The following is a 57,671-nucleotide window of genomic DNA, read 5'->3' as shown; positions in this document are numbered from 1 at the left end:
ATGGCTGATTTAGGCTTAGGAGCTCACTGGAAGTTAAATGATAAATGGAAAGTAGTCACTGAGCTTGCTGGTTATTATGACTTCGGTCAAGGCAACCCTGAATACAGTGCAAAATTAGGTGTCGCTTATAGCTTTGGTCATTCAGGTTCTCAAAACATGAGCAAAGATGCAGATAAAGATGGTGTTATCGACCAACGCGATCTTTGCCCGAACACGCCTTATGGGGTAGCGGTAAATTCTAATGGCTGTGCGCTTAGCACCATCGATAGTGATAACGATGGTGTAGCTGACACAATGGACCAGTGTGCCAATACACCGTTGAACGATAAAGTTGATGCTAAGGGCTGCAGTATTTTTACTGAAGAGTCGTTAACTATGTCTTTGAAAATCCTGTTCGATAATAACTCGAGTAAGGTTAAGAACATTGACGTGGCCAGTGTTGAAAGTTTTGTTGAATTTATGCGTCGTTATGGCAGTACAGATGCGGTTATTGAAGGTTATGCGTCTGCACCTGGCACCGACGAATACAACATGAAGTTGTCTGTTGAACGTGCAAATGCAGTACGTGAATATTTGATGGAAAAATACACCATTGAAGGCTCACGTCTAGAAGCGGTTGGTTATGGAGAAACGAAGTTATTAGATAACGCTAATACACCTCAAGCCAATCAGAAAAACCGTCGTATCGAAGCGTATGTTACGGCAACGGTAAAAATAGCGGTCACAAAATAGTCACTTTGTTCGCCTTTACTGCATTTATCAGTGAAGGCGAATAGAATGTTCTGAACCAAGGCACTCATATGAGTGCTTTTTTTATGGCATAATATTCACGCTAAATTATGCTGAACACTGGGACTAGCAGGTGATACCTGCAAAAGAATGATTTTAGGAAGATAACTTTACTCAGGTATTTCATGTGCAACCAATCATAAATTATACATTTTCATGCGCGCTCGCATGCATAGCAGTAGACACCGCCGCCCAACAGTTGGCAACAGGTCAAAAAACAATTGAGCAGTGCATGCTAAAACAAATTGAGCTGTCTGCCGACAGCACTACTTTAGGCGAGTTACGTGAAATTTGTTCAAGTAGCGCTGATAACAGAGTGCGTAAAAGGGACCGCCTCGAACAACGTGCATCATTGAATCCTTTTGCATTATTACCCCACAAGCCCAATTACCTTCTACCGATTACGTTTGCCAATATCAGTAAGCGTCCTTATGTCGGGGATCCAAAGGCCGAAAAGTATCAAGATACAGAAGCAAAATTTCAAATATCGCTAAAGTATTTGGCGGTCGAAAACCTGATGTGGGAAGGGCTAGATGTTCAGGTTGCCTTTACTGCGGTCAGTTATTGGCAGGCCTATAACGGTGAGATATCTGCTCCCTTTAGAGAAACCAATTACGAACCGGAAATTATCTTTAATTATAGTCGCACATGGTCACTTCTTGGTCTGCCAATCGAACAAACGTATGTTTCATTAAATCACCAGTCTAATGGCCAAACTGGAGATTTATCTCGCAGTTGGAATCGAATCATAGGCGGTGTAGCGTTTGCGCAAAATGCCAATGTCACCTGGGGCTTGCGTGCGTGGTGGCGGATCCCAGAAGATCAGAAAATAACGCCAGATGATTCAAGCGGCGATGATAACCCATTTATTGAGCGCTATATGGGGTATGGTGAAATCGGGGGGTTATGGAATATTTCGGACCACCAAACTCTTGAGCTAATATTTAGAAACAACTTTAGAAGTGAAAATCGCGGGGCTATTCAGTTGGGTTGGACGTTTCCAATTACCAATCATTTGCGGGGCTATATTGAGTACTTCAATGGCTACGGAGAAAGCTTAATATATTATAATCACCACACAGAGCGTTTAGGTATAGGTGTTAAATTAACTAACTGGTTATAATGTTGAATATAGCGTTAATTATTCTGGCGCGCGTAGCGCCAGCTTTATCACGTTATTTAACTCATGATACATAACAGGCTTAACTAGGTGATAAGACATGCCTGCCTCTTTCGTTCTTAGCTTGTCTTCTTCGTAAGCGTTACCAGTGAGCGCAACAATTTCGGCCTCAACGCCTTTCGCTCTGATAATACGTGTAGTTTCAATCCCACTTATATCTGGTAAGTTAATATCCATTAAGATTAAATCGAATTTTTGGGTAGTCGCTAATTCAATCGCTAACAAACCTGTTCCTGCAACTTCGACCTCATGCCCACTGCTTTCTAACATGGTTTTAACGATCTCTGCATTTATTGGTTCATCTTCTACCAACAACACTTTCGCAGGCTTAAACGCTTGGGTTTTTAAAATATTTTTGCTAGCTAATATACGGATTGAATCGATAAAGAGATTTTTATCTAGTGGTTTCGCAAACGCTTGCCAGATGTCGACAAACTTGATCTTTTCCTGATTGATTGACTCGGGAGACGCTGAAACAAAGATAAAGGGAGGGGTGCTTTTATCAAACATAGCTTGTACAGTTTCGGCCAATTCGTAACCGTTAAAGCCAGGCATATGAATATCGATGATCAGGCCTGCATAGTCGAGAATCGCGTCTTTCTGCAATAGAAATTTGCTAGCTGATCCAAATACATCTACTTCGAAATTTTCGGTACGTAGAATACTGGAAATATATAATCTGCTTGTTTCCAAATCGTCAATGACGGCAAATTTGATTGTTTTATTAGGGGTATTTGATTTGTTTATTTGTTCTGCGTGCTTATTACTTTTACCAAGCGGAACAGATAATTTAAACGTACTGCCCTTACCAATGACACTATTAAGCGTTAGGCTTCCTCCCATACCTTCAGCGAACTCCTTAGCAATTGTTAACCCTAAACCCGCCCCACTCACAGAGCTATTCTCGCCGATTGTAATTTGGGTAAACTTGTCAAATACCCAATGATGATGGTCTTCCTCAATACCGATACCCGTGTCACTAACAAATATATGTAATAGGTACTTTTTATCGACTACAGCTAATTCGACACTAACTGATATACGTCCATTTTCGGTGAATTTAACCGCATTATTGAGGATGTTACGCAATGCCTGAGACAACCGCATGGGGTCACCCATAACAAAGTCAGGTAACGTATTGGGAGAATCGAAATGAAATTCTAAGCCTTTTTTTCCAGCACTCGAAGTGACCGGAGCGATAACATTATCTAGCACTTTGATTAACTCAAAATCAATGTATTCAAAGGTCAATACTTTTGCTTCGATACGAGAGATATCGAGAATTCCATCCACCAAAGATAACAACTGATGACCTGCTGTTTGTGCTTTTTGCAAATAACTGTGCTGCTTGGTTGGATCGCGCTCTTGTTGAGCCAGTTCAACCATACCAAACATACCGCTTATAGGGGAGCGAAGCTCATGACTCATATTGGATAAAAACTGCGATTTAGACTTACTTGCCATACTCGCGAGCCTTTCTACATGCAGAGTGTGTTTCGTGTTATTGACAAATTTATCAATAAATCTAAATAGTAATTTTTCAATAGGATTAATGATAACAATTACGGTGATAATAAGCAGAAATAAACTGACGATACTGGCAATGATGCTTACATCGAACATGTTGCGGTTAACTTGCTGTAAATTCTGCTCAAGTTGCCGTTCAGCTAAAGATAACCGTTTAGTTAACCCGTAGTATGCATCGGGTAGGATACCCTGATTGTCATTTTCTGTAGTCGGACTTATCGACAGAACATCTTGGGCGTAATGAAAGAATGTAGTGGTAAGCGTATCAACGTTAACGTCATCTCCGATAAAGAGATCGTATAATGAGGACTTTTGCTCAGCAAAGATCGTTTTAGGTATAATTGCATGAGCGAGGTAAGCATGATTTTCTTCAAGTAATTTTATTAAAACGGTGGTTTTTCTTTTCAGCGTATACTTTTCTGACGAGTTATCGAGGGTGTTATAATGCAATAAACTAACCGCAATATTATGCACCAAAGAGGTTTGCTCACTGGATATATTATACAGGCGCTGTGCATCCGACTGCTCCTGTGCACATGAATACAAATACAACCAAAGGAGCGTTATTAGTGCAAGGGTAATAGCTAAATAGATTAGGTAACAGCGCCTAATTTTACGTTTAACGATCCTTTGAATATTCACTTTATGCTCCTATCGTCGAGTATTCATTTATAGCCTTGTTCCTTTTGATAACTGCTCGATATAGCGTAGAAATTAAGCAGCGATAATTTCCCTTAATTGTATGCATTAGTAGATTGTATGCATCAGTAGGTGGTGGGTACCAGCTATTCAACGTGCGTTGGATAAAACCTAAGTCAAATAGGGAATTGAAGTAGATTTACTAGCAACCATACAACTCAGTAATAATCTCTAATTGTAATCTTTTTTTACATTTTATCTCTTCAACTTTAGGCGTAATTTATTGCACAAAAGCAATGACATAACGCCAGATTTCATTTTGTGTAAAAGGTAACCCTTGAATCAGCTATTGGGTAAATAAATTTATCTGGATATACTCATTTTTATACGCGTAGTAGTCAGGTCTTTGATCAAATAGCCAATTTGATGATAGAGGTCAATTTTTCGATTAACCTGAATGATATCTTAGTGTTTAAGCACCTACTAAATAGTTTAAAAATTTAATCCTTAACTTATCAATGATGGGTTTTATCAACGATACAGGAGGTCGGTATATGGTTTCGGCAACATCTAGGTACGTTAGTCAGCTGACAAAAGATACATTGGCGCTAGTGCTCGCTGGGGGTAAGGGCACACGATTATGTGAATTAACGGAGAGTCAATCTAAGCCAGCCTTGCATTTCGGTGGAAAATTTCGAGTTATTGATTTCTCATTATCAAATTGTGTCAATTCAGGGATCAAACAAATCGGTATTGTCACTCAGTATAAAGCGCACTCCTTATTGCGTCATTTATCGCAAGGTTGGAGTCATTTGAACCGGGACATGGGTGAATTTGTTGAGTTATTGCCCGCCACGCAACAATGCTCAACAAGTTGGTATCAAGGCACTGCAGATGCGCTATTTCAAAATATTGCTTTTATAGAAGAGCAAGCGCCAAAATACGTGCTCGTTCTAGCGGGGGACCATATTTATAAAATGGATTATGCCGATATGCTGGCTCAGCATGTGCAAAGTGGGGCTGATTTAACCATCGGCGGAATAGAAGTTCCCATCAGTGAAGCCGCAAATGCGTTTGGGGTCATGGAAGTAGACGAAACTGGTCGTGTGATGAATTTCCGAGAAAAACCCGCCGATCCTAGTGCATTACCAGATGACCCTTCTATGGCGCTAGCGTCAATGGGAATATATGTATTCAATACTGACTTTCTGATTAACGAGTTGCAAAAAGATGCGCAAATATTGGACTCGAAGCATGATTTTGGTCATGACATCGTGCCTCAATGTATTGCGAACTGCGAAGTGCATACCTTCCGTTTTAGAGATACGGTTACACAAACGCGTCCTTATTGGAAAGACGTGGGTACGTTGGATGCATTTTGGCAAGCCAATATCGATCTCATCGAAGTGACGCCTAAGCTCGATATTTATGATGATTCTTGGCCTATATGGACATACCAAAAACAATCGCCACCCGCTAAATTTGTCTTTAACAATGAGAACCGCAGAGGAAGTGCCACTGATTCTATGGTGTCTGGGGGGTGCATTATTTCGGGTGCAACTATCGACCGTTCACTGTTGTTTTTTGATGTGCGTGTGCATTCATACAGTTCGATAAAAGAATCCGTTATTTTACCCAACGTAGAAATAGGCCGAAATGTCGATATCAATAGGGCCATTATTGCACAGGGCTGTACTATTCCAAGTGGGATGAAAATAGGCATTGATCACGACCAAGACCGTGCTAGGGGATTCCGTATCAGCCCTAATGGTATCGTGTTGGTGACTAAGTCAATGTTACAAAATCTGCGTGAACATGCCCCTTGGGAGCAAACCAATAATATGTATCAATTGCCTAAGCAGCTTCATTCTTAACTAGAAATATAGCGTTTTCGTTAAGCAACAAAGGTAGGAGGGGACTGCGAATTCTTCGCTTTACCCGCCTGTTAAGTCCATCCATTCGAATACAAAAATAAACTTGTTAGCTCTACGCTAGACTGGTGCATTTCTATCTGTAGGTATAAACCGAAATATTTTACGCACAACACCGCATATCTCATGATAGGTGGTGTTGGCTATTATACTGAAAAGTAACGCACGCTTTTTCTTTCAGCCCAAAAGGATACCAGCATGACTCAAGCACATTCTAAACAAAGCCCTACATGCGAACATTGCGCTCTATCAAGAAACTGCACGGAAAACGCCGAGCAAATTGGTTATAAGAACAATATTCCTGTTTTGACCCATAAAATATATCATCGTGGTGATAAATTGTTTTGCGCTGGTGACGCATTTAATGCGTTGTACATCATGCGTTCTGGTTCTGCTAAAGCGTGCATCTCTTCGGTAAACGCTGAAGAGCAAATTGTTGAATTTTGTTTTCCAGGTGATTTGATTGGTGCAGATGGCTTTGCTCAGCGCAAACATGCTCAAACGATTACCTTTCTTGAAACGAGCAGCGTGTGTTACATCAGTTTGAACTCTGTAAATGCCTTATTAGCCAGTTCTGAGTTAGGTCGTCAGCAATTGCTATCCAATATGAGCAAAAGTCTATTGGTACAACAACAACAAACAATGAGTTTTCATTGCATGACATCTTCGCAACGCCTTGCAGCCTTCTTGCTTGATTTATCTGCGCGCTTGGCAGAACGCGGTTTATCCAGTCATCAATTAACCTTGAGTATGACGCGCATTGATATTGCTAACTATCTTGGTATGGCTATTGAAACGATCAGTCGATTGCTGACCAATATGCAACAACAAGGACTAATCGACGTGCAGCGTCGTCAAGTCACTTTGCTGGATATTCCTCAATTGCAACTGATGAGCAATATTGAATCCGCTAATGATTCAGGTTTGTTAGTTAGCCAAAATAGTGCATTACTGCATGCAACATCCCATAGTGCACATGCCATGCTTCAGTAGTGGTTGCCACAATCGGTATTGCACTTTTGGAAATGTATCCTTTAATATAGCGGTTTTGTAATGACGACTAACGAGTAATATATGGCTAAAACCCTTTCTCAACTTGTAGAACAAATTAAAGTTAACGTTCCGCATTTTGATAGTGAAACTGCAGCGGTGTTGCGTAATAAAGACAACGGATTACTCATCGATGTTCGAGAGCCAACAGAACATGAAGAATCATCTGTACCTGGTGCAATTAATATACCTCGAGGCGTGCTTGAAATGAAAGTACTGGCTCTGGAGCCTGATTTTTCAAGGCCTATTTATCTTCATTGTGCCAGTGCTGTACGAGCTGCTCTTAGTGCAGAACAGCTACATAGAATTGGTTATACCCATGTTTACGTTATTACTGGGGATTTACAGAGTATTATTCAGGCTCATTCGTAGTAGATATATTGGGATGCACAAGTGCATCCGTCCCAAAACATATTCCCATGGAAACTGCGGTTTGTAGGGTAAGGTCATCATCCGGAATAAAGCGTGTCTTATTTGCTACACGCTCTAATGGTACATGTGAAAGTCGATTACCTTTGAGGATAACCGCACAATTAAACTGTTGATTGGCGACTAAACGAGCGGCATAACTGCCGAGGTTAGTGGCAAAAATCCGATCGAATGAAGTTGGTGAGCCGCCACGTTGTGTATGACCAAGTGTCGTTGCGCGTATTTCTGCGTCAACGTAAGCTGATAGTTCGTGCTTGAGTTGTTCACCGATACCACCTAGTCGTTTAGGTTCTGGGCTATCGCTTATCGTTTCACGTACACATATATCTCCGTCGGCAGGCCTTGCGCCTTCAGCGACAACCACTATTGAAAAATGCAGTGCGCCCATGCGTTCTTGACAAACCTTAGCGACTTGCTTGATATCATAAGGATGCTCCGGGATTAATATGCTATCGGCTCCGCCAGCGATACCGCCGTGCAGCGCTATCCAGCCTGCGTTTCGCCCCATTGTTTCAACAATCATTATGCGTTTATGAGACTGCCCCGTTGTGCGCAATCTATCAATAGCCTCAGTGACGATGCTAACCGCGGTATCAAAGCCAAAAGTGCGTTCAGTGCACATCAAATCATTATCGATTGTTTTAGGTACGCCGACAATATTCATACCCAGTTTGGTTAATTCATAACCAATACTCAAGCTGCCATCTCCACCAATAACGACTAATGCATCTAAACCCAGCTCGTCATAATATTGCTTTACCTGTGCTGAGCAATCTTTACCCTTGTAATCAAATGGATTTGCACGGTTATTAGTACCAATGATAGTGCCACCTAAAGACTGAATACCGCTGCATTCTTGATAACTTAATGTGCGTACCCTGCGCTCAATAAAACCTAAAAAACCATCTTCAATACCAATAATTTCTGCATTTGCAGTCAACATTAATGTTTTAGCCACACTGCGTATGGCAGCGTTTAATCCAGGGCAATCACCACCACCCGTTAACACCGCCACGCGTAAACCATTAATTTGGGATCTTGACACCATTTTGTATTACTCCGTTCGTTTCAAACTGACTAATGTTATCTAAAGTTACCTCAGAGATTTTTTTCATCGCCTCTTGGGTAAAGAATGCTTGATGGCAGGTCACTAAAACATTTGGAAAAGTAAGAAGACGTGAAAATACATCGTCTTGTATTACGCTAGAAGAAAAGTCTTCATAAAATAGCGCTTCTTCTTCCTCGTAAACATCTAAACCTAATAATCCTATGCGCTGTGCTTTTAAGGCCCTGATAACGGCTTTGGTGTCTATTAACTTACCTCGGCTGGTATTAATGAGGGTCACGGTAGGCTTCATTTTACTGAGTGCTTGCTCATCAATGATGTGCATAGTGCTCTCATTAATGGGGCAATGCAGCGAGATAATGTCGCTGATGCTAAGTAACTCATCCAAGGGCAGGTACTCTACGCCCATTTGAACACAATCAGGATTGGTTTGAACATCGTAAGCGACAACGCGGCACCCGAAACCTTGCATAATCTTACAAAATACTTGCCCTATTTTGCCGGTACCAATGACCCCAACGGTTTTGCCATTTACGTCGTAACCCATAAGGTTATTCAATGAAAAATCACCTTCACGTACACGATTATGTGCACGGTGCACCCGTCTATTTAGCGTCATTAAAAGCGCCACTGCATGTTCTGCCACAGCATAAGGCGAGTAAGCAGGGACACGTACTACTGGTAGCTCAAGATTATCAGCTGCGACTAAATCTACATGATTGAAACCCGCAGAACGTAATGCAATTAACTGCACACCTTTTGCTTTTAGTGCTGTCAAAACGTCAGCGTCTAAACAATCGTTGATAAATACGCACACCGCAGTCTCATCTGTTATCAAATTAACGGTTTGTAAGCTTAGATGTGGTTCAAAGAAATTAATGTCATGATGGTAATGCTCGTTTTCACGGGTGAAAGACTCCCGGTCATAAGCCTTGGTGTTAAAAAAAGCGATTTTCATTCCCGTTATCCTTTCAAGTGAGCAGTTGTAATCGTCAACGAGTTTACAAAAACAGACACCATCCCGTATTGACGATGGACAATTTTTGTAAAGCAATAGACAAAATACTATTGTCATCGATAGTAAACTCTAATCAATGTGTATTATTGATAACCCCAATAAATGCTAAATACTTAAGCGTTGCAATTAAGCCAAGTCTTGCTATAAATAGTTTGTATTGAAGGTGAAAAAATTATACTACTGATACGTTATATATCTATTCAGAAAATTGGTATTTTGTTTACATGATTTTTAGATAAAAATAAATCTAATTGTGATTGCAGGAACGAAATTTGCTTAGAATGTGTATGGCCACTTTTCACCGTATTAACCGTATGTATAATTTCCAATATCAAGGAGTAACGTTTGAACCTTCCTAAGGCCGGTCCAACCAATATTTCGTTAGAGGCAGCCAGAATATTAATCGTGGATGATCAGCCAATTAATATTCAGATTATCAACCAAATATTGGGTGGTTTGTATATAGTAACATTCGCTAGAACAGGGCAAGAAGCCTTAAACCTTTGCTTGTCTGAGCCGCCTGATCTTATCTTAATGGATGTGGTGATGCCCGAACTTGATGGGCTAGCGACGTGTGAAATCATTAAAAACACGCCTGAGATAAGCGATATTCCTGTTGTATTTATTACCTCGTTACAGGCCGCAGAAGAAGAAAATGCATGTTGGCAAGCGGGCGGTATTGATTATATAACGAAGCCGGTCAATCCATTGCCGTTAAAAAATCGCATAAAGGCGCATTTAACCCTTAAATTTCAAGCCGATTTACTTAAAAAATTGGCGTATGTGGATGGCCTGACAGGTGTTTATAATCGCCGTTACTTAGACGATTATTTGATACAGCAGAAGGCCCAAGCGAAGCGTGCTAAACAGTCTTTATCATTGTTAATGGTTGATATAGATTACTTCAAACAATTTAATGACCAGTATGGGCATTTATATGCGGACGACCAATTAAAAACCGTGGCGGTTAATCTTAGAGGTTCACTTCGTCGTCCATTGGACATTGTGGCGCGATATGGGGGCGAAGAGTTTGTTTGCGTTTTACCAGATACTGGAGAATTAGGCGCTAATCATGTTGCTAGGTTAATGATTAAAACCATAGCCGACTTAAAAATTAATCATTCGTTATCACCTCATAAATTTTTAACGGTCAGTATTGGCATATCCACAATTGAACCCGAACAGGACTTCAACATGGATCTCATTTCCTCAGCGGACAAAAAATTGTATAAAGCGAAACAGACTGGACGTAATAAAGTAGTTTAATCATCAATTTTTGCTAGTTGGTATATTAATCATAGCTGGACGCTATCAAAGTCCAGCTGTTCACGCCTCAAATTCTTATGTGGTTTATCCGACCACTTAATTTCACCATTGCCACTTGTATAAACATCTACTTACCTCGATATCCTATTCTATTGACGGGCCGTCATCGAATCTTTTGTACCTTGAAAATCTAAAAATTCTATTTGATGACTGCTTATTGAAAATAAATTAATGGAATCCTTGACCTATGAGCGACACATAGGTTTAACATCATGCTCATAGTTAAGAATTTAGTTTATGGCAAAGAGCGTTTAAGGGGGGCTGCACATGTATGTAAAACAACTCGCTGAATTAATGGACGTCACAACAGATACTGTGCGGTATTACACACGGGTTAAATTGTTAACGCCAAGCAGCAGCGACAGCAACGGTTATCATCAATACAGTCCTGGGGATCAGAAGCGATTGCGCTTTGTGTTAAGTGCCCGACAATTGGGATTTTCCGTCAAAGATATACAAAACATCATCAATGAGTCAGAACAAGGGCATTGCCCTTGTCCGCTAACCCGAGAATTAATTGCTCAACGTTTAGCTGAAACTGAAGCCCTATTTCAAGAGACATTAAAGTTACGAAACCGTATGCAAGCAGCATTAAAACAATGGGATGCGACACCAAACGGTGCAAGCGCTGAACAGGTCTGTAGCTTAATCGAAACATTCGTCGACCCTAGCTCCGAGGAGGCAAATCATGGATCCTAATAATGGGACCACAAATCAAAGTTTTATTATCGAAGGGGCCAGCTGCGCCAGTTGCGTTAGCAAAATCGAAAAAGCCCTAAACGATGTACCAGGTGTTGAACTGGTAGAAATGAATTTCGCCCAACGTATCGTCAGTGTAGATGGCAACGTTGATAGCAGCGTGCTTATTAAGACGGTACAAAATATTGGCTACGACGCCAAACTTATGAGCAATGAATCTGAACAAGATGCATTGGATGAAAAAGCGCAAGCTGACGAAGCCCATTACAAAAAACTAATGCGTAATGTGTATATGGCGTTGGGTCTGGGCGTGCCGCTTATGCTATATGGCCTGTTTATCGGCGATATGAGTGTTAACTCATCCACACAACGTATTGTGTGGCTTATTGTTGGTCTGGTTACGCTTGGCATAATGGTAGCATCAGGGAAGCACTTTTATGTGGGGGCATGGCAGTCATTTAAAAATCATTCAGCCAATATGGATACTTTAATTGCGTTGGGGACTGGCACCGCATGGGTCTATTCAATGATAGTACTGATTGCACCCGATATGTTACCAGAAGTAGCTAGGCACGTGTATTTTGAAGCCTCCGCTATGATCATTGGCTTAATCAATTTAGGTCTTGCCTTTGAAGTTAAAGCCCGAGGACGCACCTCAGAGGCCATAAAACGCTTAATAGGATTACAAGCTAAAACAGCCCGCGTGATTAGAAATGGTCAAGAACTAGATATTGCTATAGAGCAGGTGAAACTTGACGATATAATCCGTGTGCGCCCCGGTGAAAAGCTCCCCGTAGATGGTAAAATAACCGAGGGTAAGAGCAGCGTAGATGAATCCATGTTAACGGGTGAGCCGATGCCTGTGAGCAAAAGCATTGGCGATAAACTGGTGGCGGGCAGCCTGAACAAAACGGGCAGTATGTTATTTAAAGCAACCCACGTTGGAAAAGATACGACGTTATCGCATATCATTAATATGGTGAAACGGGCACAAAACTCCAAGCCCTCTATTGGTCGTTTAGCCGACGTGATATCCGGTTACTTTGTACCGATTGTTATGATCTTAGCAGTACTTGCTGGTTTAGCTTGGCTTAACTTTGGACCCCAGCCGTCAATCGCATATGCCATCGCTGCAGTTACCACCGTCCTTATCATTGCATGCCCGTGTGCTCTGGGTTTGGCAACACCTATGTCGGTAATGGTTGGTATCGGAAAAGCCGCCGAAGCAGGTATTTTGATCCGTAACGGGGAAGCATTGCAAACTGCATCTAAAATCACCACGATGATCCTCGACAAAACGGGCACTATTACTCAGGGCCAGCCTATCGTCACCGATGTGGTGATGTACAACCAACAAACTCAAGACAATATTATGCCGATGATTGCGAGCCTTGAAAATGGTTCAGAGCATCCGTTAGCAGAAGCGATTGTTAGTTATGCTAAGGAACAGGCCTATAGTCTTAGCCAAGTAAATGAATTTGATGCTATTACAGGGAAGGGCGTAACCGGCATGTTTCAGGATCAGCGTCTGTTATTTGGTAATATCGCGCTGATGCAACAGTTTAATATTGATGTGAGTGAAGCAACCGAAAAAGCACAAGCCTTAGCCAGTGATGCAAAAACACCCATGTATTTCGCACTAGGCGATACGTTCAGTGCGATGGTCGCAGTAGCAGATCCAATCAAATCAGATTCAATTGCAGCAATTAAACGCTTACAGAAAAAAGGCGTGCATTTGGTCATGCTAACAGGTGACAACGAAGCAACTGCGAAAGCCGTGGCTAAACGTGTGGGCATTGACGATTATATCGCCCAAGTATTACCCCAAGATAAGCTTGATGAGGTGCTTAAGCGACAAGAGCGTGGTGAAGTGGTGGGTATGACGGGCGATGGTATTAACGATGCGCCAGCACTCGCACAGGCCGATGTAGGCTTCGCCATTGGAACAGGCACGGATGTAGCGATTGAAAGCGCTGATGTCACATTAATGCGAGGTTCGTTGCATGGTTTAGCGGACGCTCTGGCGATCAGTCAAGCCACAATCCGAAATATCAAACAAAACTTAGTGGGGGCATTTGTATACAACGTGGCGGGTATACCCATCGCGGCGGGGGTGCTTTATCCATTTTTCGGCATTTTGCTCAACCCTATTGTGGCAGGCGCGGCCATGGCAATGTCTTCTTTAACGGTGGTCAGTAATGCTAATCGCTTACGTTTATTCAAACCACAAAACCACTAATCATTTATAAGGAGTCAGAATATGCTTTTAATCAACATATTAGGTGCCGTGCTTATTGTTGCTATTGTATGGTGGTTTTGGTTATACAAGCCACAGCAAGTCGAATTTAGCGACAATCAAGTGGATATTATTGTGAATGATGGTGTGTATCAACCGAGTAATATTCAAGTCAAGGCAGGTCAAGAGGTGCAATTACGCTTCGAGCGTATTGACGCTGCGCCATGCGCTGAAATGGTCATATTTCCTCAATTGGAAATCAGCAAAGAGCTAAAAATAGGAAAAGATAATAGGGTGATGTTACCCGCCCTTGAAAAAGGTGAGTATGACTTTCACTGTCAAATGCAAATGTATAAAGGCAAATTAATCGCTATTTAACCAAAGGTTGTCTGGATAACTATTTCGCCTTTGTGCCGATAAGTACCCCCCCCCCCGATTTGACGTGCCAATTTAAGTGAATGAACATAGCCTTCATCCCTTTATTGATAAGGTCTGGGGGCTTTTTTTATATCCAAGTTAGTGCACATCTGTTGCTGCACCACTTTACCTCACCTCATAAAATTGAGGGGCGTGATTCGTTCATTATTAAAGACGTAAGGGGAGGCAACATGAAAACATTTCAAGGCAGATAGGATTTTCGCGGTGATATCGAAGCAATCGAAAATTACCTTAAGGTACATTTTTAAAAGGTAATCGCACCAGCCGAAGATTGCACAAACCACGTAAGGGCTTCAAAAAGTGAAATGGAACGATGACGAGTACAACACTCCCTATTCTCATTGAAAAATGTGCTTTAAGGTATTGAGCGGTTCAACGGTTAGATTTAAACGGTAGAGTAGTTGTTTGTTGGCGAGTTACTGCCTATAGGATTTGTCGGAAGCCGATCATACATTTTGCTGAGAATTTCTTAACCAAATCTGTCAGACATCTCTGTGCAAATAGCCGACATTTGAATTTAGCATGTTGCGGCAGGCTTGTCGCGAGTAGCCCAGGCTCATTGTTACTTGCAATATAGCTTCGCTTGGCGGTGTGATTTCAACCAGCCTAATACATTACAAATCAATAGTGCGGGTATGCTTTAACGTTTTCTTTTTTATATTTTTACTCGAATGGGTTTTGATTGACTAAGCCATATTGGCGCAAAGCTTGCTGAGTAGTATATTCCACACATTAAAGTGCAGTTTATGCCCCTCTATAGTACAAAAAACACCTGTTTAACTAAAAATAAATATAGTTTTTGCACTTATTAAGAACGTTGTAATAGTTGAGGGTAACAAACCAAAATCCGCTGATAAAATCGAAAAAGGGATAAAATGAAAACCATACATCAATGCCAAACGCTTGGCCTGAAAAATGCCACTATAGTAATATGCTTTTTCTTTTCAGGTCTGGTATTCGGAGCAACGACGGATAAACAGCTCGTTGATGAGAATTTCAAAGCTACCATTTTATTGCATAAAGAATTCGTGAGTATTCCAAACTTACCCGCAAACCCAGAAATGATGATGAAAAATATATACTGGGCTCAGAATCAGTATTCTGAGTTGGGCTTCCAAACGAGTTTATTAACCACCGATTCATTACCTTTGTTATTAGCTGAAAAACAATTCAACCCTGATTATAAAACCATTTTGTTTTATTTTCATATCGATGGTCAACCAGTTAACGAACATGCGTGGGAGCAAGAAAATCCATTTATTCCAGAGTTAAAAGAAAAAGATAGCGACGGTAATTGGACGCGCATAGATTGGCAGAAATTAAACGAGACCATTAATGATGAATGGCGAATTTTTGGACGAGCGGCGGCTGATGATAAAGCACCTATAACAATGTTTTTAACAGCGCTTAAAATTCTTAAAATGAAAGGCGAAGAGCCAAAATTTAATGTAAAGGTAATCTTCGATCCCGAAGAGGAGTATGGTTCAAGTGGATTAAAATCAACATTAAACCAATATAAAGAACGATACCAAGCGGACTATTTCATAGTGATGGACGGCCCTGCCCATAGTTCAAATAAGCCAACGGTAACGTTTGGCTGCCGAGGTATTGTAGCCGCTAATATTACTACTTTTGGCGCTAAATTACCTCAGCATAGTGGCCACTACGGGAATTATTCCCCTAATCCCGTGTTCAGCTTAGCGAATATTCTCGCTTCTATGAAGGATAGCAACGGCAGGGTACTAATAAAGGATTATTACCAAGGCGTTGAACTTTCAGCTGAAACCCTTAAATTGCTTAATGCCGTGCCTTTCGATGCAAACGAAATTAATACGGCTTTGGGTATCCATGCTGCAGAAAAAGTGGGAACGAATTATCAAGAATCTTTGCAATACCCTTCTTTAAATGTACGACAAATCGGTACGTCTTGGACCGGAGAAGGGTTAAAAACTGTCATTCCTGAATATGCGACGGCTCATCTTGATGTTAGGTTAGTGCCAGAAACAAAAGCGAGCGAGCAGCTTGAAAAAATAAAAAAACATATCGAAGAGCAAGGGTACTACGTGATAGATAGTGATCCCACCGATGCACAAAGAAAACAATATCCAAAAATTGTTAAATTCAACGGTTCGCAGGGTACTAATGCATTTAGAACTGATCCTGATTCAGATTTTGGAACGAAGGTCAGAGCGAGTATTGCAAAGGGTTTTAACGAAGAACCTGTGGTAATTAGAATGATGGGAGGGACCGTGCCTATTGTCCCCGTTATCAATATCCTTGGTATACCGACCGTCATTATACCAATGGTAAATATGGATAATAGTCAACATAACCCGAATGAAAATATAAGAATAGGTAACATTAAACAAGGGATCCATACATCCTTGTCGTTATTAATGTATGAGTTTTAAGATAATTAGCTGCTTTTTCCCCCATCTTTTAACTTGAAAGTTAAATTAACCATCGCCAGTCAAAATCAGGCATAAATCATGTCTTAGTTGTTCCGGTGATGGTTAAGTCTTTAAGACAAAAGGGGGAATTAGAAAATAATTGTCAGTATATTTCTACATTAGCTCTCAATATCGAAAACCACAGCGACTTAAGTTGTATTCAGGTGACAGGGTATATTTTGGATCACCAACGTATCTTCGAGGCTCGATATAACTTCAACCGCACCACCGCATTGCCCACAGGTATCTATTTCTATTCCAAAACCCCATTTAAATCTTTGCGCCCGCGTTATTGATTGTTTTTTTGCCCGTGTTTTTTCCTGCCCTGTAGGAAATGCTTGTTTAGCCTTATTTCGTCTAGCGAGTGTTATTGTCACGTGGTGTTGGCTGTTTGGTGTAAATACACAATGACTAATTCATCTGGAATGAATTTGGACAACCATAGGTTGCCCGAAAGGGGAGAAATAAGGATGTTTCTCATCTAAATGCGTCAGATCAACACTGGGTTTGAGCACCACCGCCGCTAAACGAGCAATAATATCCAAGAGCTCAAAGATCACATGACCGCGCTTGTCACGGGTGGTGCCGTCACGGTAGGGTGTTTTTAGTTGGTAACGTACCTGCCGCAAGCTAATGCGATGAATAGAACTATTCAATTCACATTTTGTCGGGTGAAACCGCGTTTTGCCATAGTTATCTTCGGCATATACACCATCGAGGTATAGCATATGAAAATGGATATTTAATTTAATTTAATTAGGGCGTCCTGCTATCAAGCCCTTCAGGACCAATCTTCTGGTGTTCAAAAGCGCGCCCATCAATTTTGTAAGGGCTGAGCAAAATCGTGGGATCGGTGTGACCGGACTCGTTGGTGCCGTCTGTTTGTTGTAGCCTGCTTTTTAGTGATATGGGTGGAAAGTGTACGATACAAAAAAACCAGTACTTTCCCTATGAGCTGCGGATATCTGGCAAACCTAGGATGTTATTAAAGGCGAAAACTGCGCATGAAAACACAGCGAAATGTAAATATTAATCAGTAAATCATGCACTTAAAAATAAATAACATTTACTAATTAGAAACACAATCTGCAGCCGTAAAGGGATTAACAGCACACACATTACTTTTATGTGAATCATGATTTACAAAACCTTAATTATCGGAGTACTATGTGGCTATCAGTTTGACGTTCGCTTTCTTGAAACCAGTTCATTAACCCTTAGAGACGACTACATGCCTCATACAAATAGCACTCCCTTGGCCTTTTGCCGTTTCCGTTCATTATTCATGCTCGCCAGCGGGTTATTAAGCTCGGTGGCTGCTCACGCTATTGATGAAGAATTTATCAGCTACGCTCAGAACGAGATCGCCATCGTCAATGTCACCTTGATTGATGGAACAGGAACGGCCTCTAAATTGAATCAGACCGTCATCATTAAATCTGGACGAATCGAAGCGCTTGGCTCCTCAGCAGATATAAGCCCAAGTGCATCAACGCATATTATTGACGGCGCGGGCAAAACATTAATCCCAGGTTTGGTGATGATGCATGAACACATGTTTTACCCTACGGGCAACGCTCATTACACTGAAATGCTCTACAGCTTCCCTCGTTTATACCTCGCGGGAGGTGCCACCACCATTCGCACTGCGGGTACTACAGCCCCTTATGGCGATTTAAATTTGCGCGATGCCATTAATCACGGAAAAACAATGGGGCCGGATATAGACGTAACCGCTCCGTACTTAAATGGCCCAGGGCTGCCTATTTTAAAAATTAAATCACTGCGCGATGCACAAGATGCTAAAAACATGATGCAGTATTGGGATCAAGAAGGCGTAACGTCATATAAAGCCTATATGCATATTCACCAAGACGAATTAGCCCAAGTCGTGTCCTCTGCTCATCAACGAAGCCGCAAAGTCACCGGGCATTTATGCTCTATTACCTATAAAGAAGCCGCAGAGTTAGGCATTGATAATTTAGAGCATGGATTTTTCGCTGCTACCGACTTTGTGAAAGACAAAAAGAAAGATGAGTGCCCAGGGAGCGATCTTCATCAATCACTGGTTGATTTAGATATTAACGCCCCTGAAGTTGACGCGCTAATTGCTTTACTCGTCAGTAAGAATGTGGCGCTTACTTCCACTTTAACGGTATTTGAAACCTATACCCAAGGCCGCCCTAAAGCGTATCCACTTGCTCTTGAAGCGCTCATTCCTCAAGTACGTGAACAATACGAAACGCAATGGCAAAAAATCGCTGAGCAAGAAAACGCAACTTGGCCTATCGTCTTTAAAAAAATGATGCAGCTTGAGAAGAAGTTTGTTGAAGCAGGTGGCATGTTAATGGCTGGCACCGACCCTACGGGATACGGCGGCGTGATCGCAGGTTTCTCAAATCAAAGACAAATCGAACTATTGGTCGAAGCCGGATTTGCTATCGAACAAGCGATTAAAATTGCCACATTAAACGGCGCTACGTTTTTAGAGCGTGACAATAACGTTGGTTCCATTGAAGCAGGAAAACAAGCTGATTTAGTGTTAATAAATGGCGAATTGATTAACGACACGAGCGCCATTCGAAACATGGCCGTGGTATTTAAAAATGGCGTGGGTTACAACGTCAGCAAGATTGTGCAGCGCACTAAATCTGTCGTCGGGCTGCATTAATTTGCCTAAGCGTAATTCGACAACTAAAAAAGGAACATGACATGATAAAAACACAGCGACCTAAAGCAATCACACTAGCCCTTTGTGCAGCCATCAGTTCATTTGCTGTCTCGGCAAATGCAAACACGAGCGACGTTCCCACAACACAATTACACGCCGTTGAAAAAAATGTTGTAGCTTGGCGCAGAGACATTCATCAACACCCTGAACTGGGCAATCGTGAAACGCGCACCGCAGAAATTGCTGCCTCGCATCTTGAAAAGCTAGGCATGCAAGTAGAGCGAAACATCGGCTATACCGGCGTGGTGGGCATATTAAAAGGCGATTTACCTGGCCCTACTGTGATGTTACGCGCTGATATGGACGCCTTACCAGTAACTGAAAAAGTCGATCTGCCGTTTGCCTCAACCAAAACTACTAACTATCGCGGCGTGGATGTAGGCATTATGCACGCCTGCGGTCATGATACTCATGTCGCCATGTTAATGGGCGCGGCTGAGGTACTTGCTGGCATGAAAAAACAGCTTCACGGTACGGTAATGTTTGTCTTTCAACCTGCTGAAGAAGGCGCTCCTCAGGGAGAAGAAGGCGGCGCTGAACTTATGTTAAAAGAAGGTATCTTTGATAAGTACAAACCAGACGTGGCCTTTGGTCTGCATATCACATCGGGCTTAAACACCGGGCAAATTGGCTATCGCAGCGGCCCGTTAATGGCCAGCTCAGACAGTTTCGAAATTGCGATCCACGGCACGCAAACCCACGGCTCAACCCCTTGGAACGGAGTGGACCCAATATCAGCTGCAGCCCAAGTCGTAACAGGGGTTAACCATATTATTAGTCGTCAAATTGACATTACCAAAGAGCCCGCGATTGTATCTTTTGGGAAAATATCCGGTGGCGTGCGCAGCAATATTATCCCTGAAAAGGTAGAGATGGTTGGCACAATTCGTAACTTCGATATGAACAACCGCCAACAAATATTTGATAAAATCAAACATACCGCTACCCACATTGCAGCGGCTTCTGGCGCCACCGCAGAGGTTGAAATTAACGAAGGTTACCCAGTGACTATCAACAACCCAGCCCTTACCGAACAAATGCTACCTAGTTTAAATAAGGTAGCAGGCGAAGGTAACGTGTTGGTGATGCCAAAAATTACCGGTGCCGAAGATTTCTCATTCTATGCCCTTGAAGTACCGAGTGTATTTGTATTTTTAGGTGGCACACCTGTAGGCCAAGACGCGTCAAAAGCACCGAGTAATCACTCGCCATATTTCTTTGCGGATGAAAAAGCGTTGCCTATCGGTACGGCTGCCCTTACGCAATTAGCACTGGATTACACGGGGTCTAAAACAGATACCGCTGAATAGCGCTCACTATCGAACACTCATACGTGCCCAGCGCCTTTAGAGTCACACTGCGATATAGGAATTATTCTGCAACAGTTTTACCTGTAGCAAGAATATTCTTATATTGCTGTTTTTACTCAAAAACGGCATGATTCGGTCGCTATTTTGTGTCGCAAACCTGTGATGTATAAGTGATTTAAGGTAAAAAATTTAGCTATGCCAACCCTAAGTGTTATTCCAGCCAAACAATTACGTAGTCAAGATACTCAGCGAAAACTAATGGCCGCGGTGCACCACTGCCTGCAAAGCAAGTTTTTCGAACATATCAGCATTAAAGAGTTATGCGATCACGCTGGTGTGTCAGTCGGTACCTTTTATAGGCGTTTCAAGAACAAAGAAGCGCTGTTGCCACTGCTGTACCAAGATTTTGGTAGTGAGATGATAGAGTGGATAGGTAAGCTAGAAAACGAGTCGTTTACGACGTTGCCTGAAGCGGTGAGCGGGATAACTCAGCAGACGCATCATTTTTTTGCTGCTAATCGTAGCTTATTTCGCACCATCCATCTTAATTCTCGTTTGCATACTGACATAGTGGCCGGTGACGCTTTAATTGACCGGCGCCTTTTGTATAGCCGTATTAGCAATATATTGCTTAGGTTTAGTGACAACATTAATGCCAGCGATAAACCGTCTGCGGCCAATATGGTGATTTTCACTATGATCACCGCATTGCTCGATAAAGTGCTTTATCCCGACATTACCCCGTCTATCGCGTGCGAATTAGACTCTGTTGCCTTGTGCGACGAGCTAGCGAAAATGTTAATACTGTATTTGCAACACGGACTCGATTGATGAGTCCTTAGTCACCGTTGGGCAATACGAATGAAGCAACACATTGAACACATCGCAAGTACAATTATGATTCGAGAAATCCGAGTATGAAATTAGCAAAAATAATGGCCGTGTTAGGCCCTGGTATTGTTTGGGCCGCTACCAGTATTGGTGTATCACATATCGTGCAATCAACTCGCGCCGGCGCAGATTTCGGTTTTGCGTTATTAGGCTTTATTTTGCTAGCCCATATAGTGAAATATCCCTTTTTCTTATTCGGCCCCAAATACGCAGGGTTAACTGGCAAAAGCTTACTCGATGGTTATCGCAGTGTGGGTAACTGGGCATTTTATTTGTTCTTGGGCCTCACTTTTATCACCATGTTTTTTGTGCAGTCAGGGGTAACAATTGTCACGGCAGCACTGGCCATGAATTTATTTGGTGATGTGTTATCCCTTTCCCAGTGGGCCGCATTGGTCCTGGGGATCGTGTGCACAGTATTATTGATAGGTCATTACAAACTCCTCAACACTCTTTTAAAGTGGATGATGTTAGTGTTGGTTATTTGCAGCATCATAGCGTGGTTTGCCGCTGTTGGGCGCTTGGGGTTTAGCCCTAGCGAAGGCGTACCCACAATCGAAGTGGGTTCGATGGCAAGCATCGCCTTTATTGTGGCATTAATAGGCTGGATGCCAACCGCAATTGAAGTATCGGTGTGGCACTCTTTATGGATCTTATCTCGCGGAGCAAAACCTGGCGTTCAAAACGCAAAAGATGCAACCACTGATTTCAACGTAGGTTATGCCGCCAGTTTGTTGCTAGCCATCATATTCTTGTGGCTGGGCGCACTGTTGATGTTTGGTCAAGGTGAAGGTTTTGCCAGTTCAGCCGCGGCGTTTGCTGGACAGCTCGTGGGTATTTACAGCAATGCCTTAGGGGAATGGAGCTGGCTATTAATGGCGATCGTCACATTTGTGGCGCTGTTTTCCTCAACGTTTGCCGTCGCCGATGGTTTCCCGCAAGTGTGGAAACGCGCCTATCAGCTTAACCATGCCCACAATACCCCGATACCCCTTGATGGCAGCGATGATGCTCAACATGCTCGCAAAGGGAATGTCGTTTACATAGTTGCGCTAAGCGTACTTGCCTTTGGCAGTTGGTGGATAATCTCTGACTTTAGCGCCGACATCACCGCGCTACTCGATTTTGTGACTACGGTGTCTTTTGTCAGTGCACCTATTTACGCTTGGTTAAATTACAAGGTCATGATGGGGGCCGATGTTGACGCCCAATATAAACCACAAGGCTTATTTCGCCTATACACCCTGTGCTGTTTAAGCATACTTACGCTCTTTAGTGTGTTCTATATTTGTTGGAAGTTTTTGTTTTGACAGAAGAGCTGATAGTCACTCCTGAAGCGCATTTAGCATCGCATCACTGAAGCGTTAATTTAAAACTTTTTTGTGCTTTCATAAGACTTGTGTAAAGCACATATTCACCCAGACGATAGCATGAAAGTGACTGGCGATTGCCTTTGCGGCGAAATTGTTTTTAACGCTTTTATCGATCCAAAGAAAACCATGGTATCCGTCGGGAAACGTTACGCGTGGTTATAAAAAACACGTGTTGCGATGGGTATTAATAGTTCTGAGAACCTTGTATTCAACAAGGCTTTGACCATGGTAAATGATCTGAATTTTTCTCTCAAAAAAGATAAAACGTCGGTGTAAGTTAAATTTTGAACTATTGACAGTAAAAGTTATTGAGTGATATACATGTGAATGTAAATTCGCATTCACATAATAAACACACAATAATAATGGTGAGAAATGACTACAACAAATGCACATAAATTGACAAAAATAGCGCTAGCACTTTCTCTAGTGCTTCAACCTTTAGTCGCTCTAGCAGCTGAGAATGAATCCGAAGTGGAAAGAGTCAGCGTCACTGGTTCTCGTTTAAAGCAAACTGACCTAGAAGGCGCAAACCCCGTAACCGTCATTACGCAAGCGGACATGGTGGCAACGGGGATCACCGATGTGGGTTCACTCATACAAAGATTACCTGCCATGTCAGGCTCACCCGTTGGCACAACAACAAATGGAACCGCGTCATTCGATGGAACAGGGACAGTGCGAGTCGATTTAAGAGGTTTGGGCTCTAATCGAACGTTGGTGTTGATCAATGGACGCCGTTTAGTGGACGGCGGAGATTTTCAAACCATTCCATCATCTATGATAAAACAAGTAGAAATACTAAAAGATGGTGCATCTGCAATATACGGTGCGGATGCAGTGGCAGGGGTCGTTAACATTATTACCGTCAATGATTTCGAAGGTCTTGAAGTTAGCGTTCAAGTATCGGATTCACTAGAAGCGGACGCGGGGCGTCAAGAAACGACCAGCCTGATAATGGGCAAGACGGTGAGCGATTTTAATATTGTTTTGGGGGCAGAGTACACCACCCAAGAAAGTGTTTATCAGCGTGATACCAACGTTGATTTTTTTCAAGATACCTATTTTGTAACGGATCCTGATAACTTTGGCTCTCGCGGGTTTGTAACACCAGCGAATAATGCAAATGATTATACTGTTGTTGGTTTTGGTAGTTCGAGGATCCCAACCGGTAACTTTAATTTTAATACGGGGTCACCCGCATATACAAATTTAGGGATTGATCCCATCAGTTCTAACTCAGTCACTTTTGACCCCATTACCGGCAATGCCCGCCAATACAACGGTGCTGCATTTGACCCGTCAAACGACTCTTATAACTATGCCCCGTCTAATTATTTACAAACGCCGTATGAGCGTATCAATATATTTTCAGAAGCAAATTTAAAACTTAACGAGCATGTTTCAAGCTATGCATCATTCAGAATGAATCATACCGAGTCTCGTCAAGAAATTGCCCCGCTGGCGTATTCGACAGAAATTGACCCTGCATACCCAGTCCCTGTTTTTAATGCAGATGGCTCACCTCAATTGGACTCGAACGGCGAACAAGCTTACCAAAATGGGATCTCAAGAGATAATATATACAACCCGTTTGGCGACGATGTGATTCAGGTCAGACGACGTATGGAAGAAGGGATCCGTGCGTTTGAGCAAGACATCACGCAGTTTCAGGGTGTAATTGGTTTTAAAGGTGAAGTTTTAGACACTTGGGAATGGGATGCTAGCTATAACTATGGATATAGAAGCAGAACAGATACGCATACTGGTCAATTGTTTGGTCCCAATGTATCAAAGGCGTTAGGTCCTTCGTTTATATCTGAAAACGGAACCGTTACCTGCGGAACAGTAGCGCGTCCTATCATGGATTGTGTACCGTTGAATCTATTTGGTGGCACTGGCACGGTGACTGCTGAAATGATGGAGTACGTATCAGCCCCTGTTGTGAATACTCTGCGGGCGCAATTAGATGTTTTCAACGTTACCGCGGTCGGTGAGCTGATGGAGTTACCTGCTGGGCCGTTAGGCGCCGCATTTGGTTACGAGCACCGCCGCAATGAATTTGTTAATGACGTGGACTCCGCCCGTCACTTTGGACAAATTACTGGCACCACGAATAGAGGTGTAAGAGGTTCTTATAACATTAGTTCATTTTTCGGTGAATTTTCAGCGCCTATTATTGACGATGACGAAATGAAGCTGTCTGCCAATGCGGGTGTGCGTTACGATAATTTCAGTAATTTCGGTGGTAATGTCACCACCCAGTTTGGGGTCAAGTTTCAGCCTTTTGATGGCTTACTATTGCGCACTACTATTGGAGAGGTGTTCCGTGAACCCAGTATCCAAGATCTTTTTTCTCCTGAAGGCGAGATTTTACCGCAGGTACAAGGCTTGTGTAACACAACAAGTTTTCCGCAATTATCCTCTGAAGAACAATCTCGTTGCCTTGCAACTGGCGCTCCGGCGGGTGGTTGGGTGCAAAGTGATACCCAGCTAAGCGAACGCACCGGTGGTAACATCAACTTAGAGCCTGAAACAGGTAACACCCTAACGGTAGGCTTAGCTTGGTCTCCTGAATTTATAGATGGTTTCAGCCTTACTTTGGATTATTGGACGGTAGAACTGGACGACGTGATCAGTACTATTTCATCAGGTCAGGTGCTGGATCTTTGCATCAAGTCGGGAAGACAGGAGCAGTGTGATGCAATTCATCGTTTACCCGATGGTCGTTTAGAATACATAGACACACCAAATTCAAACTTAGCTTCACTTGATGCCAGTGGTGTGGATACTGAGTTAAATTATCGCATAGGGATGAATAGCTGGGGAGATATCGATTTAGGACTGACATGGACGCATTATCTTAAGCGCAGTGAAATAGCCTATGAAGGTGCCGTAGAGATAGATAAAGTCGGCACTTTTGATGCGGGTGACAACGCAAGTTACGCTGAAAATAGAATTAACACTTCTGTGAACTGGCGTTACGGAAACCTAACCGCTACGTATTTAACCGAATATATATCAGCGCTTGATAAACCGAATGCCTATCTAGGGACAATCATCGCAGGTTTTGGCGAAGGCTTTGTGCAAAAAGTGGAAGCTCAGCTTTATCATGATGTGAGTGTTAATTACGCCTTTGAGTTTGGTACTAACCTTACATTAGGGGTAACTAACATAACAAACGAAGCACCTCCTTATATAGAAGCGGCTTTTAATGCGTCTACGGACCCTTCTACTTATCGACTATTCGGCCGGTCTGGCTATGTAAGAGTGAGTCATAAGTTCTAGTCCTGAACGACGAAATTTGTGAACAGTATTTGGTGAAAACCAAATACTGTTGTTTTGCTGTTTAAGTACTTGAGCAATTTCAGGTGCAGTGTTTCTAGCCACTGCGCTTTAACCATTCCTATAAAGGGAACGTCAATGAACAAAAAAATACTATTACTCCTTAGCTTATCCCTCAGTTTTATGGCCATTTCACCGTATGCTGTAGCCAAAGGTGACAAAAGCGCTCCTCAACGGGTAGAAGGGGAAGGACCATATCAACGTTTAATTTTACGCGGCGGTATATTAATAAACGGCGAGGGTGCTCCAGCCCAGGGACCTATGGATATCGTTATTAAGAACGACCGTATTACGCGCATTGTTAGCGTTGGAAACCCAGGCGTGCCTATCAATGCAAATAAGCGCCCTGTTGCAGAAAAAGGTGACAAGGAAATTAACATTGAGGGGCAGTATGTACTGCCAGGCTTTATCGAAATGCATGGTCATATTGGCGGCAGTGCAGATAATATTCCCGCTGAATATGTTTTCAAACTGATGCTTGGCCATGGCATAACTACATTGCGTGAGCCTGGCAGCTTTAATGGTATACCGTGGGTGATGGAGCATGTTAAACGCAGCGCAGACAACACCATCGCAGCGCCTCGCATCATTCCATATTTTAGCTTTGGGTTAGGATTAGATGACCCCATTACCACACCCAAGCAAGCCCAGAAGTGGGTGAAAATGATTGCCAAAAAAGGGGCGAAGGGGATTAAATTTTTTGGTGCTCCGCCAGAGATTATGAAAGCCGCGTTAACCGAGGCAAAAAAGCAAGGTTTGCGTAGTATGATGCACCACGCACAGCTTGATGTAACCAATATGAATGTACTCGATTCAGCTCGATTAGGGCTGACAAGCATGGAGCATTGGTATGGGCTACCTGAAGCACTTTTTGAACATCAACACATTCAAAATTATTCTCCGGATTACAATTACAACAACGAACAAGACCGATTTGGCGAAGCTGGCCGATTATGGGATCAAGCCGCGAAAAAGGGCACTACCAAATGGCTTGACGTACGTGATGAACTTATTGCACTTGATTTAACGCTTGATCCTACGTTGACTATATATGAAGCGAGCCGTGATCTAATGCGCGATATGAATGCTGACTGGCACGACGAATACACCTTACCGACCTTGTGGGACTTTTTTCAGCCCAATCGGAATGCCCATGGCTCTTATTGGTTTGACTGGACAACCGATGATGAAATCGCATGGAAAAAGAACTATCAACAATAGATGGGCTTTTTGAATGATTATAAAAATCATGGTGGCCGAGTAACGGCAGGGTCCGATGCTGGATACATTTTCAAAATTTATGGCTTTAGTTATATTCGCGAACTAGAGCTATTACGGGAGTCAGGGTTTAATGCCTTAGAAGTGATTCAAGCCGCAACCATAAACGGAGCTGAAGCCTTGGGCATGGCAGATGACATTGGTTCAATTCGTGTCGGTAAAAAGGCTGATCTGGTGATAGTGGCAGAAAATCCGTTACGCAACTTAAAGGTACTTTATGGCACAGGCCATTTTCGCTTAGGCGATGACAATAAACCCACTCGCGTAGGTGGCGTTAACTACACGGTGAAAGACGGTATTGTTTATGACGCAAAGGCGTTGTTAGCAGATGTTAGAACACTAGTAGATGCAGCAAAAAGCCAATAGATTGCCTGATATATAGACATCACCTATCGATAAGTGATGTCTATAAAGCGTTTAGCGCAACTGGAAACTGACATTTAATTGGCAATATTTAACATTCAAATAAAGGGAGCCAAGCTCCCTTATAAAATAAACGTTAGCAGTAAGATTCGCCCATTAGCAATTATGTAATGGGGATTATCAGGCTATTTTTGTTTGAAAACTTTTCCGCCTTTCATAACGAAATCTACATCCAACAGTTCTTCTATGTCTTTTAAGGGGCTGTTATCGGTTGCAATAATGTCAGCAAACTTTCCTGTTTCGATGGTTCCTAGCATGTCGCTCATGTCGGCTAAATCAGCTCCATTCACAGTTGCTGACGTTAAGATATCAGACGTGCTCATGCCGGCTTTATGCATCAACACGGCTTCTTGGGCATTGATGCCGTGTCGCGAGACACCGCTGTCTGTGCCATATGCTATTTTCACACCGGCTTTATACGATACTTCAAATGTCTTCATCATATCGCTGCCCACGCGCAGTGCTTTTGCTTTAATGGGCGCTGACATAAAATCATCCCCCTCAGCCATATGAACAACGGTGTCACCAGCAAGAAGAGTAGGGACTAAATAAGCACCGGTCTTTTTAAATAAGGTAAGGCTCTCTTGATTGGCATAACTCCCATGCTCGATACTATCCACACCCGCTCGCAGTGCGGCGTTAATACCCTCTGCTGCATGAGCGTGGCTGGCGACTTTTCGACCTAAACCATGGGCGGTGTCAACAATCTCTTTTAACTCGTCGTCTGTCATCTGTTGGCCGGTGCCAGTATCTGTGTCGGATAAAACCCCACCCGTAGAGGACACTTTAATCACATCAGCGCCATACTTGATGGCCAAACGTGTCATCTTTCTGCACTCATAAGGGCCATCGCAAATTGTTTTGGCTGACTTTAACTCAAGAATCTCTGGTGACATACCATCAACATCTAAGTGTCCGCCAGTAATCGACACCCCGGCGCCAGCAATAATTCGCGGGCCGTCTATCCATCCTTTTTCTATACCGTCTCGTAGTGCGTACATTTGTTCAGGCTCACTAAGCAAGTCACGCACGGTGGTAAAGCCCGCCAACAGTGTTTTCTTGGCAAAATGAACACTTTGCATGGCAAGGTCAGCATCAGATAACTGCAATGCATCTTTTGTATTGTGTGCACCTAACTCCATTTGTAAGTGTACGTGCATATCCATTAAGCCGGGCATCACAAAACTATTTGATAAATCGACGAGCGTTGCATCGTCACCGAAGTTTTTTGCGGGAATGTAGCCATCTTCAACAGACACAATTTTGTCATCTTCAATGACAATGGTTTGCTTCATTAAAGGCTTTTCGCCGGGAATTGACAGTAATTCGCCCGCATGAATGACGTGAGTTTGCGCGACTGCAGAATTGCACAGAATTACGGCTAATGATAATGGCAGTAGTTTTCTTTTACTTATTATTTTATCCATTCTGACCTCTATTAGATTTCTCATTATATATATCGATAGATGACTGCAAATGATGCAATTTAATCGACTGCGTTGATCAATATACATACACAAAATAATTATGTAAATCATGATTCACATAATGGGCGCGTATATTTTATTTGGCGATATAACAAAGAATGCTATTGATTAGACTTAGCGGGGTCATTCGTTGATGTTTTGCTACTCTGTGCTTTAGCAGGAACGATGCAAATACGAGTTCTTGGACATTCAGCACCCTAATTTTTGAATTAACCACTGACGAGCTCGGTTGATCACACTTTGATTCTTGGCACCTAAAATACCGCGCATTGATAGCGGTATATGTGAATCGGTTTCTTCATCAATAGAAATGTAGTGATCTAGCATGTGCTTCCACGCATTTTGTTGCTCTTTCGGCAAATACTTTAATGCCGAAAGAGCGTGAATTAACATAGGGAAGGGCAACGCACTGCTAACATAATTACCGCTGCACCAGTAATTTACGAATACATTGATTTTGCTTTGAGACTTAACACTATGTCACCAAGGTGATGGGATAAAATTGCATCGCCAGGGTGTAATTCTACTGATTATCCATGTCGTTAAGCTTCGGCATACTTTTAAAAGCGGGTTAAATCTGGATGGCGTTAATCCACCATGCTAACGGGTTGACCCGCTGGCGTGCTCAATGGGTCCAACATATAAATTGTCTATTTGCTTTGGTGGGAAAAGAGTGAAGCATCTGGTTGCCCCAGCAACAATGGCGATGTTATGAACCTCGTCAAAATGCGGTGCAACAGTGACCGGATTTCCCAGCCAGATAAAAGTATTTTTATCATGCCACCCATAATATGAATTAGCTTAAAATTTAAAAATGCTAGTTGAATTAATACTACTCAAATAGAAGTGTTACGTAATAGAAAGTGAGATTGTGGCTATTTGGAAGGAGCACGGTGCGTTTTATGGATTTTCGGGCACGGCTGCGACATTCAGTTTTGGTATCATCTAATGTTATCAGTTGGCCTGAGCTTAGCGTGTCTCCCCTGACAAACATCTGAGTGAGCATTGTGCCTTTGTGTAGGTGATGCCAGCGCTCAACGACGTCATTGTTTGATCAAACCTGGGTTTGTTTCTTATTCACATGCGACACCACATGCACACGATTACTCATAACTACATAAGCACAAATACGGTAGCCGCGCTATCAATTGAAAAGATTGAAGATAGAAACAACAAGCGCTCTTCGACCCATTCTCGACGATGCTCATAACTTTTTCCTGAATAATTATCTACAGCGCGGCTGCCGTACCACACAAAAAAGAACGCCGAACACAATCGTAATAAGGGGTATCCGCTAAAGAAATTTGACTATTACGAGGTTGGGGCATGACATCAATCCTTTAATTTATTTCCTAATCAAAGCCTAGCGCGTCTTGATATTCACTCAAATTATTATGGGTGATTTGGTAAGCAAAATTGATAAGTAGCTCTCTAACTTAGTCATTTAAATTCACTGGTTTATGGATTAATTTATGATTTGAATTAGTCATCATGACTTTCAACTTTAGTTTTCGCAAACATCAGAAAAAGCTGTAGATGCATTTATTTGCGGATCTACACTGCCGTAATTGCTATATGTTACTGTGCAATCTTGATTCCACCACAAGCCTGTTCTATTTGGCCATGAAATCAACCATGAAGTATACGCGCCACCATTAGCAGCGCCCTCGCTTCTCACTTCAACAGCAAAATCTTGATCTATCAATAAACCAATACCTGTGTCTTCGTCAGCCTTGGGCCAACCGTTTAACATCTCAACAGTTACACCACCACCGATGTCAACAGTAGATTCACCACTTTGGCTACAACTAGAGCTCACTAAACATTTAGAAAAACCCAAGTTAGCAGCAGCTTTAATAGAAGCTGATAATGCATCATGTCTAGCTTTTTTAGCTTCACTACTAAGATCAATAAATTTCGGAGCAGCAGTAACCGCTAAAATACCAAGAATAACGATAACGATAATAAGCTCTATTAACGTAAAGCCTTTTTGCGTGCTTTTATTACAAATATTGAATACCTTTATGATGTTTAAATTTTTACGTCACATATTTTATACAACAAAATAGACTTTAACGTATTAGAAATCATACAGTAGTATATTTAAAACTGACGATTAATAAGTTTGACGTCTCTACACGGACTCGAACCAGTGGCTATAATGACTTGACCACTTCAAATGAAAAGCCGGAATTGTTGGCAACTGACCATATCATTCTTCTTGAATATAAGACTGATTGATCATATATACACCGTGTTTAGTCCAAAGGTGATTAATAGTTTTCACACAGCCTGCGCGCATTGCAGTCATTCAAAGTAAGTCTACACATGTCAGCTAAGATGGTGGACACCTCCTATTTGATTTGTTCCTTAGTTATTCGTATCAGGTGCTTTATCAGAAAATTTACGGTATAGGCGTTAATCCTTTTGACAACATTTTGTATACATTAGTAAGCAAATAAACTTAGTTCGTTGATGCAGATCAAGGGCTTTCCCCAGTAATAAGTTTTAATAAAGGTATGAAGACGCTTGTCAATTTTGGCAACGATCAAAACCAGTATCTGGGGAGAAACGTTATGCATGGTTATAAAAAAATACTTGTTGCGGTGGATATTAATAGTTCAGAAAATCTTGTGCTGAACAAGGCGTTGGCTTTGGTAAACGATCCGGCTGATTTGAATTTACTTTACGTTTCATTTACGCAATTGTACTTCGAACCTTATGGTATTAACTTTGAAAACGACGAATTATTGAATATCCAGGGACAGTCAGAAGCTCGTTTAAAGGAAATTGCAGTTACATCTGGCGTACCGGAAGAAAATGCTCACGTTTCAGTCGGTGCACCCGCTGATGAAATTCATCGCTACGCTGAAAAAATTAATGCTGACTTGATTGTTATTGGCACCCATGGTCAAAGTGGGCTTAAGCTATTATTAGGTTCAACTGCTAATGGCGTGTTACACGGCGTTAAATGCGATGTACTGGCGGTTAAAGTCTAACCAGTTGAATTTACAGACTATTCATAATATTACGAGTGACACGCAATAAAATCTACTCGGCACATGTTTAATGGCAATTAAGCATGTGCGGTACTTTCTGTAAAGTGTACATACCTATTCCTGTAAGGCATGCCAAATTCCCTAAGCAAATTCAAATACTGCCTGAATAACTTGCTAATTATGTTTTGTTTTCCGAGTGTTTTACATTGAATCTAATCTAGCTGAACTTATAAATTTAACAATCGGTGACTAATTCATTTGCGTTGGGGCCGACTGGTGTAATATTTCCGCAACCTTTTGAACTAATAGATGTTCAATGTAGGGTTTCTCGATAAAATCAATAGCGCTGGCGCGCATCGCACGTACCGCAGTAGGAATATCACTGGAGCTTGCCAATACAATAGTTGGAATATGGAATCCCTGACGAACTAGCGTCTCTAGTAATTCGATGCCGCTTTCTCTTTTCTCTTGTAGGTGTGCTTCAAGTATCAAACACGCTGCTTCATTGTTCATTTTATGGTTTAAGAAAAGCTCTGCACTGGTGAAACATTTTATTGATACATTAAGGGGGGCGAGTAACGCTGACAATGCCAACAGCACACTCTTGTGGTGGTCAACAATATAGACGACTGGTTGGTTAGAATTAATGGCATTTTTACTGGGCATTATACGTTCGTCGAGAATAATTAATGTTCTCTTAAAAGATATACCTTTTTATAAAAACGGAGTTGCGCTAGATCAAATTACATCATTAAACGGCAGTTTGAGTAGATGCTATATTCAGTTGGTTATTACTTAATTAATGCTAAAGTGACTAATTCAGCAAGGGAATTAACTTGCATTTTATCCATTACATTTGAGCGATGAATTTCTATAGTTCGTTGGCTCAAATTTAAATCGCACGCAATCACTTTATTCGCTTGCCCAGCAATGACTCTTTGCATCACTTCTTTTTCTCGTTTAGTTAAAGATTTACGGCGTTTATCAATATCGAGTAAGCGAGAGGCGCGTTCATGCTCAGCTTTGTTTAATTCCAAAGCGTGTTGAATACAGTCGAGCAACTCTTGTTCGCGGAACGGTTTTTGAATAAATTCAATAGCGCCTTTTTTCATGGCTTCTACTGCCATTGGTACGTCACCATGGCCGGTAATAAAAATAACGGGAAGGGAACACTTTAATTGTTCTAATTGTTGCTGACACTCCATTCCGCTCATACCTGGCATGCGCACATCTAATACAATACAGCCAGCTAACGCTCTAATACTCTCACCTTGATGGGTATCTAAAAATGTTTGTGCATTTGAGTAAATAGCATTTTTAATACCCACAGAATCAAGCAACATACTTAGTGAGTCCAATACAGCTTCGTCATCATCAATAATATGGACAACCTGCTTTAACACTGGGGGCGTGGCGTTGCGTTTCATATTTATTTCTCAACCAAGTTTATTTTTAACAATGGATTTAGCTGGCAACGTAAATGAAAATACACTGCCTTTATCTATACCTGCTCGATGTCTAAGTTCACCACCATGGGATTGTATAATTGATTGGCATATGGGTAAACCCATACCCATTCCCGTTTCTTTGGTCGTAAAAAATGGGTGGAATAGATGAACCAAATTTTCTTTTGAGACGCCATAGCCGGTATCTGTTACCGACACCTCAATGTATTGTGCATCAATCCATTTAGAACTTATATTCACCTGATCAGTTGGCTGGTCTTCCATTGCGTCTATTGCATTACGGATCAGATTGAATAGCACTTGCTGGATTTGTATTTCATCAATAAGTAATAGTGGTGCAGGGGATGCTGTAAGACTCAACGAAATGCCATGATCTAGTAAGCGTGTGTCAACTTTGGCAAGTTCAATGGAATCTTTAATTAACACATTAAGATCAACATATTCACGCTCGGCAGTGCGCTTTTTAACGAAACCTCTTAATCTGCGTATGACTTCACCCGCGCGACGGGCTTGGCTGCTGATTTTCTCTAAGGTTATGCTCAACTTTTGTTGTTGTGCAATAGTATCTGGAACGTTCGATGAGCGCTCAAGCATATTTTTGCAGGCTTGGGCATAACTGCTAATGGCCGATAAGGGTTGGTTTATCTCGTGTGCAATGCCGGCGGCCATTTCCCCCATCGTGCTTAAGCGTGTTACGTGGGCTAATCGCTCACGGTTGGCAATAGCATCTGAGCGCGCTTTGACCTGTTCAGAAATATCACGAATTATACCCACAAATTGCTTGTGGCTAGACTCCAATACCTCGCCAACCGATAATTCGATCGGGAAAATCTCGCCGTTTTTTTTACACGCTTTAACTTCACGGCCGGTGCCTATTATTTTTGCATTCTTCGTTTCCATGTAATTACTTAAATATTTATCGTGTTCCCTTCGATAAGGTTCCGGCATTAGCATTCTAATATTATTACCGACCACTTCCGATGATGGGTAACCAAACATTTTTTGGGCCGCTGCATTGAACAATTCGATACAGCCAAGGTGATCAATGATAATAATGGCATCGACCGCTGCATTTAATAATGCTTTTAGCTGGGCATTCGCATCAGTTATTTCTTGTGTATGATTGGCTTGAAGATTTTTTTTGATAGGAAAAGTCAACGCAGCTCCAAAAATTGTTATTGCTATCATTTGCACGATATTCTATAAAACTCGGGCACTCAATAGGTAAATTATTGAACGAATAAAAAATTTTGTTACTAATTTCGTGACTAAAAGTATCGAAATTAATTGCCTTGAAAAGCTAAATATAACGTTATAAGTCAACAATACGGGTCACGACCACTCACTTAGGGTTATTGTATATCATAAAAGGTGGATATAAATGAATGTTAAAAGCGTGTTGCTTATTGAGGGCAGCGTCAATTTACTGATGAGTGTGGTTAAATTATGGGTCGGAATTTCTGCAAACTCGGCAGCAGTGATTGCTGATGCGGTGCATTCATTTACGGACGTCATCAATAATATCTTTGCTTGGATGGCGACCAATATTGCCAATACACCCGCTGACAAAGATCACCCCTATGGCCACCAAAAATTTGAGCAAATAGCGGTGTTCGGGCTCGCATCACTATTAAGTATTGTGGCGTTTGAAATGTTGGTCGGTGCATATAACCGATTTGGCGAGCCAGTAGAACAAAATTTCTTAGGACTCATCATACTTATTAGCACGCTCGTTGTTAACATCTTGCTGACCCTATGGGAGCGATATTGGGCAAATCGCCTTGAGTCGGACATTCTGCAAGCGGATGCAAGCCACACATTGAGTGACGTCTTGACCACTGTGGTGGTTATTGTGGGTTGGCAGCTCGCGGCACAAGGTTATTATTGGTTAGACACGGTGTTCGCGAGCATCGTTTCACTCTTGATTTTCTATTTAGCGTTTAAGCTTTTTCAACGTGCGATTCCGATTTTGGTCGATTACAGCGATATTGACCCTAGTACAATTTCAGACGAGGTAAATAATGTAAAAGCGGTAAGTTCTGTTATTAGAGTGCGTTCACGAACCGGTGCTAATGGTCGAGTGGCCGATGTTATCGTAACGGTAGATCCTGATTTACCTACCATCGAATCTCATCACATCGCCGATGAGATTGAAGCCATTTTAGCAAGTAAATTTAATATTCAAGATGTATTGGTGCATATCGAACCCAAACCAAGCAAGTAGTGTTTATCAATATAATTGGCTAGATAAACACAAACTTGGATGGTTTGCTCTTAGGCTTAAGATTCCCAAAAGCGGGATAATTGTCTTTGTAGATTTTGATTTTCAAACTCAAGAGCTTCACGCTGCTTTAATAAATCAATGACCATAGCAACGGCGATCCAGTCTATTTCTAGTTGTTTGTTAAGGCGGATCGCTTTTTTTAACCAATGAACGCTGGTAGGGTCAAATTTCCATTCTTCTAGGGACTGTCCTTCGATAGGTTCAGCGATCCCGTACTCAACGACCTCGATAACAAGCTCGTGATCGATTTCAATATTTTCGCACAGTTCATCAACTGAGATTTTTAATATAGTTTCGCTCATTGCTGTTAGCTCCACTCTTCTCTAGGGTTAAACGTGTTCGCTTTAGCGAGCTCTTTCCATAGGCTATCGGCTTTATCGTTACTGTTAGGCGGGTTAACTATTTTTAATACAGCATATAAATCACCACTACCAGATTTACGCTTAAGACCTTTTCCTTTTATGCGAAGCTTTTGGCCGCTTTGACTGTTCGGTTGAATGGTCATTTTAACTTTTCCATCCAGTGTTGGAACCGTAATGTCGGCACCTAATGTTGCTTCCCAAGGTGCGATGGGCAGGGTAATAATTAAGTCGTGACCTTGAACGTCAAACAGTGGGTGAGGAACAAGGCGAATATGGAGATAAAGATCACCGCTTTCACCACCATGGGCACCTTTACCACCTTGACCTTTAAGACGGATACGCTGACCATCAACAACCCCGTGAGGGATCTTAACCTTCAATGTTCTTTTCTGTTTTACCATCTGACCGTTTTGCACTTCTGATTGCATAAACTCAACCGTTTTCGAAGCGTCTTTTAAGGTGTCTTCCAGAAAAATCGGCACTTCAATCTCTGCGTCTTGTCCTTTCATGGCGAAATCGGTCTGATATCGACCTTGATTAAATGCCCCATTTTGCTCGCCGCCTCTTGCTCTGCGGGCTGAAAATACGGAATTAAAAAAATCTGAGAAATCTTCATCACTACTATCCCAATTACCACTTCCAGAGTTGCCTTGCCAGCCGGGAGGCGGAGTAAAGCCTTGGTTAGTTTGGCCACCATATTTACGCAGTTCGTCGTATTCAGCTCGTCGTTTAGTATCTTTCAATACTTCATAGGCTTCGGCAACCTCTTTAAATTTCTCCTCAGCACCCTCATCTGGGTTCATATCTGGATGAAACTCAAGCGCCAACTTACGGTAAGCTTTTTTAATCTCTTTTATCTCAGCGTCTTCAGGGACGCCTAGAATTTCATAATACTCTTTAAATTCCATCGTTTTACTCGTCGTTAAATCTCGACTTAAAAGGTTTATTAAATGAATAGGCTTTTATACACAAAGCGGAGTCCTAATAAACTCCGCTTTACAAGCATGGTATCAACTTAGCAGATTACACTGTTACGGTATTTGATACTGCATATAGTTAGTGTATTGAATAGGTTTCACTTTATATTTAGGTTGTAAAAATGAAACCAAATTGACTAATTCAGTGACCGTCATAACATCATTAAACACCATCATTTTCGACTGCCCATTTTTATCTACCACAGGCTCTAATGCTGTAGACCTTGGAGCCAATTCGTGCGATGGATTAATAATGGATGTTACCAGCTGAGCATACGTTTTTACTTTAGCGGATGTTCCGCCTAATTCAATAGGATCCTTAAATACTTTGGTTAGCATTGGCGCGTCATATCCTTCGAGGTTGTGACAGGCTAAGCACTGATATTCTTTAAAAACGAACTCGCCTTTTTCTGCGTCTCCTTTGGGCAAACTGAATCCTTTGGGGGAGTCAGGTCCCTGATTACACCCAGATAAAAATAATGCACATACAAGTAAACTTGGTAACAGTATTGTCTTCATGATAACACCCTTAATTGTAAGCTTTTTACTAACATCGGTGATTAAGTAAACTAACGCAATGATGGCAAAAAGAAAGAGTCTAGTATTTGTCTTCTTGACACTGATCAAGATTAAAACGAGTTTGTTATTTTCTGCTCATCTGGATAGCCACTATTTTCAACTGTTGATTGATTCATTGATCGTTATCAACTTGTAAAACTTTCGATCATTTAAAGTCTGATGAAATTAAAATAATGAGAGATTCAACCCCATAGGATTGGACTCTTAAAAACCTATTTACTTGGACGGGCAATCTATAATGAAAGACATGATGCAAGCGGCTAAGGTTGTACAATTTGGACAACCATTATCAATTCAAGAGTGCAAAATACCCACACCGCTCAAGGGACAAATTTTAGTAAAAACCGAAGCCTGTGGTGTTTGTCATACTGATTTACATGCCGCTGCGGGTGATTGGCCCTTAAAGCCAACCCTACCGTTCACCCCTGGACACGAAGGAATAGGTAAAGTCGTCGCATTAGGTGAAGGTGTTGATCAAGTTAAGATAGGTGATCGGGTAGGCGTACCCTGGCTTTACTCTGCTTGCGGGCATTGTGAATATTGCTTATCCGCGTGGGAGACCGTTTGTGCAGATGCTGAGTTTGGTGGCTATAGTAAAGACGGAGGGTTTGCCGACTATATTATCGCAGATCCTCGCTATGTAGCCCATATTCCTGATGGTTTGTCTGCTATTCAGGCAGCTCCCATTATTTGTGCCGGTGTCACGAGCTACAAAGGTATAAAAGAAACGGGTGCTAAACCCGGTCAATGGTTAGTGGTATTAGGTTGCGGTGGGTTAGGGCACTTGGCTATTCAGTATGCAAAAGCCATGGGCTTAAAAGTGTGTGCAGTGGATATCGACGATTCTAAACTGGAGCACGCTAAAGGCTTGGGGGCTGACGCTGTGGTTAATGCTTTTAGCCAAGACGCTGCGGTCAGCGTTATACACGTTACCAACGGTGGGGCTCATGGTGTGCTTATTACCGCCCCATCAATGTCTGCCTTTAAGGAAGGGGTAGAAATGACCAGAAAAACGGGCACCTGCGTATTAGTGGGCCTGCCACCTGGAGAGTTTCCGACCGACTTGTTTGATGTCGTAGCTAATTGCAAAACGATTAAAGGGTCATTCGTAGGAACAAGGCAAGACATGGCTGAAGCCTTGGCATTCGCCGCCGATGGTAAAGTTACAGCTGACATTGAACTATGTTTATTGTCTGACGTGAATCACGTCTTAAATCGTTTGAAAGCGGGTGATGTAGCCGCGCGTATTGTGCTTGATTTTACCACTAATAACGCTGGCAGTGACGATGAGGCAACAACGACTCAAACGAAACACATTGCTGGTCAACCATGCGAGCATGTTTTAGATGGCAAAAAGATAACTATTAGGCCTATCAGTCAGCAAGACAAACAGCTTGAGTCTGAATTTGTAAAGGGACTCTCAGCCCAAACAAAGCATTATCGATTTCTAGGGGGTATAAACACACTGTCTGACGCCATGCTAAAAACACTTTGCACAATAGATGGTCAAGATACAATGGCGTTTGTAGCAACTGAACATGATCTGCAAACAGGAGCTGAGTTAGAGATTGGCGAAAGTCGATATGCCTTTACCGGTGAGCACTCTGCCTATGAAATCGCGGTTACCATAAGTGATAAATGGCAACACAAGGGGTTAGGCAAGCTATTGACTGAGCATCTAATTGAATATGCCAAGGTACACAATATTGGCTCTTTGTATGCTATCGAATTAGCCGACAATCATGATATGAGAAAGCTTGCAGGCGAATTGGGCATGAGTGAAAAAATGGATCGTGATGATGCCCATCAAGTTATATATTCGTTGACGATTTAGCTATTACACGCAGTATGCGTAACCTATAGTAAATAAATAGCAAGCAGCCAAAAATGATATTGGCTGCTTTTTATCTTGAAATAACCAGCGGTTATTTCTGCCTAGCCGTTCTTTCAGCCAATCTTTACAATAGTTTTTATTTTGCGATAAGATCTTTTAATTGCTCGATAAACCACTTTTCGATGTGACCCATAGAATGACCGTTGCGCTTGACTACGCCGACCTCTAACATAGTGCCCGAGAACATTTGATCGCAAGACCGCACATGTATGTGCTTAGCAAACCAGTTTGAATCAGCTATGTGCTCTGGGACCATAGCCCAACCTTGGTTTTGTACCGCCAGATCGCAGATCACGTAATAGCTATCGATATACCAGTGGTTTGGACTAAACGCGTCTTCGCGCCCTTCACCCGAACGATTACACAATACCAGTTGCCGGTGACCTTGCAATTGTGTGCGTGACACGGTTTCAAATTTTGCCAATGGATGAGACATTCCAAAGATTAGAATTTTTTTAAAATACCCCAATGACTCAAATTCTACATCCATCGGTAATACGGTACTGCTAAGCATCAAGCCAATATCCGCTCTTTTTTTTGCCACTGCATTGGCTACATCATCACGGGAGCCACTGGTAATTACTAGATTAACATGTGGGAATTTCTGTCCAAACAAGGTGAATATAGTACTTGTTGTTTCAATCGGCAGGGCTTCATCCATCGTTATTCGCAAAGAGATAACATCGTGTTTTGCGGCGAATTGTGCCCTAGAATCAAAGCGCTGACACTGTGCTAGAACGAACTCAGCCTCAGGGAGCATTTGCGCACCTAACTCTGTTAATACAGGATAACGTGGGGTGCGATCAAATAGCTCGATACCCAGATCTATTTCTAAATTAGCGATAGCGCTACTGACACGAGATTGGGCCTTATTAAGTTGACGCGCTGCTGACGAAAATGAGCCTAAGTGTGCCGCCGTCACGAATGCCTGCAGCTGATCGACTGTCCAATTCAAAATGTCTCTCCCAATAATTAAATGAAGGTATACATGGAGCTCTTCATCTATCCGAAATTCGGATAGTAACAAACTTTAAAGTATCACTTATCTAGTTACAATGACGGAAATTTACAATCTGAGAATATTATGTTGGGTTTATCTACGTTACAGGCTAATAACCCTGTAGCGCGCACATTCTGGCGGTTTGCAGTGCCGTCGATTCTTGCCATGGTAGTTAGCGGTATATATCAAATTATTGATGGCATTTTTGTTGGATATTTTGTTGGCGAGCAAGGCTTAGCGGGGATCAATTTGGCGTTACCCATGTTATCAGTGATTATTGGATTAGGTTTATTAGTGGGCATGGGCGGCGGCAGCGTATTATCAAACTATAGAGGAGAGAGTAACCCCCATGGAGTGAACAGAACCTTGAGTAGCGCGATGTATTTAATGTTACTTGGAGGCATCATAGTGGCGTGCGCGTTAATCACCTGGGGCGGAGCGTTGCTGCGTATTCAAGGAGGAGAGAACGCCCCAGGGGTAGATTATCTGTTAATAATGTCATACGCATCAGTCATTACTATAGGCTCGGTGGCAATGCCCGTGCTTATCAGAAATGACAATAAACCCACTTTAGCAACTCAGTTTATAGTGCTAGGGGCATTACTGAATATTGCACTAGATTACGTTTTAATTGGCCATTTTGATATGGGATTAAAAGGCGCTGCCATTGCGACAGTTATTGCACAGTTGGCTACCTGTTTGCTGTGCATGAATTATTTTTTTCGCGGCGATAACCGTATCAGTATAAAGCAGTTCGACTATAAAATTAGCCTTAGAGTGATACAACTTGGTTGTTCAAGTTTAGTTATGTTCCTCTATTTCGGATTCACACTATCACTGCACAATGGGCTCCTTATGTATTATGGTGGCATTACCCATGTCGCCGCTTTTTCCGTCATCGGCTATATCGCCAGTCTGTACTATTTTTTTGCAGAAGGATTAGCTGCAGGGGTGCAACCGCCAATAAGTTATTATCAAGGTGCAAAGCAATATAACAATACGTTACGTACGCTAAAACTCGCGACGAATATTATTATTGGATCAGGTGTAATGATGGTGCTTGCCGTTAACCTTTTCCCCAGTATATTCGTTAACTTATTTACCAACGATGAAACACTCAGCGCGGTAGCCACCCATGGCATAAAATTGCACTTATTTACGCTTTACCTCGATGGCTTGTTTTTTCTGGTGGCGATTTATTTTGTGGCAATAGGTAAGGGCGGGGCCGCTTTATTTGTGTCTTTAGGTAATGTGCTGGTGCAATTACCCTTCTTGTGGATACTACCGATGTACATGGGCGTTACAGGTGTATGGCTAGCCGTCCCGCTTTCCAATTTAGTCTTTGCATGTGCGGTAATCCCGATGTATTGGTTAAATGTGAATCAATTTAAACGCGGAAAAATTGCTCATACTGTGTGAGTAAACATTGTAAGCGGCGTCCTCATCATTGCTAACAAATAATGTGACGCCGATACAACATCAATGATTAACGGCTAGATACTGTTAAAATTGCGACTAAGGCTGAATTATCATTACGTCGGTTTTAAGTAAGGCTAATACGCTTTCAGCCGTGTTGCCTAACACCTTTGCTTTTAAGCCTTTTCGGCCAACGCTGCCCATTATAACTAGCGCTGCGCCAATATCAGATGCCACACTTGGTACGATCTTATCAGCGTAACCAGATTTAATGTGGATATTTTCTAACGGAATATCATCATTCCCGAACATAGCTTGAATTTTAGGGATGTATTTGTTCTTTGCGGCCTTAACGGATTTATTTTTATCAACAATCCCTAGGTCTTTTAATACAGGTGAAATAGCCAAACTAAAACACACGTGCAGTGGCATATCATTCGCCGCTGCAAGCATCTTACCGGCATCAATAACTTTTTGATTAAGAGCTTGCTTTGTTTTCTTTTTAGAGGCCATATCAAGCGAAACCATAATGGCTTGTTTTTTCCGCCATTTTTTATCGGCGACTAACAATACCGGGGCATTGCCATTACGCAATAAATGCCAATCGGTAGGTACATAAAACGCGTGTTCACTGCGATGGCCAGTTTTTATGATTAAATCGTATTGATGGTCTACGCAGTGCTTGGTAACCCAAGCGGCGATATCTTTACTCCAAACCATCTCATCTGTAGTCGATTTAGGTAACTTACTCATAACAACGGCTTCATCTAGCCATGTTTGGTTGGCGTGAATAATCTTTTGTTTGGCAGCCTCGATATCTTCTTTGGTCATGCTTTCATCTAAAACCGACAAACGCTCGTAACTGAAGCCAACGACGTGCAATGTTGCTTTGAATTGCTCAGCCATTAATGCTGCATGTGCTAAAGCCTTTTGCGAAGAATCTTTGCGATCTGCGATTACTAAAATACGCTTTACATTCACTAGTGTGCCCCTTGGTCATTTATTGGCAACAATGGTTACCTTTATTTCATAATATTCTATTTTTTATAATGAAAAATTGCGGTAAAACAAGTTTTTAAACTAAATACTACCCCGATAATACGAAAATAAGAACTGTAACTTCAAACTTAAATATGGTGTTGATTGAATGATTCGATAGTGACTCGTCACGCAAAAATCAGCGTTTAAATTAAGACAAAATATAAAGTTCTATCCGTTCACTGGCATAAAGATTTATCAATTCAAGTCGAAACAGTCATATGCGCTATCAATACCATCATAAATAGCTATTCATCTGGCGCAGTACAACTAAAGTCTATAGGCTACTATTTATTCCAGCAGTGCTTCAATGTTGCTGTTCTTCGGTAAATTAAAGGATCTTTTTTTAATGACACAAAAGACGCTTTCGTCTGTTCGTACAGGCTTTAAGTTACAGCAACATATACTGCTTATTACGCTCGTTTCCATCTTGGTCATTTTTGGTATTGTAGTCACTGTTTTTGAGTCTCAGTTGAGCCAATCGGTTACCACTGAGTTAAAAAATTCTTTATCAGCTACTGGTGAACAAATTAATTTACAAGTACAGGAACGTCTTGATGACTATCGTCATGATCTACGTTTTTTGCATGCGACTCCTCCTATTAGTGGTATATCACGGGCAGCGAACAATGTTGGCGTAGACCCACTTGACAACACCAATGAGGCCCAATGGCGCCAGCGTTTAGAAACCATATTTTCTGCTTTTTTACAAAGTAATAGCGAATATGATCAGCTACGCGTTATCAGTGCCGATGAACGCGCCATGGAACTGGTTCGGGTTGATAGAGTCAATGGCAAAATCGAAGTGGTGTCATCTAATCAGTTGCAAAGCAAACGTAAGAGTGAATACGCTCGTGCAAGCTCAACCCTTGCAGCAGGTGAAATCTATATGTCGCGTATCTCTTTGAATCGCGAATTTGGTAAGCTCGATTTCCCTTATCGTCCTATGCTGCGCTTATCGCTGCCTATTTTTGATGATACAGGCAGTCGCTTTGGTTTTTTAATCGTCAATATCAACGCTCAACCATTACTTGATTCAATCAACAATATTTCTGAAAAACCAAACTTTTTAATTATGACAGACAGCGAAGGCTATTTTCTAATCACGCCAGATAACGATCACAAATTTAGCCGAGACCTTTCCCCGGAACATACCTGGAATACGGTCTTTACAACCACTGATAGATTGTCTCGTCATCTTACGAAAATGAATTACCTTACCCAAGACAATACGACTTATTATTCATTGAGTAGGAAAATCGTGGTCTCGGGGGATCTCGAGAACGGTTTTTTATGGGCTCATCTTGCAGTGCCAGAGCATTATATTCGTAGTATTGAGGACAGCCGGCGTACCAGTGTTTACGCTTTCTTGTTTTCTGTTACGGCTATTATGTTAGTCGTGCTAGGTATTTTTCATCGCAGCGCGACCAAAAGCCAACAGCTGGCGGACACGCGGGCGCAATCAGCAGCGATCGTGAGTGCTTCTCAAGATGCTATCATCAGTGTGACCGTAACAGGCGAAGTGACCAGTTGGAACAACGCTGCACAGTCTTTACTTGGCATGACTGAGCAAGAGGTAATAGGCAGTACATTGATGAGCTTAGACTTATTCGACGACATACAACTAGGTGATATTTTTGATCAATTAACCCAGCGCAATAGTCAACAAAATGTAGAAACACAAATTGAAAATACCCAAGGTGAAACACTTTATTTAGCCTTGTCTTTTTCGGCCATAACTAACGAAGATGGGGCTGTCAAAGGTGTAGCAATTATTGCGCGAAATGTCTCTGCCGAGCGCATAGCTGACGATAAAATCAAACAAGCCAATATGGCATTAGAGGATAAGGTTGAAAGGCGAACCATTGAATTACAAAAAGCCAGTCTGGTAAAAAGCGCTTTTATCTCTAATATCAGTCATGAAATGCGTACCCCATTAAATGGCATTATCGGCACACTAAACTTGGTTAAGCGAGAGCCCTTAAGTGAAAACCAATTGCGCTATATTGAAATGACAGAAGTGAGTGTGAGTACTTTATCAACGCTGGTAAATGACATACTCGATCTATCGAAAATTGAAGCAGGTAAACTCGACTTAGACTTTAAAGCATTTAATCCTGTTAACTTAATTGAAAGTATATGCGGCAGCATGGCCGTTAAAGCTCAAGAAAAAGGTTTGGAGTTTATTGTAGATGTGTCAGGTATTCATTGTGAGTCAATGGTGAGCGACCCGCACCGTTTTTCGCAAATCATGACTAACCTAGTTAACAATGCTATCAAATTTACCGAAAGCGGATTTATCCAGGTCTCGGCCCATAGTGAATTAACCAATAATAATTCCTTGGTCTTGCACTGTGCTATAGCAGATTCAGGGGTAGGGATTGCGCAAGAAAACCAAGATAAGCTGTTCACTGCGTTTTCTCAAGAGGACAGCAGCGTGGCAGCAAAATATGGCGGCACTGGACTTGGTTTGTCTATTTGTCGTCAACTGGTGACCTTACTTAAAGGTGAAGTGCATTTCGAATCTGAGAAAAATCAAGGCAGTGTGTTTTATTTCTCCATAGGTGCAGATGCTAATCAATGCAAAATGGCTAACCTCCCTGAGTTGTTATTAGGCACCAATACCGCAGTGTTAATCGAACAAGACGAATTGTGTTCTAGTATGTGCCGATTGATTGAAGCCCTAAGTGGAAAAATCATGCCCGAACAGGACTTCAAAAATTCAATTACTTGCGATAAAACAAGCATAACGCTGGGCACGTTACCGGATTATATTGTGGTGGATGAACAGCATCCATTTTTGTTGATACTTGATAACGAATTGAAAACCAATACTGCCCTTGCCCAAAGTCTGCCTCAGGTTGTATTGCTTAGGCGTGATGCTGAGCCAACTGTTTGGTTAGAGAATATTACGCCTATCGTATTGACGAAACCGATTTCGCGCACCGAGTTTTTACAAAAAATTGCACGGCTAAGTCCTAACAACGCTGCAGCCAGTAAAGCAGATTTAGCTAACAACGAGATGCACGATATTTTTTTGATGCCTGAACATCTGCATCCAGAGCTTGATAAAATCGAAGGCGCTCGGATTTTAGTGGTTGATGATAATGAGATAAATGTTGAGGTCGCTAAAGGAATACTCTCAGAACTACCTATCACCATTTTACACGCTATGAACGGCAAACAAGCCATTGGGCAACTCATTCTTGCCAAGCGCAGAAATGAAATAATTCATTGCGTATTAATGGACTGTCAAATGCCGATAATGAATGGCTACGAATGCAGCCAACGTATTCGAAAAGGCGAAGCCGGGGCAGAATATAAAGATATTCCCATTATTGCTATGACCGCAAATGCCATGTTAGGTGAACGTAACAAGTGTATAAGTGCGGGTATGAACGATTATCTTACCAAGCCGGTAAATGAGCATGTAGTGAAAGAGAAAGTGACTAAATGGACTTTATCGGTTTATCGCGCTTCACAAAAAAAATAGGATCTTTTCAAGCAGTTTCTTGAAGGAATTTATAGCTGTGAATATTACTTTTGGTGACTATAGACCGGTATTTAATGGCAAATAATAACGGTCCGTAGCGCCTAATTTTCAGGCGCGCAATAAAGCTGATAAAGAGTATTAATAACGGCTTTTACTTCTTCACTGGCCAGTGAATAGTAAATAGTTTGCGCATCACGCCTAGTCACTACCAGGTTTTCACGGCGCAAGGCTGCAAGATGCTGAGATAAACTTGACTGGGGGATCGCCACTTGTTGATTAAGCTCAGATACCGACATTTCCCCGTTATTTAACAAACACAACAAAAGTAATCGATGCTGATTAGCCATTGCCTTTAATAGCGCCGCCGCTTTATCAGCGTTAATGCGCATTTCTTCAAGTGTCATTGATATTTTTATCCCGATTTACTCTTAAATTTTGTTGCGATAAGCATACCAATTACCATGGCCACTATGAAAGCGAAAATGCTGATATCACCGCTACTTAGGTTGGTAATAGCTGGCCCTGGACATATCCCTGTAATACCCCAACCAATACCAAAGATGCTCGCACCCAAAACTAACGGTTTATCGATTTCTTGCTTGGTTGGCAAATGCAATGACCCGCCCAGAAGCGCTTTATTTTTATTGCGAACGAATAACCAATACAGGGGCATGTAAACCGCAATTCCACCCAGCATAACAAACGCTAATGCAGGATCCCAATCCCCTAGTATATCGAGAAAGCCGATAACACGGGCAGGGTCCACCATAGTGGAAATCGTTAAGCCAGCACCGAATAAAAGACCAGCGAGTAAAGCCACTACATTATACTTGCTGTTAGATGGCTCGGAAGTAGGGGACTCAGTTGTTGATTTTATATCACTAGATATAGGTTTATTCATTACAGACTTCCCACTACATGCTTAATTATTGTCACGGTGATAATCGCGCTGAGTAAAAATATTGCGGTAGCCAAAATAGAGCGTGAAGACAAACGACTAATGCCGCATATACCATGGCCACTTGTGCAACCAGAGCCTAATTTTGTGCCAAAGCCTACCAGTAACCCTCCGAGTATTATCACAAGGTAGCGGGTAAAAAATGAATCTGCTGGCACATTGAACGAGCCGGCAAAGGCATCAGGTAGCGAAAAACCAAAAGGGGTTGTTAATAGTGGCGCGATAACCAGCCCTGCTAGAAAATACCAGCGCCATAGATTACTTTTACCGCTATTAGAAATCGCCCCATATACGATCCCCGAGATACCCGCAATTCGTCCGTTAAAGAGCATCAGAATAAAGGCACCAAGGCCGATTAAGCCGCCACCTAGGAAGGCCTGAAGAAGAAAGTCAGTGTGCATAGATCAAAAGTACCCCTCAAATATCGTTATTCGTAAATATACGATATAAATAGGGCAATTCAAAGTAAAATATTATCATTACGAATATAATTAACGGAGTAAACGTATAATGTTTTCTAAACATTTACAATTCTAGTTACGCGCTATTTCTGACCCAGAAGTTACGCAGCAACGTTCGCGATGATGTTTGATCGGATGTGGAAAAGCCCAATTTGTCTTCGAGTATACTTTTATTGTTATACTGACTGACGGATACGTTTCGCTCTTTCGTGCAATATGCCATCGCCCAATCACAGAAATCTCTTTGCTCAATGTCGCAGTGCATCAGTTCGATTAATCCAGTGTGGCCCGGATCATTTTTAATGATATCGTAGATTACTGCCAGTTCAGTTGAAGGGCCTTCAATGTACTGCATAAAGTTACCGCCTATATACAACAAAACGCCGGTAACACCATATTGTGCATTACGGTTTCTGGCACGGGTTAGCAGGTATTCGACTTGCTCGGGCAGTAACATTGTTACGGCAGATGAAACATAAACTAACGCTTGTAATTTAAACACGATGAAAGCTCCATAAACTAGCTAGACGGTAAATATTTGAGCTAATCCTAAATAGTACACTGTGATAAAAGGGCTTACTATATTTGAAATATAAGGACTGTTTAATTAATTAGCATTAAATTGCAATATAGAACAAATATCAAAATATGCTGAGATTTTACATATCCCAATTATACAAAGTTGACTGCGTAATCCCAGTCTCATTGGTCAATACCGCAATGCTCATATTGTTCGGAGGCATCATTTTCTGGTTAATCGCCTCTTTACGCTCTGGGGAATAATGTTTCTATTATCAAACCGCGCTCTCTATTTTATTGCTTGAAAAGTGATCGCGACAACTATCCTGACATAGAGGGTAATCGAACGGAAAGTTGGCATTAAGAGGCATACTGATTAGAACTATATTAACCATTGCCGCCAGTATCAAAATGATACACACTTAACCTATAAAGGGAATATTAATAAGAAGTTAAATGGACTTAAAAGCTCTAAATTACGCTCAAAAACAACGCCTTGCCTACATCGATTTTAAGCTAATGTTCACTGGAAGCGTTACGCGTAATGAAATAATCAAACGTTTTGAATGTGGTACTGCCGCTGCATCCCGTGATTTAGCTCTGTATAAAGAGTACGTTCCCAAAAATCTTACGTATAACACCAAAGAAAAGCAGTATTGGCTTAATCCCTCCTTTAACTCTTTGTTTAAACACGATGCACGTAAGACACTAATAAAACTGGCCAATCAAATTTCCGACGGATTTGATGCTATAAATGATGTTCATTTTCCAGTAGAAGCACCTGGTACGTTAAACGCTCCAGATATCACAATAGTTTCTCGGTTATCCCAGGCTATTTTTCAACAAAAGGCGGTTAGTATTATTTACACTTCCTTATCTAGCGGCTCAGCCGCCCGTGAAATAGTGCCCCATTCCATCGTTGATAACGGCCTGCGTTGGCATGTACGTGCATTTGACAGAAAGTCACAGCAGTTTAGGGACTTTGTTTTAACAAAAAGCGACGGTTAAAGATTCAATAGGTGATGATTTCGAATTAATAGAACAAGATCATCAGTGGACTCGGATAATGCCCCTACAAATCATTCCCCATCCTCATAACATATCATTCCCAACTGCAATAGAACTCGACTTTGCGATGGAAGACGGCGTATTAGAAATTAACGTAAGGGCTGCAATGGCGGGTTACTTACTAAGACGATGGAACGTGGATTGCACTTTGGATGCAAACCTAGCTGGCGGTGAATATCAACTCTATTTACGTAACAGACAAACGCTTTATGGTGCTGATAACTTAGCAATTGCACCGGGTTACCAAAAATAATAAAAAGGGAAAAAGATGGAATTTTTAGCTTCGTTAGTCATTAATATCAACACAGTGATTCTTGTATTAATTGGAATTATTTCTTTTGCTATATTTGAGTATTTTAATTTTTCAAAAAAAATAGACCCAATCATCAATGAATTCAAACTAGTTAATGAAAAAATAGGAAAATCAGGACGTTCAAAAGGTGATTTTTGCAGTTTTTATGATACCCAGTTTGACGACTATATGTCTAAAACAACGTATTTAAGTGACAGTTGGCGAGAGTTTAATGAAACGCTGTTAATTCCTGAATTGGACTTTGATATAGAAGACGAAGATTGGAAAATTTTAAATACCCACCATACCTCTACCTATTTTAACCAACGCTATATCCTATGGTCTAAAGTCAATATGCGTTGGTTCAATACTTTGCCTAATATATTGACTGGTATGGGAATTTTAGGAACTTTTGTTGGTTTAGTTGCAGGGATATACATTGCGGCTCCAGGTTTAAGTGCTGATGATATTGGTAAAGCTAAAGAAGCTTTAAATATCCTATTATCAGGTGCTTCTTTAGCGTTTTTAACATCTATTGCAGGTTTGATATCATCGATATTTTTTTCTAGGGCAGAAAAAAACAAAATCCATAATTTTGACAAGTTATGTCAGAAATTCGTATCAGAAATAGATGAACGTGTAGAGTATTTTTCGGCAGAACGCCTTTCAAACAAAGTATTACAAGAATCTAAAAAACAGTCTTTTGCTCTTGAGTCCTTTGCGGATGACTTAGCCGTTATTATGCAAAAACAGTTAACCGAACCTCTTGTAACGGCAATTAACGAATTGACCGAAAATCAAAAAACTGCAAATGATGAAACCATCCAAAAAGTAATGGAAGAGTTTTCAGCCTCTATATCAGGTGCTGCTGGTGTAGAAATGAAGTCATTGGCAGAAACTATAGAAAAAATCAGCAATAAGCTAGAAGCACAATTAGTAGCCTTATCAGAAAGCCATAAATCGATGAACGAAACTGCCACATTCATTATGGGCGAAATGACCAACGTGGCTGAAAACGCATCAAATAAAATTAATGACCTAAGTGGTGAGCTTGGTGGCGCTGTTGAGGCTCAAAAAGGTCTAAACGAAACTAATACTGAGCTATACGAAAAAATTAAGGAAACCGTTTTTACTGCGGGTAATGTCATAGAAACGGCCAATGATGTTATAGAAAATGCGAGTGCTACAGTTCAAAAACAAAATGGGCTGATTGAACAGTCAAATAACATCGCTGAGAAGTTTGTTAATACAGGTCAGAGTATTGAAAAAACTCATGAGCTAATTGCCGTAACTCAAAATGAGATTAAGCAGAATTGGCAAGACTACCAACAAAGATTCACGACTGTTGATGAGTCATTGGCCAACATGTTTAATAATTTAAATGACGGCATGTCTCAATATGCCCGTTCTACAAATGAATACCTTATTGAATTAGACAAACATGCAGCCAAAGTAGTGAGTGAATTGGCTTTCGCCTCAAAAGAAATCAGTAGTTCGATAGAATCTTTAGGTGATGGTTTAGAAAAGCATGGGGTTCAGTTTATTGAAAAAATAGCATCCGCTAAAACTCTCGGTAAAAAAGAAGCCATTCAATAAAGGATTAAGCAATGAGCGAACACAATTTATTAGAGGATGAAGGGGCAGGCTATCTGATTTCAGTAAGCGACATGATGTCTGGGTTGTTGTTTATTTTTATCATTACCCTGGTAGCCTTCATCATTAATTTCCAAGACGCGATACAAAAGCAAAAGGAAATTACCCAAACCCAAAAAGAGATAGTGAAAAGGTTTACCAATACTGATCAGTCAAGGAGTGAATTGTTACTGCTTCTTAAACAAAAGCTAGAAGATCAAAATATTGTTGTAGAAATAGACGCAGAGCATGGTGTCCTAAGATTAACTGAAAACGCAATTCAATTCGAAACGGCGAGAGCTTCATTGGATGAAAAAAATGAATCAAATCTTAAAGTAATTGGGCGCGTTTTAGATGCCATCATACCTTGTTACGCAAGTAATCCACCTACGTTTCATAATTGTGAAGGCTTTGAACACTTTCAAGGAAAAATAGACTCAATCTTCATTGAGGGTCATACCGATAATGTCCCCATGAAGTCTTATAAATATGAAGATAATTGGGATCTATCAGCCGCAAGAGCCATTACTGCTTACCGAACATTAGTTCCCGACACTGTTCTCAATCAGATAGTAAATACGAATTTACAGCCCATCATTTCAGTGAGTGGTTATGGTGAAGGTAGGCCCGTAGAGGGACATAGTTATTCTTATCCACAGTCAGACCCTACAAATAGAAGAATTGACTTACGCTTTATTATGACACCGCCGTCATTAACTGATGTTCAACAAAGCATCAGTAGTGAGGCAGGAAGATAATGTTTGCAAAAGCAGCGCTAAGATCACTAGAAATAGAAAGCTGGAGTACCCCTCCTGTAATCAGTGAATCTTTGTTGATAAAAGCCTCTAATGATATTACCAAGGTATCTATCGAGAATGATTTAGTTGTTCCAACAAGAACCACACTTTTACAGATATATAAACGTCTTAAACTGGCGTTTGAAAATAAAGATCTAACTACTTTATCTCGTTACGATATCTATCATTCTCCTTGGGTGTTATTCGAACAATTTGACGATGAAAAAGCACTGATTAAACGCTGGCGCTTTTGGGCTTTTTATAAAAAACTCACACAAAATGTAGACAACTATAGGTTTGTGCTTGCTTTTTATAATGCCTATCTCGTTTTGTATCCTTTTGAACAAAAATATATAGTAGAACTGCAAAGTCATATTAAATCGCTATTTAAGGAAAGTAATAACAGAAAAGTGTTCCGAGTAAGTGCAGAGATATTAGGCCGACAAACGCTCGATTCAAACGCTCATATAGTCATTTCACAGAATATAGCTGTAACGGGTAATGTAGGCTCCGAATTAAGAACAAGAGGGTTACTTGAAGGATTAAGTGCAAGTAAATTTACTGTCAAAGTGCTCAGTGAGTATCTCGAAAATTTTCAGAGCTTTATCGATAACATCCCATCCGACAAGCAAATGAATATGATTGCAAAATTGGTTAAATTCGCTGAATTGAATGGAAAGCTAACATACCCCGAATTTAGAATTGAAATAGCGAATTCGATACTGATTGCATCAGGCAGTATCGAATTGAGAACGGATGTAAAAGATTCACTAAAAACATTCTTTCTCACACACTTTGGCGACCCAAGAGTCGAGCTTACAGGTTGGCATGGTGTTGATGATGAAGCCATTAGAGTTTTCCAAAGCTGGTTAGTTGAAAAAACCATGGAGGATTTTTTCAATCTCCTTAGCCACGTTGCAGATCAATCAGATGCAGATCGACATTGGAAATACCGTAAAAGATTTTGGAATGCCTATCTTAAAAAAGGATATATCGAAGAGGCATGGTTTGCTTTGGGTGTTAAATCATTTGAACAGGCCCCCAATTTTATTAAGGGTAGACACAACTACGCTTCTTTATCTGGTGGCGATTCCAAACATAGTGTACTCATAATGAAAATTGGTGATCTTATCGTTACCGAATGGAGCCATTCAGGTAGCTATCGCGTATGGAACTCACCACAGTTCGCCCCAACGTTTTATTCTAAACACTACAGCCGAGACGATGTGATACTAAACAGTGACCATACAGGTGCCCATCACGGAAATATACAAGGAGGCTGGCAACAAAAACTGTCCGGCCACATTCGTGATTTAACTGGATTTAGAGTGACAGAAAGGGATTACATGAATGACTAACAAAGCCACCTTGTATTGGTCTCGAATTGAAAAAGGGTTTGAGTTTAGGGTTGAGCATGATGGTAATTATCTGCCACCTAATAGCTGGGGACGTTATGCAATTACCAACGGCAATAATCAAGTTTTAGTTGACGCATTGTTTCGTGTCACTGATGACGTTTCCCAACCTAAAGTCTTTGATGACAAGATTATTTGTTCAGATCCGTTTATCGCTACTCTTACAGAAATTGAAGTAAAACAACTTGGTTTGCCACAAGTCAGTCAAGCTAGATTAAAAATCAGTGCAGAAGGGCTAATCAGTAAACCAAGTTTTAAACTTAATTATCGATTGTTAAAGCCAGAAGGCCGACCTTATTTAGGAGCAAAATTAAACGGTGCAATACTACAAATTGGTAACGAGCAACAGCTTATACTCGACCCTATTTTTAGCATTATTCAACGTATTGAATATTTTAATTCAGTACCTGCACATGACATGGATGAACGATTTGTTCGATGGGGCGAAGTTCAAGAATTATTACCCGAAGACTCAGTAGTAGAAGGGCGTCTAAGCGCAATTACCATATGCCGAGCAGACCGAATTACCCTCGATATTAAAGATCATGGGGTATTTAACCCTCTACTAATAAAACCGAGTTCTGAAAAGGCGTGGGACGTACAAGGTCAATCTGATGTTGAATATGCCATACCAAAAGCAAAACAAAGAGAATTTGAAGATCAATTTAAAACAGGGAGTTCAGTCAGAAGTAATTACGCCATTGGCAATGGCACCTATGTGGTTTTGCCTGATAGAGTGCAAAAAGTATTAGACGTAGTAAAACAATATCAAAGCGGCCCTCCAGAACAGCGTTTAGCGTTCTTAGCCAATCCACATCAGTATATTAATGAAAAACTTGAACAAGAAAATGTACCTGAAGAGTTAGATTCAATATTTGTTGAAACCCCCGAATTTATCAGCCAACGAATTGAACAGATTGGTGTTTGGGAGCCTAAGTTATGCGCATACGTTGTTAAGCGTGATGGAGATTGGGTTCCTGATGACAACGCCAGATTGTTTTTCCCAATAGACGACATGATGGTGAATTTCACTGTTAGTGAAATGAAAGAATTATTGGAACTGATTAAAACGGCCCTTGATCAAGAAGACCCACAACTAACTTTTAACAATCAAGTCGTTCCGGTGACGTTGGAAGTTAAAAACCTTTTGATCAAGATGCTTAAACCGTTTGAAGAAAGTGGCGAAGCAGCAGGTTTTTCTTTAGCAGTACAGGCGCCTATTTTAAAAGATAATATCGAGGACGTTGAATTTGAAATTCTTAAAAATAAACCTCGACCAAATGTTGATCAAATACCAGAACGCCTGAAAACAATTGATCTTTACGACCATCAAAAATTTGGTTTGGCCTGGTTGGCTAATCACTGGCAATCTGGCTCTGTAGGAGCATTATTAGCCGATGATATGGGATTAGGTAAAACCATTCAGTCTTTGACGTTTATGGCTAGCGTAAAGCAGCTAATGAATAACAACGAATACCCAAATAAACCCTTTTTAATTGTTGCCCCATCTGGTCTATTAAAAAACTGGCAAGACGAGGCCAAAATACATTTACATGAGCCAGGTGTTGGCCAGCTATTCGAAGCATATGGTCCTAATATCCGGCAACTAAAAGATCTAAATGTAGTAGAAAGAAACGATATTTTAAGCCATGCAGATTGGGTGTTAACTACATACGAAACGCTAAGAGATAAAATTAAATATTTCCTGTCAATTGACTGGGGAATAACCATTTTTGATGAAGCACAAAAAATCAAAAATCCAGTGTCACGAGTAACTGAAATGGCAAAGTCGTTATCCTCTGACTTTACCTTAATGTTGACAGGTACACCTGTAGAAAACGAGTTGGCTGACCTGTGGTGTATTGTTGATACAGCACAACCTGGGTTATTTGGTTCTTTAAGTCGATTTCACTCTGAATACGCAAAGCCAGCAGAGGCTGATCCCGTTGAAGCACAGCGGCTAAAAACACTTTTAGTGGAAAAAAGCACGCCTCCACTGATGTTACGCCGTATGAAAGTTGATCATATCAAAGGACTACCAGAAAAAATCATCAAGGAAGTCACTGTGGTGATGCCAGAGCTGCAAGCTCAAGAATATGAAAACATAGTGCAAGAAGTCCAACTTGAAAAAGGTAAAGCAGGGGCGGTACTTAAATTTATTCAAAAAATCAGAAAGGTATCCCTTGTCGCAGAAGACTTTGATGGCAGCGGTATTAACGATGGTGTTATCAAACGTTCAGCACGTTTAACGGCGCTCATTGAGATACTAGATGATGTAGCAAGCAAAGGCGAAAAAGCCCTAGTATTCTGCGAAACCATTAATGTACAAGAATACTTATCAGGTTATCTACAACAGCGTTATCAACTTGATAAACGCCCTTTTAGAATTAATGGGCAAGTAGACGGAAATACTAGAAAAAAATATGTCGATGAATTTCAAAAAGGTGAAATGGGCAAGTTTGACGTGATGTTACTTTCACCAAAAGCAGGTGGGGTAGGGTTAACCATAACGGCTGCTAACCATGTCATTCACCTAACTAGGTGGTGGAATCCTGCGGTAGAAGATCAAAGCACCGACAGGGCATTCAGAATAGGGCAAAAGAAGGCTGTTCATGTATATATCCCCATAGCGATACATCCTAAATATGGTGAGCATTCTTTTGACGCCAATTTAAACAGATTATTAAACAAAAAACGTAATTTGAGTCTAAACGCACTATTACCTGGCACGGTTACAGACTCTGATTTCAATGATTTATATACCCAGACTGTTAATAATTAGCGGTTTGGTAAAGGAAAGACATGCATGATTTTGGGATAAATATAGCTAAATGTCGTCAAATTTCTATTGATGATTATCAAGAATTAAAACGACAGGATTCTGTAGTAAAAGCTAATGATATCTTAGTTGCAAAAGATGGTAGTTATTTGAAATACACTTTTGTTGTTCAAAAAGATCTTGAGGTTGCACTGTTATTATCTATCGCAATTATTCGTCCGAATGAAAAAGTAATACCTCATTGGCTTGCGTACTGCTTAAGAAGCTCTTTTGTAAAAGAACGAATTAAAAACAGTGTCTCCGGTGCTGCAATTCCTAGAATTATTCTAAAATATGTTAGGAAATTTAAAATATTCATACCACCTCAAAATATTATGGATGAATGGAATAACACCGTTGAATTAATTGTTAAGCAATGCTGGAATTTAATTGCTAGAAATGAAAATCTTAAGAAACAGCGTGACATGCTGTTACCTAAATTAATATCAGGTCAAATTGAGTTATAAGGACATATATGAGTCAAAAGCTAGTATTTATACATGGTTTTTATGGTGGTAAAAATACATGGGGTAAGTTCCCTGAGCTATTGGAAAATACTATTGATTGTGAAGTCGCTTTATATGGCT

The 57,671-nt window shown here is 41.2% G+C and carries 45 protein-coding genes and 5 pseudogenes (2 of these 50 only partly in view); 28 read left to right on the top strand and 22 right to left on the bottom strand.

What is annotated here, in order from left to right; translation table 11 throughout:
* On the top strand, window positions 1-732 hold the 3' portion of the coding sequence (locus GQS54_RS05380; RefSeq protein ID WP_166422986.1) for an OmpA family protein. 369 nt of this gene lie to the left of the window's left edge; the window shows 732 of its 1,101 coding nt (coding positions 370-1,101); the start codon falls outside the window, past its left edge; the stop codon is at window positions 730-732.
* Window positions 733-1,021: 289 nt separating this feature from the next.
* Entirely contained in the window at window positions 1,022-1,912 is an 891-nt protein-coding gene (locus tag GQS54_RS05375; protein WP_166423086.1) for a phospholipase A, read from the top strand.
* Between the two features lie 18 nt (window positions 1,913-1,930).
* Here GQS54_RS05375 and GQS54_RS05370 read toward each other — a convergent pair whose 3' ends face one another.
* Window positions 1,931-4,138: a response regulator gene (locus GQS54_RS05370; protein WP_166422985.1), complete on the bottom strand. Its 2,208-nt coding sequence runs from the start codon at window positions 4,136-4,138 to the stop codon at window positions 1,931-1,933.
* Between the two features lie 551 nt (window positions 4,139-4,689).
* Between GQS54_RS05370 and glgC the strand changes: the two genes are divergently transcribed.
* The 3 genes from glgC to GQS54_RS05355 all read left to right on the top strand — a co-directional run bounded on the left by glgC (window position 4,690) and on the right by GQS54_RS05355 (window position 7,488).
* Window positions 4,690-6,009: a glucose-1-phosphate adenylyltransferase gene (glgC, locus tag GQS54_RS05365; RefSeq protein WP_166422984.1), complete on the top strand. Its 1,320-nt coding sequence runs from the start codon at window positions 4,690-4,692 to the stop codon at window positions 6,007-6,009.
* Between the two features lie 255 nt (window positions 6,010-6,264).
* Window positions 6,265-7,059, top strand: coding sequence for a helix-turn-helix domain-containing protein (locus GQS54_RS05360; RefSeq protein WP_166422983.1), 795 nt, complete (start codon window positions 6,265-6,267; stop codon window positions 7,057-7,059).
* Between the two features lie 81 nt (window positions 7,060-7,140).
* Window positions 7,141-7,488, top strand: coding sequence for a rhodanese-like domain-containing protein (locus GQS54_RS05355; protein WP_166422982.1), 348 nt, complete (start codon window positions 7,141-7,143; stop codon window positions 7,486-7,488).
* Here GQS54_RS05355 and GQS54_RS05350 read toward each other — a convergent pair.
* On the bottom strand, window positions 7,469-8,593 hold the full coding sequence (locus GQS54_RS05350; protein ID WP_166422981.1) for an ATP-dependent 6-phosphofructokinase: 1,125 nt from the start codon (window positions 8,591-8,593) through the stop codon (window positions 7,469-7,471). The genes GQS54_RS05355 and GQS54_RS05350 overlap by 20 nt on opposite strands.
* Complete coding sequence (locus GQS54_RS05345; RefSeq protein WP_166422980.1) at window positions 8,571-9,569, bottom strand: 2-hydroxyacid dehydrogenase; 999 nt, start codon at window positions 9,567-9,569, stop codon at window positions 8,571-8,573. The genes GQS54_RS05350 and GQS54_RS05345 overlap by 23 nt, the downstream gene beginning before the upstream one ends.
* 405 nt (window positions 9,570-9,974) lie before the next feature.
* On the opposite strand from GQS54_RS05345, the gene GQS54_RS05340 reads away from it, so the two are divergent.
* From GQS54_RS05340 to GQS54_RS05320, 5 genes are all read left to right on the top strand, one after another.
* Window positions 9,975-10,895, top strand: a complete 921-nt coding sequence (locus tag GQS54_RS05340) for a diguanylate cyclase (RefSeq protein WP_166422979.1) — start codon at window positions 9,975-9,977, stop codon at window positions 10,893-10,895.
* 327 nt (window positions 10,896-11,222) lie between these two features.
* A complete protein-coding gene (locus GQS54_RS05335; protein WP_166422978.1) occupies window positions 11,223-11,654 on the top strand; it encodes a MerR family DNA-binding protein in 432 nt (143 codons plus the stop codon).
* Complete coding sequence (locus GQS54_RS05330; RefSeq protein ID WP_166422977.1) at window positions 11,644-13,893, top strand: heavy metal translocating P-type ATPase; 2,250 nt, start codon at window positions 11,644-11,646, stop codon at window positions 13,891-13,893. Before GQS54_RS05335 ends, GQS54_RS05330 begins: the two co-directional genes overlap by 11 nt.
* A 21-nt stretch (window positions 13,894-13,914) precedes the next feature.
* Entirely contained in the window at window positions 13,915-14,268 is a 354-nt protein-coding gene (locus tag GQS54_RS05325) for a cupredoxin domain-containing protein (RefSeq protein ID WP_166422976.1), read from the top strand.
* Between the two features lie 935 nt (window positions 14,269-15,203).
* Window positions 15,204-16,739 (top strand): M20/M25/M40 family metallo-hydrolase, encoded by a 1,536-nt coding sequence (locus GQS54_RS05320; protein ID WP_166422975.1) that lies wholly within the window; start codon window positions 15,204-15,206, stop codon window positions 16,737-16,739.
* A gap of 455 nt (window positions 16,740-17,194) precedes the next feature.
* Here the strand turns inward: GQS54_RS05320 and GQS54_RS05315 are convergent, their stop codons facing one another.
* Window positions 17,195-17,506 (bottom strand): transposase, encoded by a 312-nt coding sequence (locus GQS54_RS05315; RefSeq protein ID WP_166422974.1) that lies wholly within the window; start codon window positions 17,504-17,506, stop codon window positions 17,195-17,197.
* Between the two features lie 407 nt (window positions 17,507-17,913).
* Here GQS54_RS05315 and GQS54_RS05310 point away from each other — a divergent pair, with 407 nt between their 5' ends.
* The 6 genes and pseudogenes from GQS54_RS05310 (at window position 17,914) to GQS54_RS05285 (ending at window position 28,072) form a co-directional block, all read left to right on the top strand.
* Window positions 17,914-19,449, top strand: a complete 1,536-nt coding sequence (locus GQS54_RS05310; RefSeq protein ID WP_240919833.1) for an amidohydrolase family protein — start codon at window positions 17,914-17,916, stop codon at window positions 19,447-19,449.
* 41 nt (window positions 19,450-19,490) lie between these two features.
* Window positions 19,491-20,819: a M20 family metallopeptidase gene (locus tag GQS54_RS05305; RefSeq protein WP_166422973.1), complete on the top strand. Its 1,329-nt coding sequence runs from the start codon at window positions 19,491-19,493 to the stop codon at window positions 20,817-20,819.
* Window positions 20,820-21,014: 195 nt separating this feature from the next.
* Window positions 21,015-21,650 carry a TetR/AcrR family transcriptional regulator gene (locus GQS54_RS05300; protein WP_166422972.1) on the top strand — a complete coding sequence of 212 codons (636 nt, stop codon included), beginning with the start codon at window positions 21,015-21,017 and terminating at the stop codon, window positions 21,648-21,650.
* An 86-nt stretch (window positions 21,651-21,736) separates the two neighbouring features.
* Entirely contained in the window at window positions 21,737-23,020 is a 1,284-nt protein-coding gene (locus GQS54_RS05295; RefSeq protein WP_166422971.1) for a divalent metal cation transporter, read from the top strand.
* A gap of 438 nt (window positions 23,021-23,458) precedes the next feature.
* A complete protein-coding gene (locus GQS54_RS05290; protein ID WP_166422970.1) occupies window positions 23,459-26,371 on the top strand; it encodes a TonB-dependent receptor in 2,913 nt (970 codons plus the stop codon).
* A gap of 180 nt (window positions 26,372-26,551) precedes the next feature.
* Window positions 26,552-28,072: pseudogene (locus tag GQS54_RS05285) on the top strand (amidohydrolase family protein).
* 182 nt (window positions 28,073-28,254) lie between these two features.
* On the opposite strand, the gene GQS54_RS05280 reads toward GQS54_RS05285, so the two are convergent.
* The 6 genes and pseudogenes from GQS54_RS05280 to GQS54_RS23510 all read right to left on the bottom strand — a co-directional run.
* Complete coding sequence (locus GQS54_RS05280) at window positions 28,255-29,556, bottom strand: amidohydrolase family protein (RefSeq protein ID WP_166422969.1); 1,302 nt, start codon at window positions 29,554-29,556, stop codon at window positions 28,255-28,257.
* A gap of 249 nt (window positions 29,557-29,805) precedes the next feature.
* Window positions 29,806-29,943, bottom strand: coding sequence for a hypothetical protein (locus GQS54_RS23220; RefSeq protein WP_240919832.1), 138 nt, complete (start codon window positions 29,941-29,943; stop codon window positions 29,806-29,808).
* A gap of 273 nt (window positions 29,944-30,216) precedes the next feature.
* Window positions 30,217-30,393: pseudogene (locus tag GQS54_RS23215) on the bottom strand (cupin-like domain-containing protein); the annotation flags it as partial.
* A 160-nt stretch (window positions 30,394-30,553) separates the two neighbouring features.
* Window positions 30,554-30,944 (bottom strand): annotated as a pseudogene (locus GQS54_RS23210) (transposase); the annotation flags it as partial.
* A gap of 176 nt (window positions 30,945-31,120) precedes the next feature.
* Window positions 31,121-31,435 carry a hypothetical protein gene (locus tag GQS54_RS05265; protein WP_166422968.1) on the bottom strand — a complete coding sequence of 105 codons (315 nt, stop codon included), beginning with the start codon at window positions 31,433-31,435 and terminating at the stop codon, window positions 31,121-31,123.
* 112 nt (window positions 31,436-31,547) lie between these two features.
* Window positions 31,548-31,627 (bottom strand): annotated as a pseudogene (locus tag GQS54_RS23510) (prepilin-type N-terminal cleavage/methylation domain-containing protein); the annotation flags it as partial.
* A 565-nt stretch (window positions 31,628-32,192) separates the two neighbouring features.
* Between GQS54_RS23510 and GQS54_RS05255 the strand changes: the two are divergent.
* The gene (locus GQS54_RS05255; RefSeq protein WP_166422967.1) at window positions 32,193-32,615 is read left to right on the top strand and encodes a universal stress protein; all 423 of its coding nucleotides are present in this window, start codon (window positions 32,193-32,195) and stop codon (window positions 32,613-32,615) included.
* Window positions 32,616-32,864: 249 nt separating this feature from the next.
* Here the strand turns inward: GQS54_RS05255 and GQS54_RS05250 are convergent, their stop codons facing one another.
* From GQS54_RS05250 to GQS54_RS05240, 3 genes are all read right to left on the bottom strand, one after another.
* Complete coding sequence (locus tag GQS54_RS05250) at window positions 32,865-33,281, bottom strand: response regulator (RefSeq protein WP_166422966.1); 417 nt, start codon at window positions 33,279-33,281, stop codon at window positions 32,865-32,867.
* Window positions 33,282-33,406: 125 nt separating this feature from the next.
* Entirely contained in the window at window positions 33,407-34,042 is a 636-nt protein-coding gene (locus GQS54_RS05245; RefSeq protein WP_166422965.1) for a response regulator, read from the bottom strand.
* A 9-nt stretch (window positions 34,043-34,051) separates the two neighbouring features.
* Window positions 34,052-35,239 (bottom strand): PAS domain S-box protein, encoded by a 1,188-nt coding sequence (locus tag GQS54_RS05240; RefSeq protein WP_240919831.1) that lies wholly within the window; start codon window positions 35,237-35,239, stop codon window positions 34,052-34,054.
* A 223-nt stretch (window positions 35,240-35,462) separates the two neighbouring features.
* Between GQS54_RS05240 and GQS54_RS05235 the strand changes: the two genes are divergently transcribed.
* Window positions 35,463-36,305 (top strand): cation diffusion facilitator family transporter, encoded by an 843-nt coding sequence (locus tag GQS54_RS05235; RefSeq protein WP_166422963.1) that lies wholly within the window; start codon window positions 35,463-35,465, stop codon window positions 36,303-36,305.
* A 56-nt stretch (window positions 36,306-36,361) separates the two neighbouring features.
* Here the strand turns inward: GQS54_RS05235 and GQS54_RS05230 are convergent, their stop codons facing one another.
* The 3 genes from GQS54_RS05230 to GQS54_RS05220 all read right to left on the bottom strand — a co-directional run bounded on the left by GQS54_RS05230 (window position 36,362) and on the right by GQS54_RS05220 (window position 38,223).
* Complete coding sequence (locus GQS54_RS05230; protein WP_166422962.1) at window positions 36,362-36,667, bottom strand: chaperone modulator CbpM; 306 nt, start codon at window positions 36,665-36,667, stop codon at window positions 36,362-36,364.
* Between the two features lie 5 nt (window positions 36,668-36,672).
* The gene (locus tag GQS54_RS05225) at window positions 36,673-37,635 is read right to left on the bottom strand and encodes a DnaJ C-terminal domain-containing protein (RefSeq protein WP_166422961.1); all 963 of its coding nucleotides are present in this window, start codon (window positions 37,633-37,635) and stop codon (window positions 36,673-36,675) included.
* Window positions 37,636-37,758: 123 nt separating this feature from the next.
* Window positions 37,759-38,223 carry a cytochrome C gene (locus GQS54_RS05220; RefSeq protein WP_166422960.1) on the bottom strand — a complete coding sequence of 155 codons (465 nt, stop codon included), beginning with the start codon at window positions 38,221-38,223 and terminating at the stop codon, window positions 37,759-37,761.
* Window positions 38,224-38,521: 298 nt separating this feature from the next.
* On the opposite strand from GQS54_RS05220, the gene adhP reads away from it, so the two are divergent.
* Window positions 38,522-40,117, top strand: a complete 1,596-nt coding sequence (adhP, locus tag GQS54_RS23205) for an alcohol dehydrogenase AdhP (protein WP_240919830.1) — start codon at window positions 38,522-38,524, stop codon at window positions 40,115-40,117.
* 136 nt (window positions 40,118-40,253) lie between these two features.
* On the opposite strand, the gene GQS54_RS05210 is transcribed toward adhP, so the two are convergent.
* On the bottom strand, window positions 40,254-41,132 hold the full coding sequence (locus tag GQS54_RS05210) for a LysR family transcriptional regulator (RefSeq protein ID WP_166422959.1): 879 nt from the start codon (window positions 41,130-41,132) through the stop codon (window positions 40,254-40,256).
* Between the two features lie 129 nt (window positions 41,133-41,261).
* Between GQS54_RS05210 and GQS54_RS05205 the strand changes: the two genes are divergently transcribed.
* On the top strand, window positions 41,262-42,596 hold the full coding sequence (locus GQS54_RS05205) for an MATE family efflux transporter (protein ID WP_166422958.1): 1,335 nt from the start codon (window positions 41,262-41,264) through the stop codon (window positions 42,594-42,596).
* Between the two features lie 96 nt (window positions 42,597-42,692).
* On the opposite strand, the gene GQS54_RS23505 is transcribed toward GQS54_RS05205, so the two are convergent.
* Window positions 42,693-43,574, bottom strand: a complete 882-nt coding sequence (locus GQS54_RS23505; RefSeq protein ID WP_166422957.1) for a universal stress protein — start codon at window positions 43,572-43,574, stop codon at window positions 42,693-42,695.
* A 406-nt stretch (window positions 43,575-43,980) separates the two neighbouring features.
* On the opposite strand from GQS54_RS23505, the gene GQS54_RS05195 reads away from it, so the two are divergent.
* Window positions 43,981-47,124 carry an ATP-binding protein gene (locus GQS54_RS05195; protein ID WP_166422956.1) on the top strand — a complete coding sequence of 1,048 codons (3,144 nt, stop codon included), beginning with the start codon at window positions 43,981-43,983 and terminating at the stop codon, window positions 47,122-47,124.
* Window positions 47,125-47,225: 101 nt separating this feature from the next.
* Here GQS54_RS05195 and GQS54_RS05190 read toward each other — a convergent pair whose 3' ends face one another.
* The 4 genes from GQS54_RS05190 to GQS54_RS05175 all read right to left on the bottom strand — a co-directional run bounded on the left by GQS54_RS05190 (window position 47,226) and on the right by GQS54_RS05175 (window position 49,045).
* Window positions 47,226-47,528, bottom strand: a complete 303-nt coding sequence (locus tag GQS54_RS05190) for a metalloregulator ArsR/SmtB family transcription factor (protein WP_166422955.1) — start codon at window positions 47,526-47,528, stop codon at window positions 47,226-47,228.
* A gap of 8 nt (window positions 47,529-47,536) precedes the next feature.
* Window positions 47,537-48,025, bottom strand: a complete 489-nt coding sequence (locus GQS54_RS05185) for a YeeE/YedE family protein (RefSeq protein ID WP_205967630.1) — start codon at window positions 48,023-48,025, stop codon at window positions 47,537-47,539.
* Window positions 48,025-48,483: a YeeE/YedE family protein gene (locus GQS54_RS05180; RefSeq protein ID WP_166422954.1), complete on the bottom strand. Its 459-nt coding sequence runs from the start codon at window positions 48,481-48,483 to the stop codon at window positions 48,025-48,027. The genes GQS54_RS05185 and GQS54_RS05180 overlap by 1 nt, the downstream gene beginning before the upstream one ends.
* A 136-nt stretch (window positions 48,484-48,619) precedes the next feature.
* On the bottom strand, window positions 48,620-49,045 hold the full coding sequence (locus GQS54_RS05175; RefSeq protein ID WP_166422953.1) for a BLUF domain-containing protein: 426 nt from the start codon (window positions 49,043-49,045) through the stop codon (window positions 48,620-48,622).
* Window positions 49,046-49,518: 473 nt separating this feature from the next.
* On the opposite strand from GQS54_RS05175, the pseudogene GQS54_RS05170 reads away from it, so the two are divergent.
* The 7 genes and pseudogenes from GQS54_RS05170 to GQS54_RS23030 all read left to right on the top strand — a co-directional run.
* A pseudogene (locus tag GQS54_RS05170) lies at window positions 49,519-50,383 on the top strand (WYL domain-containing protein).
* A gap of 15 nt (window positions 50,384-50,398) precedes the next feature.
* Window positions 50,399-52,018 carry a hypothetical protein gene (locus GQS54_RS05165; protein WP_166422952.1) on the top strand — a complete coding sequence of 540 codons (1,620 nt, stop codon included), beginning with the start codon at window positions 50,399-50,401 and terminating at the stop codon, window positions 52,016-52,018.
* Between the two features lie 11 nt (window positions 52,019-52,029).
* A complete protein-coding gene (locus tag GQS54_RS05160) occupies window positions 52,030-52,812 on the top strand; it encodes an OmpA family protein (protein ID WP_166422951.1) in 783 nt (260 codons plus the stop codon).
* Window positions 52,812-54,209 carry an EH signature domain-containing protein gene (locus GQS54_RS05155; protein ID WP_166422950.1) on the top strand — a complete coding sequence of 466 codons (1,398 nt, stop codon included), beginning with the start codon at window positions 52,812-52,814 and terminating at the stop codon, window positions 54,207-54,209. Before GQS54_RS05160 ends, GQS54_RS05155 begins: the two co-directional genes overlap by 1 nt.
* Entirely contained in the window at window positions 54,202-57,048 is a 2,847-nt protein-coding gene (locus GQS54_RS05150) for a DEAD/DEAH box helicase (protein ID WP_166422949.1), read from the top strand. The genes GQS54_RS05155 and GQS54_RS05150 overlap by 8 nt, the downstream gene beginning before the upstream one ends.
* Window positions 57,049-57,068: 20 nt before the next feature.
* Window positions 57,069-57,551 carry a hypothetical protein gene (locus tag GQS54_RS05145; RefSeq protein ID WP_166422948.1) on the top strand — a complete coding sequence of 161 codons (483 nt, stop codon included), beginning with the start codon at window positions 57,069-57,071 and terminating at the stop codon, window positions 57,549-57,551.
* 8 nt (window positions 57,552-57,559) lie between these two features.
* On the top strand, window positions 57,560-57,671 hold the beginning of the coding sequence (locus tag GQS54_RS23030) for a hypothetical protein (RefSeq protein WP_205967629.1). Its footprint extends 3,776 nt past the window's final position; the window shows 112 of its 3,888 coding nt (coding positions 1-112); its start codon is at window positions 57,560-57,562; the stop codon falls past the right edge of the window.

This window comes from Paraglaciecola sp. 20A4 (assembly GCF_011378905.1).
Taxonomy (GTDB): Bacteria; Pseudomonadota; Gammaproteobacteria; order Enterobacterales; family Alteromonadaceae; genus Paraglaciecola.
Note: the sequence above shows the minus strand (reverse complement) of the source record. Positions and strands in the feature narration are given on the sequence as shown.

Coding starts and splice junctions, on each gene's coding strand:
- GQS54_RS05290 (WP_166422970.1), top strand. CDS start 23,459: ATGACTACAACAAATGCACATAAATTGACAAAAATAGCGCTAGCACTT.
- GQS54_RS23220 (WP_240919832.1), bottom strand. CDS start 29,943: ATGCTAGATCACTACATTTCTATTGATGAAGAAACCGATTCACATATA.
- GQS54_RS05310 (WP_240919833.1), top strand. CDS start 17,914: ATGATTTACAAAACCTTAATTATCGGAGTACTATGTGGCTATCAGTTT.
- GQS54_RS05250 (WP_166422966.1), bottom strand. CDS start 33,281: ATGCCCAGTAAAAATGCCATTAATTCTAACCAACCAGTCGTCTATATT.
- GQS54_RS05330 (WP_166422977.1), top strand. CDS start 11,644: ATGGATCCTAATAATGGGACCACAAATCAAAGTTTTATTATCGAAGGG.
- GQS54_RS05360 (WP_166422983.1), top strand. CDS start 6,265: ATGACTCAAGCACATTCTAAACAAAGCCCTACATGCGAACATTGCGCT.
- GQS54_RS05255 (WP_166422967.1), top strand. CDS start 32,193: ATGCATGGTTATAAAAAAATACTTGTTGCGGTGGATATTAATAGTTCA.
- adhP (WP_240919830.1), top strand. CDS start 38,522: ATGAAAGACATGATGCAAGCGGCTAAGGTTGTACAATTTGGACAACCA.
- GQS54_RS05165 (WP_166422952.1), top strand. CDS start 50,399: ATGGAATTTTTAGCTTCGTTAGTCATTAATATCAACACAGTGATTCTT.
- GQS54_RS05345 (WP_166422980.1), bottom strand. CDS start 9,569: ATGAAAATCGCTTTTTTTAACACCAAGGCTTATGACCGGGAGTCTTTC.
- GQS54_RS05145 (WP_166422948.1), top strand. CDS start 57,069: ATGCATGATTTTGGGATAAATATAGCTAAATGTCGTCAAATTTCTATT.
- GQS54_RS05155 (WP_166422950.1), top strand. CDS start 52,812: ATGTTTGCAAAAGCAGCGCTAAGATCACTAGAAATAGAAAGCTGGAGT.
- GQS54_RS05190 (WP_166422955.1), bottom strand. CDS start 47,528: ATGACACTTGAAGAAATGCGCATTAACGCTGATAAAGCGGCGGCGCTA.
- GQS54_RS05230 (WP_166422962.1), bottom strand. CDS start 36,667: ATGAGCGAAACTATATTAAAAATCTCAGTTGATGAACTGTGCGAAAAT.
- GQS54_RS05160 (WP_166422951.1), top strand. CDS start 52,030: ATGAGCGAACACAATTTATTAGAGGATGAAGGGGCAGGCTATCTGATT.
- GQS54_RS05300 (WP_166422972.1), top strand. CDS start 21,015: ATGCCAACCCTAAGTGTTATTCCAGCCAAACAATTACGTAGTCAAGAT.
- GQS54_RS05235 (WP_166422963.1), top strand. CDS start 35,463: ATGAATGTTAAAAGCGTGTTGCTTATTGAGGGCAGCGTCAATTTACTG.
- GQS54_RS05335 (WP_166422978.1), top strand. CDS start 11,223: ATGTATGTAAAACAACTCGCTGAATTAATGGACGTCACAACAGATACT.
- GQS54_RS05305 (WP_166422973.1), top strand. CDS start 19,491: ATGATAAAAACACAGCGACCTAAAGCAATCACACTAGCCCTTTGTGCA.
- GQS54_RS05205 (WP_166422958.1), top strand. CDS start 41,262: ATGTTGGGTTTATCTACGTTACAGGCTAATAACCCTGTAGCGCGCACA.
- glgC (WP_166422984.1), top strand. CDS start 4,690: ATGGTTTCGGCAACATCTAGGTACGTTAGTCAGCTGACAAAAGATACA.
- GQS54_RS05320 (WP_166422975.1), top strand. CDS start 15,204: ATGAAAACCATACATCAATGCCAAACGCTTGGCCTGAAAAATGCCACT.
- GQS54_RS05295 (WP_166422971.1), top strand. CDS start 21,737: ATGAAATTAGCAAAAATAATGGCCGTGTTAGGCCCTGGTATTGTTTGG.
- GQS54_RS05280 (WP_166422969.1), bottom strand. CDS start 29,556: ATGGATAAAATAATAAGTAAAAGAAAACTACTGCCATTATCATTAGCC.
- GQS54_RS05325 (WP_166422976.1), top strand. CDS start 13,915: ATGCTTTTAATCAACATATTAGGTGCCGTGCTTATTGTTGCTATTGTA.
- GQS54_RS05180 (WP_166422954.1), bottom strand. CDS start 48,483: ATGCACACTGACTTTCTTCTTCAGGCCTTCCTAGGTGGCGGCTTAATC.
- GQS54_RS05315 (WP_166422974.1), bottom strand. CDS start 17,506: ATGCTATACCTCGATGGTGTATATGCCGAAGATAACTATGGCAAAACG.
- GQS54_RS05225 (WP_166422961.1), bottom strand. CDS start 37,635: ATGGAATTTAAAGAGTATTATGAAATTCTAGGCGTCCCTGAAGACGCT.
- GQS54_RS05220 (WP_166422960.1), bottom strand. CDS start 38,223: ATGAAGACAATACTGTTACCAAGTTTACTTGTATGTGCATTATTTTTA.
- GQS54_RS05245 (WP_166422965.1), bottom strand. CDS start 34,042: ATGAAACGCAACGCCACGCCCCCAGTGTTAAAGCAGGTTGTCCATATT.
- GQS54_RS05375 (WP_166423086.1), top strand. CDS start 1,022: ATGCTAAAACAAATTGAGCTGTCTGCCGACAGCACTACTTTAGGCGAG.
- GQS54_RS05150 (WP_166422949.1), top strand. CDS start 54,202: ATGACTAACAAAGCCACCTTGTATTGGTCTCGAATTGAAAAAGGGTTT.
- GQS54_RS05195 (WP_166422956.1), top strand. CDS start 43,981: ATGACACAAAAGACGCTTTCGTCTGTTCGTACAGGCTTTAAGTTACAG.
- GQS54_RS05355 (WP_166422982.1), top strand. CDS start 7,141: ATGGCTAAAACCCTTTCTCAACTTGTAGAACAAATTAAAGTTAACGTT.
- GQS54_RS05350 (WP_166422981.1), bottom strand. CDS start 8,593: ATGGTGTCAAGATCCCAAATTAATGGTTTACGCGTGGCGGTGTTAACG.
- GQS54_RS05185 (WP_205967630.1), bottom strand. CDS start 48,025: ATGAATAAACCTATATCTAGTGATATAAAATCAACAACTGAGTCCCCT.